The organism is Sulfurospirillum oryzae, from assembly GCF_025770725.1.
GTDB classification, from domain to species: domain Bacteria; phylum Campylobacterota; class Campylobacteria; order Campylobacterales; family Sulfurospirillaceae; genus Sulfurospirillum; species Sulfurospirillum oryzae.
On record NZ_JANZKZ010000003.1, the window covers coordinates 1 to 57,494 of the forward strand.

Below are 57,494 nucleotides of genomic sequence, written 5' to 3' on the forward strand. Positions count from 1 at the left end.
GATGCAGCAAAGGGGCAGAAGTACTATCTTAAGTATATGAAAGATGGTTCAGGTATGAATGGTGCGAAATTCGCAACACAACACACTCAAGCAGAGTGGAAAGCACTTTTTGATGGCAAAGCAGAGAAATTTGTTGCTGAGTATTCTAAAAAGTATCCAGGGTTAGATGCATTCCTAAAAGGCGATAAATTTGAGAAATTTATGCCAGATATTAGAGATTTCTGTATAGAGTTTGCAAGCGATAGCGGCAACGTTCCGTCTTGCTAATTTTCTCCTAAAGCCTCCATGCTTTTCAGGTAATATTTTTATTTATCTGAAAAGCAATTCTAAAAGTTAAATAAAATTTACTATAAATTCCCCTATTTTTCAGCTTTAACTCTTTTAAATTAAGAAAAGTAAAAAAAAGTAAAAATAATTTTTACTTATTCTCTCAGGATATTTGTTTTTTAAATTAAAATTTATTTTACTTTTGTTATGATGCTTGCATATCTAAAATTTGAAAAGGAGAAATGATGAAAAAAGTCATTGGTTTACTTGTTTCAGCTTTCTTAGTTGTGGGCTTAATGAGCACTTCTGCATTTGCGGATGCAGCAAAGGGGCAGAAGTACTATCTTAAGTATATGAAAGATGGTTCAGGTATGAATGGTGCGAAATTCGCAACACAACACACTCAAGCAGAGTGGAAAGCACTTTTTGATGGCAAAGCAGAGAAATTTGTTGCTGAGTATTCTAAAAAGTATCCAGGGTTAGATGCATTCCTAAAAGGCGATAAATTTGAGAAATTTATGCCAGATATTAGAGATTTCTGTATAGAGTTTGCAAGCGATAGCGGCAACGTTCCGTCTTGCTAGTTGTGTCAAATAATTCTTACTAAAAAAAGGTAAAAAAAAGATGAAGAAAATCATCGCTCCACTGCTCTTAGGAGCAGCACTATCATCAGCGTTCGCTGCAGATGATTCACTCAAGCAAGAAGTAGAGGCGCTTAAAGCGCAAATGGCAGAGCTAAAAAGTGCTCAAGCAAAACTCAATGTAGATGCATTAAGAGCTCAAGTTTCTGAGATCAAAGCGCATGATGCAGGGGATAATGTCAAGTTTAACGTTGACTTTAGAACAGCGTATGATGCTGTTAGTTATAAGCTTAATAATGCACCAGATCAAGATAATGGTATTTGGACTAATAAGTTAATTCTTGGGATGGCAGCTCAACCTGCTGACAATCTAGTCTTTCAGGGAAAGCTTGGGGTATATAAGACATTTGGTCAAAATAATATGGACCAAACTAGTATGTTTCAAGCATTTGACTGGTATGGAACTAATAAACCAGGTGATGACAGTATTAAGCTAAGAGAAGCTTATTTTATATATTCTGACGATATGGGTGATGTACATTATGCTGTTTCATTTGGTCGCCGTCCATCACTTGATGGTTTTATGACTGACCTAAGAGCTGATAATGATGCACCAGCTTCTCCTGTTGGTCATAATATCAGTATGGAATTTGATGGCGCAAGCTTTAAATTTGATTTTGATAAAGTTACAGGTATTTCAGGACTTTATTTTAAAATTTGTTTAGGCAGAGGCTATTCGAATACAACAGGTTCTTACTCAATGAACTCATCAGGTGGATTTAGTCCAGCGTATGTTGAAGATAGCGCTAATCCTAATATGGACTTAGCAGGACTTTTAGTGCAACTCTATGATAATGGGCAGTACAAAGTAATGGCAAATTACTTTAAAGCTTGGAATATGATGGATATTAATGCTATGACTTCAAACTTTAGTACTGGGCAAATATTTTTTGGTGATGTAGGCGATATGACAGGTGGATCGTTATCCGTTCAAGTTAACGGTATCGGCGATGGTCTTAGTGATTTCTTAGATGATAGTATTTTCTTCCTCTCTTATGCCTTTAATAAAACAGATCCAAAGGGAACACATTTTATTCCTGATGGAATGGGTGGTGGTGCAATGGGCACAGAAATGTTAGGATCTTCAAGTAAAGAGACAGGTTCTTCTGTTTATACAGGTCTTCAATTACCAGGTATTGCAAAGGGCCAAAGACTTGGCTTAGAGTATAACCATGGTAGTAAATACTGGAGAAGTTACACCTATGGTGAAGATACACTTGCAGGTTCTAAGCTAGCTACCCGTGGTGATGCGTATGAAATCTACTATAAACTTCCAATTGTAGGTAAAAATTTAACTGCGCAGTTGAGTTATGTTTATATGAATTATGACTATACTGGTAGTAATACATTCTTTGGTTGGACCGGAACACCTATGGATCCATCAACAGTACCAGGTGCTGTTAAATCAGCTTCTGATATCCGTGCTTCTTTAAGATATAAATACTAATTTTATATCATCTTCCTAAGAGAGGTCATAAGACCTCTCTCACTCTTTTTACAATACTCTCATACATCTCTTTTGTCGTTGCCTCGCCCAAAGCCATAGGGATTTTACCTTGATCGCTTAGGTTTAAAATATCGCTTGTGAGCGGAATTTGTCCTAGAAGGGGAATATGGTAGGTAGAGCAGAGTTTTTGAGCTCCTCCACTTCCAAAGATGTCATAACGTTTTTCTGTATCGGGGGCTATAAAATAGCTCATATTTTCCACCAGCCCTAAAATAGGAACGTGAATATCTTGAAACATCACAATGGCGCGGCTGACATCATCGGTTGAGAGCATTTGAGGCGTGGTGACAAGTACGACACCGCACAGAGGAAGCTCTTGTGCCATGGTGAGTTGCACATCGCCTGTTCCTGGAGGCATGTCGATGACTAAAACATCCAATTCTCCCCAAGCAACGTCTTCTAAAAACTGCATTAAGGCACTCACGGCTACGGAGCTTCTCCAGACCAGTGGCGTATCGCTTTTGGGCGTTGTAAGCCCCACACTCATCACTTTAATACCAAAATTTTCACTGGGGATCATTTTATTCTCATCATTCCATTGTAATTTTTCAGCCTCAACACCTAGAAGCCTTGGAATGCTTGGTCCGTAAATGTCTGCATCTAATAGTCCTACATGTAAACCACTTTGGGCAAGTCCTACAGCAAGGTTTGCCGCAACGGTGCTTTTACCAACACCGCCTTTGCCACTGCTAACGGCGATGACTTTATTGGCATAAGGGGCTCTGTTATTGGGCTTTTGGGTTGAGCCATAGGGTATTTTGGTTTTAAGCATTTTCATCCTTTACATGTAAAGTAAATTCTCGTTTTAAGAGATAGGTTGTTTTTTCTATTTTCATAAGCCACGGTTGCAGTAAGAGTGCTGTTTTGGGGTAGTGCGCAATACTTTCTTGTAAGGTTTGCGCTTTGTTCTTTAAAAGATCACATATAAGCGCAAGAAACGCCTGCTCTTGTTCGGTCTCTTTTACATGTAAAAGAAGCGTTTGCATTAAAAAGGCACGTTTTTTAAAAGGAAGTTCAATGCCAAGTGATGAACCCATCCTGATAATCTCTTGTGTATTGATATAACATCCGCAGTGAAACAGTGAAAGCAGATGCTTTTCTACATGTAAAGGCATAGAGGGCTGGTGCATAATTTTCCTTTGGCTAAGTTACATTTTCGTAACAAATTTATCATACTTAAAATATTTTACATCGTGTTAAGTAAAGCCACACTAAAATCGAGTAAATAACTAGGATATAAAGTAACACTTCAGCTCTTTAGGGGCTTTATAGAGAATAAAGTAGCGAAAATTGCTTTATAGATGGGTATTTGTGTCTTTAATTTTGTGTATAAATGTTACAAAAGGAGTTTGTATGGGATGGCTAAGAGGTATTCTCTTTGGCTCTATCGCTGTTTCAAGCCTCTATGCTACATCAAGTGACATCTTGATTTCAGCAGAGGATGCGATGAAGTTAATCGGGCAAGAGAAAGTGATGTTTGTCACGGGTGATGACGAAGACATTTACGCTACGGGGCATATTAAAGGCTCAGTCGAGATGTATGCGCACCATTTGCATCACTCAAATATTACAGGCAAGATGGAGTGCGCACCGCTTTTTATGTGTAAAGAGGAAGCGGAGCATTACATAGGTAGTAAAGGGATTACGAATGACACATTGGTCATTGCTTATGATGACTTTAAAGGTCCTAATGCAACGGGTGTTTATGCGTACTTTAAAAGTTACGGGCATGAGAAAGTAAAGATTCTTAATGGCGGACGTGCGGCAATGATGGCGGCTGATCCTGAGCAGAAAATTTACGATGGCATCAAAGCGCAGATCAAAGAGGCAAAAGATGATAAGGCTTTAGTTGAAAAGCTAACATCACAGCTTAAAGAGCAAGAGAAAAAGCTCATCGTGCAAAAAGGAGCTGAGGTTAAGGGGACACCAAAGTCTTATAGTATTGATCTTAGCAAAGTGAATTACAACTACATTGCGGGTAAAGATGAACTACGCAAAGCTGTGGATGATTTGATACAAAAAGGGCAAAAATCCTCTTTTGCCATTATTGATGCACGTGGCTTTGAAGAGATCATGGGAGAGCGTAAGATGGATAATGCGGCGCGCGGTGGACATATACCTGGAGCGACATTCATTGAGTGGAAAAATATGACAGACATGGATAAAAAACTCTCTTTTAAAGCGTTGGAAAAAATGCAAGCAGTCTTTGATCAAAATGGCATCACCAAAGATAAAACGATCTACGCTTACTGTCATGTGGGAGCAGGAAGAAGCTCACATATCATCACCGCACTTGAACTTTTAGGCTATCCCCATGTAAAAGTGTATACGGGTAGTTGGGATGAATGGGCGAATGATATGAACTTGCCGATACGAAGATAGAGGAGAAGATGATGATAAAAAGAAGAGACTTTTTAAAAATATCCAGTGCAACCGCTGCAATGATCGCAGGAGAAGGGTATGCGTTTGCCAAGACGGGTGTTACCAAAATCGAAAATGCAAAAGAGAACTACCCCAATACCAGTTATAGCGAAGAGATGTACCGTAATGAGTTTGGCTTTACGTACGGTAAAAAAGAGGAGCATGGCTTTGCGTACCACTGTGTGAACTGTCAAGGTAACTGTTCGTGGGAAATTTGGTCAAATAACGGCGTCGTTACCCGTGAAAATCAATCTTCACGTTACCCATCTATCAATGCAAAAGTGCCAGATTTTAACCCAAGAGGGTGTAACAAGGGTGTGCAACACTCCCAGATTATGTATGAAAAAGACCGATTGCTCTATCCGATGAAACGTATGGGCAAAAGAGGCGAAGGAAAATGGAAGCGCATCAGTTGGGATGAAGCATCCACTGAAGTCGCACAAAAGATTTGGGATGTTATGGTTGATCCTAAAAAAGGCCCTGAGAAGTTAATGGTACACGCAGGAACGGGTCTTTTAACCGAAGGTAGACGTGGTGGACCCTTAAGACTTTCAACACAGTTAGGTGCTGTAAGAATTTACCCAGCGTCTTACCTTGGAGATATGTTTAGTGGTGCAGCAATTGCCTATGGTGAGGGAAATCTTGGTTGTACCTATGACTTTATGTACACGGTGAACACCGCAGTCTTTTGGGGTGGTAACCCTTCGGTTTCACGTATTCCTGATGCGCACTTTGTGTGGGAAGGTAAATACAATGGTGCGAAGATCATCGTCATTACCCCTGAGTTTAATGCAAGCGCACGTGCGGCAGATCTTTGGATACCGATTAAAGCAGGAAGCGACAACATTCTTGCGATGAGTGTTATCTATGAGATTTTAAATGCAAAGATGTATAAACCCGCTTTTGCAAAAACCTATACCGATCTTCCTTTTTTAGTGAGAGTTGACAACAAGAAACTATTGCGACGCTCAGAGATGGAAAAAGCAAAAGATGAGAAAGAGCATCACAGCTTTGATGAGCAATTTTACGCATGGAATACTAAAACCAATGCACCCGCCATTATGCCCGGAAGTGAAGGCAGTGAGCATAAAACCCTGCGCCTAAGCGACTTTGGCATTGAACCACTTTTAGAGGGTGAATTTGAAGTAACGCTTTTAAGCGGTGAAAAAGTGAAAGTGACCACGGTGTTTGAGATGTTAAAGCGAAGCACTGCACGCTTCAGCCCTGAAGCCACACAAGCACAAACAGAGGTGCATCCAGATACCGTACGCCAACTCGCACGTGATATTGCGCTTCCTAAAGTGGTGGAGATCACCACAGGATTTAGTTTGAACAAGTACTTCAACGGCATGATGTCAATCTGGAACATCGCTTCTATCTGTGGGTTAACAGGTCGTTTAGGACCTTATGGTGGGCTCAATACGGAAAATGAGTTCCAACTTAGCGGTCTTGAAGCACTCAGCGGGTTTAGCGGTAAATACACCGCGCGCTTTGGTTCAGGTTTTGTGGGTGAGTTTATTTTGGGCGATGGCATGAAGACGTTTGAGAAGTATTTTAGCGATGCCGATGTCAGACGTGCGCAAAATGGGATGAGTAAAGAGGAGTATATGAAGGTTGTTTCATTGCTTCTTGAAAAAGGCAAAGATGGCAAAGAAAAAGGGGTCAAACCTCATTGGACGCCTGAAGTGGCACTCATCGTTGCAGATTCAAAGTTTAGGCGCAACAAAGGTAATGATTATAAAGAAGCTTTTTTGAATAAGACCAAATACTTTGCGTATGTGGATACACGCATGAGTGAAGCGGCAGTCTATGCGGACATTTTACTGCCAGCAAAAAGTCACTACGAGGTGTGGGATATACGAAGTAGCCCTGGGTATCATCGTTTTACAAACTTAGCGCAACCGGCTAAAAACCTCAAACCTGTGGGTGAAGCGATGGATGAGTGGAGTATGTTTGCACTCATTACCAAAAAGCTTGAAGCGATTGCCAATAAGCCTGAAAACAAAGAAAAAGCCAAAGTCAAAGATGACAAACGCTATGCCAAAGAGGGCTTCCATGACCTGAGTATCGTGCATCAAGAGTTTACGAACAATGATGAAGAGAGTCGCTCTGAGATGGAGCCACTGTTGGGTACCGACAAGCAAGCGGTGGAAGCAGCACTTGCTAACTGTGTGCAGTATGAGCCGTGGACGATTGAGAAGATGTATAAAACAGGGGGCTTTTTACAGCTCAATGAAAAAGCAGCCAAAAGTTCACCATTGTATGCCGATAGGCCGTTTAATTCCAATGAAGATCATCTTTATAAATTCGCTCGTTTTGAGACACTCAGCGGTCGACAAACATTTTACGTAGATCACGATATGTACATCAAAATGGGAGCACAAACCAATACGGGTATGCAAGGCATTCGCCCCGATAGCAAAGCGCATCCTTTTGCGATGCTTACACCGCATGCAAGATGGAGCATTCACTCCAACTACAAAACAAGCCGTACACTGCTTCGTTTACAGCGTGGTGTTCCTGCGATTCAGGTCAATCGTGAAGTTGCCAAGATGAAAGGAATCAAAGATGGCGATTCTATTCGTATCTTTAACGCTATTGGTGAGTTTTATGCAATGGCAAAACTGAGCTCCTCGTGTCCACCTGATGGTATTGTTTTAGAAGATGGATGGGAGCCTTACATGTACAAAAATAAACGAGGGCATAATGAAGTGGTGCCAACCTCACTCAATCTTTTGGAGATGGCTGATGGCTGGGGGCACTTGAAGTTTGGAGGACTTTGGGATGGTAATCAATACGCCTATGATGGCGCGGTCAATTTTGAAAAGGCAAGGGGGTAAGTCATGTCACAACGTCAATTAGCCATGGTAATGGATCTTAATAAGTGTATTGGCTGTCAGACCTGTACTGTCTCTTGCAAAACTCAGTGGACAAACCGCAACGGGCGCGAATACATGTACTGGAACAATGTGGAGACCTACCCAGGTGAGGGCTACCCTAAAAAATGGCAAGAACTCGGCGGTGGGTTTGATGAAGCGGGAGACCTAAAAGCGGGCGTTGTGCCAAGCTTGCAAGGTGAGTATGGTGTGCCTTGGGATTATAACCATGAAGAGCTTGCGAATGGGGCACAGCTCAAACCTCATGTGGATCCAAAATGGGGACCAAACTGGGATGAAGATGAGGGTGCTGGGGATTTCCCGAACGATAACTACTTCTTTTATATTCCACGTATCTGTAACCACTGTACCAACCCAGGGTGTCTCAGTGCTTGTCCAAGAGATGCCATCTTTAAACGCGATCAAGACGGTGTTGTTTTGGTAGATTTGGATCGTTGCCAAGGGTATCGCTACTGCATCGCAGGGTGTCCGTACAAAAAAATCTACTTCAACCCACGTATCTCTAAAAGTGAGAAGTGTATTCTCTGTTTTCCACGCATTGAGAAAGGCTTACCGCCTGCGTGTGCGCAACAGTGTGTTGGACGTATTCGCTTTGTCGGCTTTTTGGATGATGAAGAGGGACAAGTCTATAAACTCGTGAAAAAGTTCAAAGTGGCACTGCCATTGCGTCCTGATTATGGAACCGAATCAAACGTTTACTACGTGCCGCCAACCGAAGCGCCACCGAAATTTGATGCTAACGGGAAAATTATTGAGGGAAGTGAGCGCATTCCTCCTGAAGTGTTGGAAAAACTTTTTGGCAAAGAGGTGCATGAAGCAGCTAGGACGCTTCGGGCTGAGATGAAAAAGCGTAAAGAGACAGGAGAGAGTGAACTCATGGACTTGCTCATTGCGTACAAACATGAAGATATGTTTAGACTCGATAATAACTATTACGCTGAGTATGCTAAGTCAAAAGGAATGCCAGTCATCAAGCCTGTGGATGAGCGTTATCTTAGCGGTAAATACACCTCTAAGATGAAGTTTTTCACGAAGGGGGCAAACGCATGAAAACATTAAAAACGATCATTGTGTTGATGAGCCTTTTAGGGCTAACTAGTTTAATGGCGCAGAGTTTGAATGCTTTATATGTAAAAGAGGATCTTTCTAAAGTGAGCCTAACGTCAAATGTTTGGCAAAAAGCAAAAGAGCAAAGTGTTGAGGTCTATCCTCAAACGACCATAGAGATGAATGATGCGGAACTGATAAAAGCCAATGAAGCGAACCTTGCTAAAGTTTTACATGTAAAGACTTTGAGCGATGGAAAATCGGTCGCATTTTTACTTCAGTGGAATGATAAAACCAAAAGCCTTCAAACAGTGCAAAGCACTACGGACTACAGCGATGGTTTTGCGGTGCAATTTTCAACCGTAAATGACAAACTCCCCTACATTGGTATGGGCAGCGTTGATCGAGCGGTGATTGTGCATTTGCAAAAAGCAACGGGCAAGGTTTATGAGCCCAATAACGGCGGCGATGTTTACCATCAAGTGAACGCATCCAACCAAAACGCCTTTGCCAAAGAGCTTACTTCGTACAAAAATGAGGTTGCAAAGCAGGGGAATGGTGATTATCAGCGTGCATTTATTGCAGAGGGTTTTCGCTCTCTGACACAGATTCGAGATAACTCTGAGCCCTCTTTGATGGAGATGAAGTACGACAAAGGTGTCTGGAGCGCGCTTTTGGTACGCCCTCTTAAAAGTGAACACCTCAATCTTCAAGGCAGTTTTCCTGTCGCTTTTGCGATCTGGGATGGCGAGAAGAAAAACCGTGATGGTGCGAAGTTGCTCAGTGCTTGGGTAGGGGTGAGTCTTGATGCCAATGCTAAAGCGTTAGCTCTTTTGGATGAAGCCAAAGGAGATGCGAGCAATGGCGAGAAGCTCATGATGGAGAACTGTTCGGCATGCCATCAGTATAAATCGGTGAAAAATGCCCCTAACTACATGGCACCAAACCTCTCCAATATCGGTGGATATGCCAATGCGAGTTACCTCAAAGAGTCCATTATGGAGCCAAGTGCTGTTGTGGTGCCAGGCTACAACCTTAACGCGCACAAGAACTTTTTATGGTACACGAGTGATGACAAAGGTGTGCGTACATCAACCATGCCACCGTTTGCGCATTTGGATGAGAAAAGCGTGAATGATCTGGTTGCCTTTATGAAAACCCTCAAAGTGGAGGTCGAAAAATGAAAAAAATAGCACTTTTAATGGCGCTTTTAGCGGTTGGTTTATGTGCCGAGAGTATCGAGAAAAAAGGGTTTTTAACCAGTAAATGGTGCGCACAGAATGGTTACTTTTCAGACTGTCGTTTGGAAAGTCTTGTGTGTGGCAGTGGCGAGTGTTTCAAAAGCTGGGAGTTTGGCGATAAAGTAACCGATGAGCTTGTTTTATTTGTTCACAATGAGCAAAAAATCTATGCGATTGATTACAGTGCCATTCCTCGCTATAAACTTGATGAGCCGATGAACATGAATGAGGTGACGATTAGCGGTGAGGTAAGAGGCGATACGATTGTCGCGAGTGGCTTTAAAGCACCTCCTCCGCCTCAAAAAAGCTTCTTTAAGGGATGTTTATAGTGAATGCTAAAAACAGAGCGCAGATGTACGCTTTTTTATCCAAAATGTTTGCAACGGTTTTGGATGAGAAGCTTATAGGTGAGCTTAAAAACGACAGAGCCATTTTGGAGCTGGTGCTTGATGATGAGGTGGAGTGGTTTGTCACCACGCCACTTTCTGAATTAGAAGAAGCGCTCAATGTCGATTTTAGCTCGCTTTTTTTGATGCACTCACTGCCTATTGAATCGTCTATTTTGGATGACAAAGAAGAGGTTCTCGTGGGGCTTCAAAACCCTGTCATGCAGTTTTACTTTGAACATGGGTATGAGCTTAATCTCACAAAATCAGAGCTTCAAGCTCCGGATCATCTCAGCCTTGAGTGTGCTTTTATGCAAAATTTGATTTTGAAAAATGAGGTTGAGGCACAAAGAGCCTTTTTGCAAAAGCATCTTTTAAACTGGGCGCCAATGTATCTTTTGGGAATTGCCAATATGGCACAAACACCTTTTTACAGGGAACTTTGCGCCCTTGGAGCGGAGTATATCATCGCAGATTATGAGGGACTATGCTAGAGCGAACACTTTACATTGACCGTGTTGGGGCTTTTGCGCTGGATCGCTTGAGCTGTTTGCGCAATGAGTATGCGAACAATGCGTGTACGTTGTGCCAAGATGCTTGTGCGCATGAAGCGTTTGTCTTCAAGCAAGGCAAACTGCGTCTTAGCCCTTTATGCACACAGTGTGGAGCGTGCATGGGCGCGTGTCCTACCAAAGCGCTCTCTTTGTATGGGCACTCTTTGCAAAAAGCGTTAGATTTTGTGAAAAAAGAGGACGCACCACTCTTTGCATGTAAAGGTGAAATGCCCTGTTTGGGAGCGTTGAGTGTTGATGAGTGGTGTGCGATTTTACTGGAGGGAAAAAACGTTACATGTCATCTTTTGGAGTGTGCAACGTGTGAGCATAACCGTGGGAGTGCGGTTGAGCAAAGGATTCGTGTGCGCATTGATGAAGCCAATGATTTTGTGGGCAAGTTGCACAAACGTGAGCGCATTAGCTTCGCTTCCCAAAAGCCAAAAGAGAGCACGCGTAGAGCCTTTTTTGAACGTTTCATCGCACCGTCTAAATTTGTTCCAAGTGTACCAGAAGCACCACGATTTGAGCTCAAAAAAGTGCTTAAAACAACACTTTCTGCGAGTTTGAGGGTAGAGCCTTTCTCTTTTTTACATACGAAAGAGATTGCCCAAAATTGTGATAACTGTAAAGAGTGTGTGCAGTTTTGCCCAAGCCAAGCACTGAGTTACAACCATGACCAGACGGAGCTACTTTTTCAGATGGGCAAGTGTATTGGGTGTGGTATTTGTGAAGATATTTGTAAAAAAGAGGCGATAACAAGTGTGAAAAAAGAGGTTGATTTGATAGATTTCGCGTATGATCGTGCTATTGTTTTGATGCATCATGATCTGCAAGTGTGTCTTACATGTAAATGTGCTTTCTCTTACAAAGGAGGCGAAAAGGTGTGTGAGAGGTGTGCAAGCTTTGAAAAAGAGCATGCACAGATGTTTGTTTTAGCCTCGCAAAGCCACTAAAAAGAAAAAATATGCTAGTCTTTTGCAAGATCGAATCAAGGAGTGACCATGCGATATATCATGATAGCCTTAGTATTGCTTGTTTTTACGGGGTGTACAAAACTAAGCAAAGAAAATTATGACAAAATCCAAGTGGGCATGAGCTACACACAAGTAACGGACATTTTGGGGAAAGCAACTAAATGTGACGCATTTGCAGGCATGAGTGACTGCACGTGGGGCGATGAAAAACAGTATATCAAAGTGAAATTAGTTGCTGATAAAGTGATGTTTATGCATTCACAAGGGATTGAATAATTAACAAAGGGTTAACATAACGCATCTATAATTCCAAACGAAAATTAAGGAGTTATAGATGAAGGTTATCCCAAGAAATATTTTAAGTGCGCTATTGTGCGTCGTATTTGTTATTGTCTCAATTACTGGAATCATGATGTTTTTTAAAATTCGCCCACTTTCCACCGAAACACTTCATATCTGGTTAGGACTTGCGTTTGTTCTTGCTAGTTGTTTACATCTGCTCAAAAACTGGAGTGCTTTTCTCTCTTACTTTAAAAAACGTTCCACGGTACTTTCTATGCTTTTTGGCGTTCTTATCACCGCAGTGTTTATCGTTACACCGTTGTTGATGCCACAACAAGAAAAAGGGATGAATCCTAAGGGTAAAATTATTGGAACGATGATGAATGCACCGCTTTTCAAAGTAGCAGCATTTGTGGATTTGGATGAAGAGATGATGGTCAAGGTATTGGCAGATAAGAAGATTGTAGCGTCTAGTAAGCAATCGGTTTTGGAAATTGCAAAGGCAAATGATAAAACCAATGATGATATTTTAAATCTTGTTTTTGCGGCACCAAAAGCACCGTAATTTAACGTTTTACATGTAAGGAAAAATCCTTACATGTAAAGGTAAAAAAAGGATTATTTATCCTCTTTTTTCATCGCTTCTTTAGCACCTTTAACCGCGCCATCCATCATGTGTTTGGCTACTTCCCACGCACGGAAGCCTAGTTTTTTTGCTTCTTGTGCAACGTGTTTTGCGGTATCGTTTTCAAATTCAAATTGCTTGAATGACTCCACTTTTGCAGAAGCTTTTTTCTCAAATTCATTCACATCTTTTTTGAGTGATTCGAGTTTTTTCTCCGCTTTGTCTTTAAAAGTTTTTTCAAATACGGAAGCTTCAGCTTTAAGCAGTTCAATACGCTCACCAATAACCTCTTTAGCATCGTTTGCTGCGCGCATAATTTTTGCTGTTGAGCTGTTCATCTCTTTGGTCATCTCTTTGATAAGGCTGGCAGAAATACCTTCACTTTGTGAAGCAAGGGCTTCAAGTAAGAGAATAAATTGTTCATCAATGCGTAGAAGCTCTTTGCGAAGATCGGCAAGATCTGTTTCTAAAAGCCCTTCCATCGCTTCAGTTGGCGCGTATTTGAGATCATTCTTAAATTTATCAATCGCTTTGGTAATACCCTCTCGCACACCATTAATAGAGCCATCTAAAATCTCTTTTGCATGTCCGAGATCTTCATCGGCAATATCAATACTTGCGGAGATAATGGTGTTTGAAATATCGATGATACGCTGTTTGGTTAAGTCGCCTTCTGAAATGGTTTGAAAACTGAGATTTTTGGTGATTTCATGAATTGTATCGGCAATATCACTGCCATTTTCAAGTGTTGTAAGTAGCGCCTCTTGCGTAGTTTCTTTCAAAATTCCCAACATCTCAATACCACGTAGCTTTGCATCATGTAACGCTGTAAGCGCACTCTCTTTTGTCTCTTCTTGCATGTGCGAAATATGTGCTTCAAGCACACAAAATGCCTCAGAAAGGGTGGTGCGAATTTGCTGTTTTTGAGCAAAAATGCTTTTCTCAAGTTGCTCTTTTTCGTAGATCGTTTTGTATAAAAACGCCTTTTTTTCGTGGCTGGTTGCTTTTAAAAGACCATCAATCACGGCACTAATGGCACGAGGAGATTTCAGTCCTTCATCATGCAACGCTTTGCAGTAAAGCTCGAAGAGCTCACCAATGCGGTTGTGAATGTTCGTCTCATCTTTGAGACGTTGAACTTTTTTACGTGAAAGCTCAAATGTGAGCTCACTAATCAGTTTAAAAAGTTCAGGCTCGCCTTTTTTCTCTTTGAGTGTGGCTAAAAAAATGGTGTACGTTGATTCCATGGTTGACCTCTTTTACAGTACAAATTTTATGTGTTGATGTGCTTTAAGCAGATGAAAAAGCATTTTACGATCGTCGGCATTATGGACAAGAACACGAAGTGTGTAACTTGCGTAGTTACCTTTAGCGCTATTTTGGGATTTGCGAATCTCATGGATACGCTCTTCCAAAATCTCTTGTACCAGTGTAGTGACATTGTGTTCGGTACTTAGAACAAGTTTATATTCCCAATGACACGGATAATCAAGCTGGAGTTCGGGTGTAGTTTCCACTTTTTCCTCCGCTTTTGGATTCTAAGCGAATATCACTAATGACCATCGATTTGTCGATGGCTTTGGACATATCGTAAATGGTTAAAAGACCAATACTCACACCTGTCAGTGCTTCCATCTCTACGCCGGTTTGTCCTTTGAGTTTAGCGGTAACAGTGAGTTTAAAGCCAGGGAGCTTTGGGAGCTCTTCAACGTCACAATTGACAGAAGTGAGCATTAAAGGGTGACACATAGGAATGAGATCGCTGGTGCGCTTTGTTCCAAGAATTGCCGCAATGACTGCTGTTTGAAGCACAGGTCCTTTTTTCGTTTGCTGTGAAATAATCATATCAAATGCGACTTGGCTCATCGTGATAGTACCGCTTGCTACGGCAACCCTAAAACTTTCACTTTTATCGCTGACGTCGACCATTTTAGGTCTATCTTTTTCGTCTAAATGGGTTAGTTTCATCCGCCCCTCTTTGTTTTTTTATTTTTGACACGCTTTCAAAGCAAAGCTTCTCAAGCTACGTTAACACTTGGTTTTGTTCGGCACAAAGCCCACGCACCTTCGGTGCTTTTAGTTTTTACAAAATGCGTTTCGCAAGAAGCGTAATTATTATAACACCATTTCTCTTAAGTCCGTGTGTGTGATAAGAGTGTGTCATTTTTTCTCATTATCTAGAAAAACAGTTGTCTCTCTACTTAGAAATCTTGATTTTATGCTACAATGATTTTGCAAAGTCGTTCAATGTTATCTGAATTTAACGTAGTTACGGGCAAAAGGTAACAATGAATGATCCAAAAATGAGGAGTACGGTAAATGAATATTTACGTGGGCAATGTAAAGTATGAGATGACGGGAGATCAGCTTAAAGAGATGTTCTCAGCGTATGGTGAAGTATCAAGTGCAAGAATCATCAGTGATAGAGAGACTGGAAGATCAAAAGGTTTCGGTTTTGTTGAAATGCCAAATGATTCAGAAGCATTAGCTGCTATCGAAGCAACAAACGAAAAAGAGATCGGTGGAAGAACTTTAAAAGTTAATGAAGCTAGACCTCGTGAAGAGCGTCCAAGAAGATCTCCTAGAGATTTTAACTAACGCTTAAATGTAAAGAAACGCCACACTTTAATGTGACGCTTCTTTACTACATTTTTATCGTGAGAGTGCGAAACCTATACCAATACGATTCGTTCGTTTATCGTAATCAATAAGGCTTTCTGCATAACCGCTATAAAGTTGTATGTACCCAAATAAACTCTCTTCCCACAATGGGAATGTCCAATCAAACTGCACGGCACCTCGATTATTTTCCCTTTGAAGATTGTCTCTAAGAAGCATTTTAAATGTCTGTTTTTTCCATGGATAAATCAGTTCAAGATCGGCAGAACCTAGATAATCATCAATGTTTGGATTGTCATCGGTGGCACTGCTTTCAGGAATACGATACCAAATACGTGGCGCGATGACGAGTCCTCCTGCTTGGAAAAAAGTCTTTGCATACAGACGATTCCATGAGCGGGATTTGTCTCCACCTTGTCCATTGGATTCATGCAAAATACCAAATTGATAGGCTTTGATAAAACTGTCTTTATCAAAATGTGGCATGATCACAAAAAGTTCAGGTTGGTAGTTTGTTTCACGAAACGGTGCTGAATCAGATGCGGTTTGCCACCACGATGTTTGCGTATACGCTGCAACAATGGTTTCATGCAAACCAAAAAGATTGTCAACGAGCCCTTTTTGGAAGCTTACTTGGAACTTTGTCTCTTGATGTTCCCTGTTTTGATGCGCAACATTATCGTACGTATACGGTAGGAGATAGTTCATCTTATAAGGCGCAATATCAAAGGTTTGAGTCACCATCTGCTGTACGGAGCTTTTGGTCTCTGCATCATCATTGTATGAATCCAAAAATGAACTATACACAGCTTCAGTACGCTCGATTTTTTGCAATTGTTGTGTGAGACTGCTTTCCAATGTTTTATTCTGCTCCACTTTCGTTTCAAAGCTCAAAATGGCAGCTTGTTTGTACCAGATTAACGAGCGGTCATTGTCATGTTGTGCCTCATATTGTTTGGCTAATTCATAGGCTGCTTTGGCATCTCCATGTTTGGCTTGATCCTCAAGAGTACTAAGATCACTCGCCAAAAGCACCCAAGGAATTTGTGCTACAATAGCACATAGAAGTAGTTTTTTCACGCTTTGCCTTTCAAAAGATGAAATTATAACGCAATATTGATGGATAAAAAAATGAATCGTGTACAAAAAGGAAACATTGCAGGTATTGTTGCTATTTTACTTTGGGCGACGTTAGCACTTTTTACCGTGTTTACCAACCGTATTCCTCCCTTTGAATTGACATTTATTGCCTTTAGCATTGCTTTTACCATAGGGCTTTTTTTGTGGATCAAAGAGGGGAAAGGCATTTTAATTCATCTTAAATTGCCATGGAAAGTCTGGCTTGTGGGTATTTATGGTCTCTTTGGCTACCATTTTTTTTACTTTTTAGCGCTTAAAAGCGCACCTGCTTTGGAAGCCAATCTTATTAATTACCTTTGGCCTTTACTGATTGTGCTTTTAAGTGCATTTTTGCCCAATGAAAAATTGCGCTGGTTTCATATCGTAGGAGCACTTTTAGGTTTTTTCGGCGCATTGGTTTTAATAGGGTTTGGTAAAGAGATTAGCTTCTCTTCTCAGTACACACAAGGTTACATGTACGCATTGTTATGCGCGTTTATTTGGAGTAGTTATTCTGTTCTTTCCCGCTATTTTGGAACGGTTCCTACACTCTGTGTGGGTGCTTTTTGTGGCGCAAGCGCGCTGCTTTCGCTTGTAGCGCATTTGGTGTTTGAACAGACGTATATTCCTGAGCCAGAAGAGTTTATTGCCGCTATTGGACTAGGGCTTGGACCTGTTGGTGTGGCATTTTTTGTGTGGGATTATGGCATGAAGCAAGGCGACATCAAATTTATCGGTTCACTCTCCTACGCAACGCCACTTCTTTCAACCTTGATGCTTGTTCTCTTTGGACGATCATCACCAAACAGTGCCATTTGGTTGGCATGTTCTCTGATCGTCCTAGGTTCCATCATCTCTTCACTTCCTTTTTTCAAAGGGTTATGGCTAAGGCTTAGTACTCGTAATCGACCACTTTAGAGACCGCACTTAGTGATTTGATAAAGTTAACCACTTCAACATGAATTGGATGCGTAGCGTATGTTTGTAAGTCCTCTTTCGTTTCAAAATCACTCACAAGAGCAACATCAAAGGCGCGCTCTTCGGGTGAAAAATTGATACCTACTTCAAGATGTTTAACTAAATCAAGCTTACCTTGCATACTCATAATGCGATCTTTCACCGCTTGCTTATTGGCTTCAGAATTATCAGGTAGTTTGAAAAATACAATATGTTTAACCATTTTTTCTCCTTCATTTTTGGACATTATAACAAATAAATATGCTAAAAAGATGATGGTGTTTCGTGTGACATTTAACACTAATTTAACACTTAGGGAATAAACTCAATAATATTTTCCAAAAAGGAGTAGGGTATGCAAAAAAGCCTATGGGCGTTGTTTTTCGCAATGGTTTTCGCATTGGGATTACACGCAGAAGAGTTCAATAAAATGGCAACAGGCGAGCCTGAGTTAATTCAAAAAGGTGATGAAAAAGCGTATTGCCCAGTATGCGGCATGAGTTTGAAAATGTTCTACAAAACATCGCACAGTGTTATCTTGAAAGATGGTACGGCAAAACAGTACTGTTCAATGCGCTGTCTTGCATCAGATTGGAAGTCTATTGAGTCTAGTGTCAAACAAATACTTGTTACCGAAGTTAAAAGTGAAAAACTGGTTGATGTCAAAAATGTCTTTTATGTGGTAGGCTCAAAAGTTCCTGGAACGATGAGTATGGTCAGTAAACTTGCTTTTGCTAATGAAGCCGATGCTAAGGCATTTGCATCAGAAAATGGTGGCGAAGTGATGAATTTTGATGCGGCGTTTGCCAAAGCAAAAGCCTCTTTGGCAGATGATGTGGATGAGTTTATTAAGAAAAAGCAAAAAGGCGCTTATCCGATGGGTGAGAAAATTTACAATGCAAAATGTCAAAAAGAGAAAATCCATTTGCATGATTTCAACACCATTGCAGAACTCAAAGTTAGCGTGAAAAAAACACAAGTGTGTGGAGAGGTGAATGAACAAGAGCTTCAAGCGGTTTCACTTTACTTGTGGGAAGTTTTACGTCTTGAATCGCACGATCATAAAACAACTATTCATGTTGAAAAAGATGAAAAATGCCCAGTATGCGGCATGTTTGCTTACAAATATCCTAAATGGGCAGTTCGTATGAATTATGTTGACAATGGCAAACAAATCAGTCATGCATTTGATGGCGTCAAAGATATGTTGAAGTTCTATCACAATCCTGCAAAATGGGGTAATTACACCAAACATAACGATGCAGATCTTACCATCTTAGTGAGTGATTATTATACGGGAGAGGCGATGGATGGTAAAAAAGCATTCTACGTCGTCGGTAGCGATGTCATGGGACCAATGGGGAAAGAGTTTGTTCCTTTTAAAACATTCAAAAGCGCACAAACGTTTATGAAAGACCATAAAGGCTTACAAGTTGTCGAATTTTCTAAAATCGATGAAGCTCTAATTGACGCGCAAGAGAAATAATCATTTACGCTAATGTGTGAGGTTGCTCGAAGATATAGCCCTGAAAAAGGTCAAAATCAAGCTCTCGAGCCGCCTCTACAATGGCTTTAGCGTTAAGTTGCGTTGCCACGGTTTGAATTTTTTTATGCCTGCATAACTTTAGAATCGTTTTACATGTAAGCAGTGTGGATGCGTCTAATGCAAGATTTCGAATAATGTCTCCACGTACTTTGACCACATCAATCAGGCCATCAGGAAAATAGGTGATGAGATTGATATTATCGACATTATCAAGTGCTATTAACATACCCTCTTTTTTAAGCTCACTCATGGCAGAGCTTAGTGATTCAAGCGGTGTGCTCTCTTCGTATTGAATTTCCAAAACAATATTTTTCCCCGCGAATGAACGTTTGAGAAAATCAACGCGTGCTTGGTTAATCAAGTCTTCTGAGGAAAGATTGAGCGCAAGGCGTAGCCCTTTTTGCGTAGACAAATCAGCAACACTCTTAACAATACTCTCAAATAACGGTTCATAAAGGTTGCGCTCTTTTGCAATTTTTAAAAAGAGTTTAGGCGATTGTAGTGTTTGATGATAGGCTAAACGAAGCAGTGCTTCTGCGTAGAATGGTTGTTCATTTCGATCAACAATAGTTTGAAAATGAAGAACAATTTGCCCGCTTTCAATCGCACTTTTCATCATTGCTTCGATGGCTTCTTCATTTTCGCTCATGAGGATATTGGCAAATTCGGAGTAGGTCACAAAAGGTTGGTTTTCCGCTTTTGCGACCAAAAGGGCTTTTTGCGCTTTCTCTAATGGTTCAAAATGGTCAAAGCTGATTCCAATGTGTACTTCCACATCAATGTTTTGATTTTGATAGGCATAACTTAGACGCTGAAGTGTGTCGCAAAGTGCACAGGTAATGCGTTCCATTTTTGAAAGTTCAAATGGGGTGTCAAGCAATAGGGCAAACTTATCGTCCTTAATGCGAAAAAGCTCCATTTCATGCGCTTTTGCAAAGCAGGTAAGCGTCATGGAAAAGGCACATAAGACAAAATTTCCACCTTCATCACCGTGTTCAAGGTTGATGTTTTTAAATTGTTTGATGTCCACTAAAAAGAGTTTTGGACTTTTACATGTAAGCAGTTTTTCTTCAAAAGCGTTATGTGAGTGGACTTTGGTGAGCGCATCAATCATAAAAGCTCCTGTGCTTTTTTATACTCTTCGGGATGATTAAGGTTTAAAAAAGGGGCATCATCTTCAAACGGAACATAGTGCGTGTTACTTTGTTGTAACATAAGACGTATTTTGTGCTCATTTCGTGAGAGTAGTTCGCGAATTTTCTCTGTAATGGAAGGTGCGTAAATCGCGCAGAGCTGATGTGAAGAGCAAGGTGAGGTTGCAACAACGGCATCGTGGTTCGCTAATTGCTGATAAAGTTTTTCAAAAATTTCGGGTGTAACAAAAGGAGTATCCACACTGAGGACGCATACAGGCGTTTGAAAGTGTTCCAAAATAGAGAGGAGGGCAACCAGAGGTGAATGCTCGACATAACTGGCATCATCTTCAATAAAAGAGGCATCAAAATCAAATTTGGTTCGGCTTTTTGTGCTTACATGTAAACTGGAAAAGTAAGGTTTGAGTCTGTGTAGTTGAAATTCAGTCAGTGTTTTAAAATCGCCAAAGGGAAGCAATGCTTTGTCGCTTCCCATGCGTGAACTTTTTCCCCCTGCGATGATAACCAAAGGCAGTGGAATGAAAAGCATTAGAGTGTTCTAGGATCGGTTATTTTGCCCATTACCGCACTGGCCGCTGCCACAGCAGAGTTGGCAAGGTAGATTTCGCTCGTACGTGCTCCCATGCGTCCTACAAAGTTACGATTGGTTGTGGAAACGCAACGTTCACCTTCGCCCAAAATGCCCATATAGCCACCTAAACAAGCACCACAGGTTGGGTTACTAAAGACAGCTCCTGCTTCAACAAAGATGTCAACAAGACCCTCTTTTTGTGCTTGCAAGGAGATTTTTTGTGTTGCTGGAGTGATGATAAGGCGTGTTTTGCGTGCCACTTTGCGACCCTTTAAGATGCTTGCCGCGATGCGTAGATCTTCCAATCGGCCGTTAGTACAACTGCCGATAAAGACTTGATCGATGCTCAAATCATCTTTGACAGCTTGATTGATCGATTTGCCATTCGATGGTAAAAACGGATAGGCAATCACAGGATCAAGGTTTGCGACATCGATGTGAAGCACTTGCATATAAGTAGCATCATCGTCTGAGTAGAAGAATTTTGGCTCACGTGCAAGATTTTTGTCTTTTAAAAATGCTTTGGTTGTTTCATCGACAGCCACAATACCGCTTTTAGCACCCGCTTCAATCGCCATATTGCAAAGAGAGAAACGATCATCCATGCTAAGATGTGCAATGGTGTCACCTGTAAATTCAAGCGTGCGGTACAATGCACCGTCCACACCTAAAATACGAATCACCTCAAGGATAAGATCTTTTCCATAAACATGTTGTTTTGGCTTTCCACTAAAGACGACTTTGATGGATTCTGGGACTTTAAACCAGTTCTCACCCGTAATCATCGCAAACGCAAGGTCGGTTGATCCCATACCCGTAGCAAAAGCGCCTAAAGCTCCATGCGTACAGGTGTGTGAGTCTGCGCCGATGATGACATCGCCTGGAACCACAAGTCCTTTTTCAGGTAAAAGCGCGTGCTCAATGCCCATGTCTTTTTCATCAAAATAGTGTTTGAGGTCATGTTTGTAAGCAAATTCACGGCTGATTTTTGCTTGGTTTGCACTGGCAATATCTTTGGCGGGGATGTAGTGATCCATAACGATACTAAAACCATCGGGATTGGCAAGCTTAGTCGCGCCACTCTCTTCAAACGCTCTGATCGAGATAGGTGTGGTAATGTCGTTGCCGATAACCATATCGATTTTACTTTTAATAATCTCGCCCGCTTTTACTGCGTGACCCACGTGGTCGCTAAAAATCTTTTCAGTGATGGTTTGTCCCATGGTATGCCTTTTGTTTACATGTAAAATATGCGTATTTTAGCAAAAAAAGGTTTAAGAAAAAAAAAGAGGGAAAAGAGTTGCCATTCTTGACAACTCTTGTGAATAAGCTTTTTGTAAAGTTACAAAAATTTCTACTCTCTAGATGGCGTTATAAAACAGTTATCGACCGCAGCCACAACCACCACTGCCGCATGAATCACTGTTATCATTTTTAGAGGTGTCGATGGAGAATGGAAGATACGCTGGGCAAAAGCGAATAAGCGCTGTTCCTAATAAAACGATACCGATTAAGCCAAACCAACTGTTAAAAATGACTCCTAAAATAATGACGGCAATACCTGCAATCGCGCGAATCATTCTGTCTGTTTTTCCTACATTGCACTTCATTGTAAACTCCTTATTTTGATTTTGGTTATTATAAAACAAAAAAGCTTTATTTGTCAGTAACATACGTTACAAAAGTGTTACAAAATTTCAATCTCTTTACGATGTAGGCGAATGAGGTTTTGTTTTTCAAGGTCTTTAAGTACACGACTAATCACAACACGCGATGTTCCGAGCGCCTCTGCTATCTCCTCATGCGTTACTTGCACAATGTTGGAATGGTGTGAACCTAACCACTCCAAGATACGACTATCGAGTTTTTTAAATTTTATGTCTTGAATCAGTGTGGCAAGTGCATCGAGTTTAATTGTAAAAAGTGAAAAAACATAGTTGAGGTATGTGGGAGAACGGTGCATGAGGTGTTTGACAACCTCTTCATTAATGAGCCAGCCCTCTACATCGCTAAGACTTTGTGCTGTGCCAATGGCAGGTGTTTGCGAGATGGTGCTTGACGTGTTGATGACGCATTGCTCGCCCTCTTTGAGCGCATACAAAGGGATTTTTTTATCGTTTTCACCATACATATAAAGCTCTATCTCGCCTTTGCCTAAAAGCAAGATATCTTTACAAATGTCTTCTTGGTAAAAAAGGATGGTATTTTTGGGGATTGAAACGCGTTTCGCGTGTTGCGAAAGGTATTCAAACTCTTCATTACTTAAGGCTTTGGCAAATTCAAAATTGTTTAAACTCAGCATTATTTACCTTTACATGTAAGAATGCTTTATTGTACAAAATATTTACCAAAAACTCTTTACGAAAGCGTTGTTAATGCTACATATTCAGGTTTAAGCAAAGCCTTTATAGTTTGCCAAAAAGCGTTTGATGCCTTCCGTTGAAAAAAGGGCTTCACTCCAAGGTTTTGGATCTATAATGTCAAAGTGTTTTTCTTTTAAAACGTACACACATGCCATAATCGGTTCATTTTTAACCAGAAGCTCCACCTCTTTACGCTCGTAATACTCGCCTTCAAAAGTATCAAGAATGACCATATCTTCTTCGTTTATATCATAATAAACGACTCCTTCAACAAGCTCATCGGCTTGGAAGATGACAGGGTAAACATCTTCTTTGACAGAACGTCTCGCATAGCCAGACAAGGTTGCTTTTTGCGAAAGATAATTTCCTTTGACCAGTCTATTCCAGACGTCTTCAAACATTAGTGATCCATACGTAAAGAGGTGTGTCATGTGCCTGCTCCTTGATGAAAATAATACCATGCTTTTTAATCATTTTAGTGGTCAAAAACTGTGCAAATTGAGTGTGAAAAACAAAACAAAAAACTGCATGATTTATATAAAAAAAGCGTAAAGTCATGTCAAAGTCACATTAAAATATAAAAAAGTGACTATTTTATGTCTTTCGTTTTAATATAATTAACATTTAGTTATATAAATTAACTGGTGATTTTAATAAATATTATTAAGCGAGGGAATATATGACAATTAAATCGAAACTTATGCTTCTTGGGGTTTGTGTTTTTTTAGCGTTGATGACGGTATCGGTTGTTTCGTATGTGAGTATAGAAGCCACAAAGATAAAAGGGGAAAAATATAATGATATTATCCTTTCCAAAGATTTGATAGCTGATATTCTTCCTCCTCCTGAGTATATCATTGAAAGCAGACTTGTAGCGTACATGATGCTTGAGGCTAAGGATGAAAAAGTTTTAAATGAACTTATCACCAAAATGGATTCTCTTAAAAAAGACTATATGGAGCGACAAACATATTGGGATGAAAATCTCAAAGATGCTGGGATGCGAAAATCTATTTTGGAAGAGACCAAAAAACCAGCACTTGAATTTTTCGACATCATAGATAAAGAGTATATTCCAGCCCTAAAGGCACACAATCGCGAAAAAGCACAAGAGCTTTCCAGCGGCATATTAAGCAATAAATATGAAGCACATAGGGACATGGTTGATAAACTTGTAGAAATGGCAAATAAGAAAGCTTCGCAAGATGAAGAAGATGCGACTACAATATTGCAAAAAAGCAGTACCACAATGATTTTTACGGTTCTTTTTGCGCTTGCAGTTATTTTAGTGATACTCTTTCTGACCATCAAAGCGATTACGTCAAAGCTTACAATGATTAATGAAGCCGTTGTTGAACTTGTAAAAGGTGATGGCGATTTGACCAAAAAACTTGAACTTAAAGGGCGCGATGAAATCGTAGATGTCGCAACCTTGCTCAATACCTTTGTTGAAAAAATAAGAGTCACGGTAGCTGAGGCTAAAAGCCTTACCATTGAAAATGCAACCGCATCAGAAGAACTTATTGCAACGGCTAAAGCCATTGAAACAAGGGTATATGGCGAATCAACAATGCTTCAAGAAGCGGTTCAAAAAGTTGAACCTATCAGACAATCTACTGTCAATAGTTCCAATACGCTGAATGAAAGTAAAGCAGAAATTATCAAAGCGTCACAAAAGCTTAGTGAAACAAGAGTATCGACGATGGATATTATGGAAAGAATTAGAGAGAATTCTCAAAGTGAACTTGAGCTATCTGACAAACTTCTTCACCTTGTCGAAGATACACAACAAGTCAAAAATGTGCTTGGCGTTATATCTGATATTGCCGATCAAACCAATCTCTTAGCCCTTAATGCTGCGATAGAAGCGGCACGCGCAGGAGAACATGGAAGAGGGTTTGCAGTCGTTGCTGATGAAGTGAGAAAATTAGCAGAGAGAACCCAAAAATCGTTAGTTGAAACCAATGCAACGATCAATGTTATTACACAATCCATCAGTGATTTGAGTGAAACCATGCAACGAGATATCGAAAAAGTTAAAAGCGTTATGGAAACTTCATCCGACATTGAAACAGCACTTACTGATGTTGCAAATTCCATTCATAAAATTACCGAAGTGGCAGAGGAGAGTGCTCAACAAGCCGATGATACCTCTTTGCAAATCAAAGAGATTGCCTCTAATCTTGAAAATGTCGGTGCCTCTTCTTTAAATAATTCACAAAGTACCAAAGAGATGATGCTAGCCATTGATCATCTTAATATCATGACCGAGCAACTCTCTTATAAAATGGATGGGTTTAAAGTCTCCTAAGTTTTTACAGTTTGCCAAAATGAAATCGATACGTTTTGGCAAACATCTTCATGCTCTAAAATGGCTCATTGACTGTGTTGAAATTGCATCAAAAAGAGTATAATTAATAAAATCATTGCAAGAGATCCCCCAAATGTTTACATGTAAAACAACGAACAGCCATAAAGATTTTTGTGCCTTAACCCGTGCTTTGGATGCAGAACTCAATACTCGCTATGGAAAAGAGCAAGCGTTGTATGACAAGCACAATGTGATTGATCCCATTGAAACGGTTTTGGTTGGTTATGAAGAAGATGTTCCTATGGCGTGTGGATGCTTTAAAAAAATCGATGACAAAACGGTTGAGATCAAACGGATGTTTGTGGCATCAAACTATCGTAGACGTGGTTTTTCATCACAGTTGCTTATGGCGTTAGAATCATGGGCGGTGGAGTGCGGTTTTTCACAAGCTCGATTAGAAACGGGTAAAGGTCAACCCGAAGCGATTGCCCTTTATCAAAAAATGGGTTATGAAGTCATTTCTAATTACCCGCCTTACGTGGGAATGGAAAACAGCGTTTGCATGTCTAAAACACTAAGGAGTTAACAATGGTACAATGCACTTTTTCTTCTCCTGTGGGAATGTTGTTGATAAGTGCTGATGAGCGCGGGATTTGTGCTTTGGATTTTGACGATAATGGCGAAATTCTTAAAGGCACAAACTCGCATATCGAGCTTCTTAAAAAAGAGCTGGAAGCCTATTTTTCGGGTAAACTCAAAACGTTTAGTGTGCCGTTACATCCTAAAGGCACCTTTTTTCAGCAGAGTGTGTGGAATGTGCTTCAAAGTATTCCTTATGGGGAAACCATCTCCTACAGTCGCGAGGCAGAATGGCTTAAACACCCCAAAGCCACGCGTGCTGTTGCCAATGCCAATGGTAAAAATAAGATCGCTATTATCATCCCATGCCATCGCGTGATTGCGAAAGATGGTGGGATCGGTGGTTATAGTGGAGGACTGTGGCGCAAAGAGTATCTCCTCGCACTTGAGGCAAAATACCGATGAAAATCGTTCTCGCCATCGACTCCTTTAAAGGGTGTGCGAGCTCGCAAGAACTCTCATCGTGGATCGGTGGCGCGATTGGCGACGTGTACCCAACAGCAGAAATCGTAGCGTGTTACATCGCCGATGGCGGCGAGGGAATGCTTGATGCCATTATGCAAAATGTCAAAGGGAACATTGTTACATGTAACGTGCATGACCCTTTAATGAATCCACTGAGTGCACAGTATGGCATATTAGAAGATGGCACAACGGCTGTTATTGAGATGGCGCAAGCTTCTGGGCTTCCGCTTGTTCCCAAAGAGAAACGCAATCCGCTTTTAACGACAACGTTTGGTGTGGGCGAGATGGTTAAGGATGCGATTTTAAAAGGGTGTCGTAAGTTTGTTGTCGGCATTGGTGGCAGTGCGACCAATGATGCAGGGCTTGGCATGATGCAAGCTTTGGGGTATCGTTTTTTGGATAGCAATGGCGAAGTGTTAGGGCACGGTGGCGAAATTTTAGAGAAAATTCATACGATTGATGAAAGTCGTGTGTTACCAGAGCTGAAAGCATGCGAGTTTGTGGTGGCGTGCGATGTTGACAATGTCATGTTCGGAGCGCACGGTTCAGCGCAGATTTACGCAGGGCAAAAGGGTGCGGATGAGGTGATGATAAAACGCCTTGATGCAGGCATGGAACACTTCACCAAAGTGCTTAAAAACCGCCTTGGCAAAGATGTTGCCATGAATGCAGGTTCTGGTGCAGCGGGTGGCATGGGTGGCGGTATGCAAGCCTTTTTGGATGCCAAACTTCGTTCAGGCATTGAAATTATTTTAGATCAGATCGGATTTGATACACACCTCAAAGATGCAACGCTCGTGATTACGGGAGAAGGGCGCATTGATAAGCAGTCGTTGATGGGTAAAGTACTCAGCGGTGTCTCAAAACGAGCTCAAAATGCGGGTGTTCCACTCATTGCTTTAGGCGGTGGTATTGCCGATGAATTGGAAGAGCATGAAGGCGTGGATGCACTTTTTTCCATTATGCGTTATCCCATGAGTTTGGAAGAGGCGATGGAAAAAAACAGAGCTGAAAAACTGGTCAGACAGAGTACGAAAGAGATATTTAGACTTATAAAATTAATAAAAAATTCTGCCTCGTAAGAGGCGAAAGCACCATAGGTGCGTGGGCATTCTGCCGAAGAAAACCTAGTGTTAACGTAGTTTTTAAAGCTTTGCTTTAAAAGCGTGTCAAGAGTTCTGTAAAGAACTCCAACTAATAATGAAAAAGAGATATATGAAACACAGTGAACTTGTTTGTATTAATGACTATTTAAAGCAATACCGTAAAATTTCCTCGATTTACCGTGTGGATGACAGTGTTTTGCGCATTATTTTTGAAGCGGGAGAGCCGCTGTTTGTTGACCTTGGGCGTGGGGATTCGTATATGTTTTTTAAAGAGGATTTCAAACAAGCCAAGCGTTACACCGCACCTTTTGATGTTCTGCTTGCCAAGCGTTTTGCCAATGCGAAGATTGAGTCGATGGAAGTGGAAGAGGGGAATCGTATTTGGCGCATAGGTGTGCTGGCGAGTTCAAGTTACAAAGCGATGCGCACGACCTTGCAGTTGGAGTTTACGGGGCGCAATACCAATGCGATCATTTTAGATGAAAACGAGGTTGTTTTAGAGGCGATGCGGCATATTGACTCCAGTGTCTCTTTTCGCAGTGTCAAGGTCAATGAAGTCTTGGAAAAATTACCACCCAAAGAGCTTAAAGAGAAGCCTTTTGTGCTGGGGGGAAGTATTGAAGAGTACCTAAAAGCGTCGTATGAAAAACGTTTACATGTAAAGCTTGAAGAGATCAAAAAACAGAAAATTGCGCAAGTAGAAAAAAAGATCACGAAGCTTACCCAAGCGATTGATGCACTCGAAAATGAAGAAGAGTTGATGGTGAAAAGTGACGAGGCTCAAAAAGAGGCAACCTTAGTTTTGGCACATTTGCACACCAATGTGATGAAAGGGTATCAAGAGAGCGTGACGCTTCTTGATTTTGAAGGCAACGAAGTGACGATTCATCTGCCACAAGCCCAAAGTCCTCAAATGGCAGCGAATATGCTCTTTAAAAAGTCGAAGAAACTACGCCAAAAAGCACTCTCTGTGCATCGTCAAAAAGAAAACTTGGAAGAAAAACGACTCTTTTTGGAGCGGATGGTCGGTGTCATTAACGCGGCACACGATCCTGAAGAGATACACATTTTAGTGCCAAAGCAGCGCAAATCAAAGCAAAAAGGCGATGAAAGCAATCTTTATGAGACCTTTTTATTAGAGGGTTATCGTATTTTGCTGGGTAAAAATGAAAAAGGCAACATTGCCCTCTTGCAAGAGGCGAAAAAGAACGATATATGGTTACATGTAAAAGATATGCCCTCTTCGCATGTGATTATTTGCACTGAAAAACAGAACGTTCCTGAAGCGGTACTTATATTTGCCGCAAAATTGTGTGTGGAATTTAGCATGTCTCAAAAAGGCGGCTATTTGGTCGATTATACCAAACGCAAAAACGTGAAGCCCTTTGATGGAGCGAATGTTGCTTATGAAGAGTATCAAACGCTTAAAATTTATAAAGAGTAAAATTCTGGCTTATCGAGTCAAGCTTTTCAGAGAAACATCGAACTTTCAGTTCTTGTTTTGCGCCTAGTGCAACGTAGCTTCTTAGGCAAAGCCTAAAAAGCGTATAAAAATGAGGAGTAGAGAGTTTGCTGCTTTTTGCAGCCGTCCCAATAGTTCAAAAAGGAGGTAAAAATGCCTGTAGGACCGATTGGAAATGTGATTTATGCCAACCAGATGATACCCGTGCAAGCGGCAAAACAGATGGACTACCTCAATAGTGTTCAGATGCAAAGCGCCATAGCTGAAGCGATGCAAAATGAAAAAGAAGAAGTTGTTGAAGATGTCAGACCCGCAGAAGAGAGCTATAAAATAGACCCTGAACACGAGCACGAACGCAAAAAACACGATGAAGAGAGTGGTGCTACCGAAGAGCAGATGAGACAAAAAGAAGAGCATGCGGAGCATTCTACGTCTAAAGATGAGGAAGAGTCTGTGATACATGAAGGGCATTTGGACGTTAAAGCTTAGCCTCACCTTGACTTTGCTATGATTACTTCTTACAAGATAACATCATAAAAGAGTTTTCCATGAACTTTAAAGCACTTTACGAATCAAACAAACAACGCGTTTTTACAGGGCTGGTCATGATGGCATTTGCCGCCATTGTCGCATTTTTGAACAACAATTTGATTACATGGCTCATAATGGGCGCTATGTATCTGTTTGCTTTTTATGAGGCAATGAACCTCTTTGAAGTCAAAGATAACAAACTGTATGTTTTTGCTGTTTTGTTGTGGCTTGCTGCATTTATTTATCCAAATCCTGACGATCTTATTTACCTTGCACTCATTGTCTCTTTGTCCGTGATGGCGTATACGAAACAGGTCGATTATAAGCTTCTAGCACCATTCTTTTATCCTTCCATTTCGATGTTGTTCATTTATGCGCTGTACCATGATTTTGGTATGTCTGTTCTCATTTGGCTTGTTATCATAGTGGCGTTCACCGATACAGGCGCATATTTTGTTGGTAAAAGTATTGGTAAAACACCTTTTTCTCCAACCTCGCCCAATAAAACACTTGAAGGTGTTGTCGGTGGTGTGCTCATCGCTACCGTAGCGGGCGCTCTTTATGGAACATTTTTTATCTCATTATGGCTTTCAGCATTGATCGCACTTTTGACATCAGTTGCCTCTGTCTTTGGTGATCTTTTTGAGAGTTATCTCAAACGCGAAGCCGGTGTGAAAGACAGTGGTAACCTTTTTCCAGGGCATGGAGGCATGTTAGACAGACTCGATGGCTACCTTTTTGGCGTTGTGGTCATGGTCATTTTGCTTCGGGGACTTGCGTAAGTGGTACTTCTTGGCTCAACAGGTTCCATCGGCGTTAATGCGCTTATCATCGCCAAGCGCTTTGGTATTATGGTTGAGGCTTTGGTTGCGGGTAAAAATATTGATCTTTTAAATGAACAAATCAAAGAGCATCAGCCAAAATACGTTGCGATCAGCGATGCCAAAGATCGCGCTTTAGTCAATCATAAAAATGTCTTTGTCGGACGAGAGGGCATTTTAGAACTACTCCAAAAAACACAAAGTTTTTTAGTGGTCAATGCTTTGGTTGGTTTTGTAGGACTTGCTCCTAGCATTGAAGCATTGAGACTTGGAAAACGCCTTGCTCTTGCCAATAAAGAATCCCTTGTCGTTGCGGGGCATCTGCTTGACACTGAACGTATTACGCCTATTGACAGTGAACACTTTGGGCTTTGGTATCTTATGGGCAATCGTCCTATTCGAAGTATGACGATTACGGCAAGCGGTGGAGCTTTTCGCGATACGCCACTGGAGCAACTCTCAACAATGTCATTTCAAGATGCACTCAAACATCCGAATTGGAGCATGGGTGCCAAAATTACCATCGATAGTGCGACGATGACCAATAAACTTTTTGAGCTTTTAGAAGCCAAATGGCTTTTTGGAGTTGATAAACTGGATGCCATTATTGAGCCAAAGTCGATTATTCACGCCTTTGTTGATTTCCAAGATGGCAGTACCACCGCGCATTTGGCGGTTGCTGATATGAAACTTCCTATTGCTTTTGCACTTCTGGGTGAAGTTGAAGAGCCCATACTCCCCTCTATTGATTTAGCTTCCATTGGTTCTTTCTCGTTCCAAAAGATTGATGCTGCACGTTATCCGATTTGGGAGATTAAAGAGGATGTGCTCTCTCATCCAACACGTGGTGTGGTCATCAATGCTGCGAATGAAGTGGGCATTGCTAAATTTTTCAATCAAGAGATCAATATATTAGAGTTAGCAGCGTTGACCAAAAGAGCGTATCGTCATTTTGAAGATGCAACACCTAAAAGTTTAGATGAGGTCTTTGAAATTGACAAAGAAGTGAGACACTATTGTTTATCTTCTTAGATTTACATGTAAAGTGTTTCGAAAAAGTTTCTGCCTCGAATGAGGCAAGCTTTAGTGTATAGCGTAGCTTCTTGAGCTTTGCCTAAGAAGCGTATAAAAATAAAAAGTGAGGTATAAATGTTACATAAAACAGACTACAACTTTAGGCTGAAGGACAGCATTATTGGGTTGCAGTTCTTATTTGTTGCTTTTGGAGCATTGGTTTTAGTACCAATTCTTACAGGGCTTGACCCCAATGTTGCGCTTTTCACAGCGGGACTTGGCACACTTCTGTTTCAGCTTACCACGCGTGAGCAGATTCCTCCGATTTTCTTGGCGTCTTCGTTTTCATTTATTGCGCCGATTATTTACGGGCTTAAAACATGGGGCTTGGCGGGCACACTTTGCGGTCTTGCCGCAGCGGGATTATTCTACTTTTTTCTCAGCGTTGTTGTGCGCCTTAAAGGTTCGGACTTTTTACACAAACTCTTTCCTGCGGTGGTTGTAGGTCCTGTTATTATGACAATTGGTCTTATTCTTTCTCCCGTTGCTGTCAATATGGCGATGGGTAAAACAGGCGATGGAGCGATTGTTTTAGTACCACTTCATCAAGCGATGATGGTCTCTATGTCGGCACTTATCGTCACGCTTTTGGTAGCACTTTTGGGTAAAGGTGTGCTTCGATTATTGCCGATTTTATGTGGCATTATCGCTGGGTACACTGTCTCTTTAGTGTTAGGGATCGTTAGTTTTGACTCGGTAGCAAAAGCAGCATGGTTTGCAATGCCAAATTTTGTTTTCCCTGAGTGGAATTTGGAAGCGATTATCTACATTTTGCCGATAGCGATAGCCCCTGCGGTTGAGCATGTGGGTGGTATTTTAACCATCAGCAATGTGACAAAGACGGATTATTTGAAAAAGCCAGGTTTAAAAACCACACTTTTAGGCGATGCGATTGCAACAACGGCAGCATCGATGCTTGGCGGGCCTCCAAATACAACGTATTCAGAAGTGACAGGTGCTGTGACGATTACCAAAGCGTACAATCCTGCCATTATGACATGGGCGGCAATTTTTGCGATTGTCTTAGCGTTTGTTGGTAAACTTGGCGGTCTGCTTGCAACCATTCCTGTTCCTGTTATGGGCGGTATTTTACTGCTTCTTTTTGGCATTATCGCTTCGATTGGTTTAGGAACGATGGTAAGAGAGCGAGTCGATATGAACGATCCTCGCAATATGATCATCGTCTCCATGATTTTGGTTTTAGCCATTGGCGGTATGGTGGTTGATATGGGTGGCGTTGCGTTTAGTGGTATTGGTTTAGGTGCCATTGTGGGTATTGTGCTCAATCTTGTCTTGCCAAAAGGGCATCATATTAGTGAGTAGTCAAGTAAGGAAAAAAATAGAGTATGTTTCGCCTCTCCTTTGCATTTGCCGCGATAGCGGTATTATCGCTTATTAATTTTTACAGCTATAAGCGTTTTTTAAAGCGCTTAGATCTGCTCTTCAAGATTCAAGTCGTAGTGAAATGGGTGATGATTGCCATCACCCTTTGTGAGATTTTATACTTTTTTGTTCTTCGTTTAGACAATCTTGATCCGCTTCTTTATGCCCTTTTTTCCGCAATGATTGGCGTTTCCTTTATGCTTTTCTGTGTCGCGATCATTTATGATTTAATGCATATCCCTTATGCGAAAATCCCGCACGACTACTCAAGACGTCTGTTTGTGAAAATGGTTTTTGATGTAACCATGCTTATTTTAGCGCTCTCTTACATCACCAAAGGCTTTTTAAATGGCATGAAAGCGCCGATAATTAAAGAGCTAGATGTGTATATCGCAGGGTTACACGAAGAGCTAACCATCGTGCAGATTACGGACTTGCACATTGGAAAAACACTTGGAAAATCGTTTGTGGATGATGTCGTAAAGCAAATCAATGCCCTTGATGCGGACATCGTTGTGATTACCGGCGACTTGGTCGATATGCCCGTAGAGCAAATCGGCGATAAACTGGATGCTTTGCGCGATATACAGAGCCGTTTAGGTGTCTACTTTGTACCTGGCAACCATGAGTATTTTTACGGAGTACATAAGATCATGGAGTTTGTTGAATTCCTTGGCGTGAATGTTCTCTCAAACCGCTCTATAGTCATTAACAATACGCTTAATCTTGCGGGTGTCTCTGATATGATGGGTAAGCGTTTTGATTTTCTGCCGCCTGATTTGAAAAATGCGCTTAACCATGTAAACCCAAAACTGCCGACCATTTTACTCTCGCATCAGCCTAAAATCGTTACGGAAATGAAAGATGAAAAAATCGATCTCATATTAAGCGGTCACACGCATGGTGGACAGATTTTTCCTTTTGGGCTTTTAGTGTTACTTGATCAGCCCTATCTTAGCGGGCTGTACCAGCACTCAGCACAAACTCAAGTCTTTGTCAGCAATGGGGCAGGCTATTGGGGACCGTCCGTGCGCATTATGGCACCAAGCGAAATCGTGAAAATCAATCTTAAAACGAAAGTCAACGTATGAAACGGTTTTTAGCACTTCTTTGTTTTACTCTTCTTGTGAGCGGTTGTAGCGTGAAGCAAGAAGCTTTACATGTAACCCCTGATAAAGTTCAACAACTGACATCTGAGTTAACTCATTTAGGGCACGACATAGACTACCAAGAAGCGCGCATGTTGGCGTATGAAGCACTCTTATACCCACAAATTTTAGTGGAGCGTTATGGATTGGTCTATCCACCAACGTTTCATAATTTTTTGATTAATACGGGAATTAAGGAGCGAGGGCTTTGTTATCAGTGGAGTGAAGATATGATCACGCATCTTAAAAGCCTCAAATACCAAAGCTTTGATCTGCGTTGGGGTGTGGCGAATAAGGGCGAGTTTGATGAACACAATTCTGTTGTCGTTGTTGCCAAAGGAGCACCTTTTTGGACGGGTGTATTAATTGATCCGTGGCGTCATTCTGGGGAGCTGTACTGGGCAAAATTGGGAGATGATCCTGACTACAAATGGGTGGAAAATCTTGAACGAAGCCGCTACTATGGGACGATTGGCGAGTGATCTTGCGCTAATTTTTGTAAGATGATGCGAATCACACTTGCGCGTCCAACGTGTTTATCGCCTTCACTTAGAACAACGACCTCTTGTGCCAGTTTATGAATTTTACAAGGAAGCGATTTGACGATGTCTAAAATGTCGTTAAGATCATACAGTAAGGCAATATTTTTAGGTCCACCACTCTCAAAGTGTACTTGACTCTCACTAAAAAGCTCGGCAATAAAATAGCCATTAGGATTGAGCGCTTCAATCGATTTTTCAAAAAGCATTTTTTGATTTTGTTTCGGTAGATGAAGATAGGTGCAAATCACCGCATCATAAAGTTGCTCAGGCTTCCAGTACTCCAAGAGCGTATGGCGTGTTTTAATAAAAACATAACTCTCTTTCGCGCGTCTTCGAAGCTTTAAAAGTGCCACATCGGAAGCATCAAGTGCTTCGACAACAAGCCCTTTGTCGGCTAAATAGATCGCATTGCGACCTTCACCCTCGCCTAAACACATCACATTTTTTGCTTGCAGTAAAAGCTCTATATTTTCTTTGATGAAATTATTAGGCGCTTCCCCGTAGATGAGATTTTTTGTTTGAAATTTTTCATTCCAAAATTCTTGCATCACGCACCTTTTCATTTTTCATTTTTTAATTGTAACACAATTTAAATCAATGACATGCTTTTTAAATTGCGTTAAAATCATTGCATAAATATGAAGGAGTAAAAATGAAATATCCTACTTTTTTTGATACGACAGAGACCATCACGCTTTATGATCCACTTTCAAACGTTTTGGGTGCTTTTGAAAATGGAGAAATTACTTTTAGTTATCTAGATGTGGTTAAAAGTGCAGGGCACAGTTGTCCTACCATGGCAGGTGCGTATTTGATGATACGTGAAGGGTTGAAGGCACTTTATCCTCATTCTTTACCAGAGCGCGGTGCCATTAAAGTTTTTTTTAAAGAGACGCAAACAGAGGGAACAACCGGCGTTATTGCCAACGCTTTCTCTCTCATTACAGGTGCTACCGATACATGGGGATTTAAAGGTTTAAGCGGGAAATATGTGCGCAAAAATTTGATGGATTTTAGTGCAGATATACCTTTACATGTAAGAATACAACGCGTAGATACGGGGGTATTTGTTGATGTTGCTTACAACCCAAATAGCATCGAAATTGACCCAAAAATGCAACCTTTGATGCAAAAGCTGTTTACCGAAATGCTCAGTGAAGAAGAAAAAGAGATATTTAGGGCATTATGGCAAGCAAGGGTAGGCAAAATTTTAGAAAATTTTGATAAAGTTATAACCATAAAATAAACTCAATTTAGCTGGAGTGTGTATTGCTGAGCTTAAAAAAACAAAATATTACTAAGTGGATTGTTTTTTTGCCAGCATTTGCCATTTTGCTTACCTTTATCATCACCTTAGGTATTGTGATTACCGCAGAGCGCGCTGAGTATCAAAAATCGCTTGATAATACGCGCGCTGCCTACGTAAAACGCTCTAAAATTCAAGCGCAAGAGCGCATTGAGAAGCTTGTTGATTATATCAATGAAAATGAAAAATTTTTGATGAATGAAGCAAAAGATGAAATTAAAAATATCGTCAATCTTGCTTACCAAATTATCAATGATATTTATATTGAAAACCCAAACCTTCCCCGCGAACAGATACTCGCAAAGATAAAGAATAAACTACGCGATACCCGTTTTTTCAATGATTTAAGCGGGTACTATTTTATCTTTGATTTGCAAGGTACGTGCGTGATGCATGGCGTCAATAAAGAGATGGAAGGTCAAAATTTCATCAACTTTCAAGATGGCGTGGAAAAATCATTTATTCAAAATGCAATTGAACGTTTTAAAAATGAAGATGCGTTTGCATTGACATGGAGTTGGAAAAATCCAAAAGATGAGACTTTTCGCACAAAGATAGGCTATAACAGACGATATGAGCCTTTAAATATTTTTGTAGGCAGTGGTCGCTATGAAGATGAGATAAGGGCGCGTGTTAAAAAAGAGAGCCAAAAGCTTTTACTGAACACCAAGTATGGCGAGTATGGTTATATCTTTGCGTATGATTATGCAGGCAACACTATCTCTCATGGCGATACTTCCTTGATTGGGAAGAATAGACTTGACGTGGTTATAAATGGCCAGTATGTTATTCGGGACATTGTAGAAGGCGGCAAACGAAATCCCGAAGGCTTTTTTATGAGCTATGTCGCCTCATACCATCCAACAGCGCAAGACCGTTCTAAAATCTCCTTTATTCATGCCATTCCACAGTTTGAGTGGGTCATTGGTACGGGAGCTTATCTTTTTGAAGAGAACAATGCCCTTTTAGAGCAAGAGCAAATCCTTAAAGATAAGATGCAATCAACGATTATTAATATGCTCGCGGTATCTTTGATTATTATGCTCTTGGTGATGGGTATTATGTTTTTTATCTCAACAAAACTTCGCTCTGTTCTGTCGCGTTATGAGAACCATTTATTACTGAGCAACAAACAAATTCGTGAGCAAAAATTGGTCTTTGAGACGCTTTACCAAAAATCGGCAGATGGTATATGGTTGCTTAAAGATGGTGTTTTTGTTGATTGTAATGAAGCGATTGTCAAGATGTTTAAAGCGCAGGATAAACAAGCGCTGATTAATGTAACTTTGTCGGACCTTTCTCCTGAATTTCAACCTGATGATCAAAGCTCGTATGAAAAAGCTCTTTGGATGAATGCCCTAGCTTCGCAACAAGGCGTGCATAAATTTGAATGGCAAGCACGCGCATGTGATGGCACACTTTTTTGGATCAGTATTATGATGACCATGATCCGCATGGATAAAGGAATTATCCAACACTGTTCTGTTCGAGATATTACCATTCGTAAAGAGCTTGAGGAAGAGAATAAAAAACAGAAAAAGCTTTTGATTCATCAAATTGAACACGATACCCTCACAGGACTCCCCAATCGTAATCTTTTGCAAGACAGACTTACCCAATCGATTAAAAAAGCAAGCCGTGATCATAATGTCCTTGGTGTTATGTTTGTCGATGTCGATAAGTTTAAAAGTGTGAACGACTCTTTGGGACATGATGCAGGCGATATGCTTTTAAAAACCATTGCAACGCGTATGCGAAGCAGTGTGCGTGAAACAGATACGGTAGCGCGCTTAAGCGGAGATGAGTTTATTGTGCTTTTGGATGGTTGTAAAGATGTCAGTGATATTTTTATTGCGATTAAAAAATTGGTTGCAGCTTTTCAAGAGCCGTTCCATCTGGGTAATGAGAGTTTTAAAATTACGATGAGTATTGGTGTGAGCGTTTATCCTAATGATGGCGAAGTGGCGAGTAAATTGCTTAAAAATGCTGATATCGCAATGTATAAGGCCAAATCAAAAGGGCGCAATCGTTATGTCTTTTTTGACCAAGAGATGAACCAAGAGACGAATGAGCACCTTGAAGTTGAAAAGAGTCTGCATAAAGCGCTTGAAAATAATGAATTTGTCATTTTTTATCAACCACAAATCAATCTTCAAAGTGAACAAATTGTAGGCTTTGAAGCATTAATAAGGTGGAATCACCCTACACGTGGACTGACAGCACCTGGGTATTTTATCCACATCGCCGAAGAGAGCGAACTCATTGTTGAGATTGGTAGCTGGGTCATTAAAGAGGTAATGCGACAGATTAAAACATGGTATGACATGGGACTGAATCCTGGTAAAACCGCGATTAATATCGCAGGAAAACAGCTAGAGTCAGCCAATTTGGTTGCATTTATGATTCAAAATTTGCGAGAAAGTGGGTGCAAACCTGAATGGATTGAGATGGAGATAGTGGAGCGGTTTATCATGAAAGATACAACCAAATCCATTGCACTTCTCAAACGATTTAGAGAATTGGGCGTTGATATTTCGATTGACGATTTTGGTACCGGTCACTCTTCGCTCGCCTATCTCAAACAACTTCCGATTACCAAGCTTAAAATCGATCAAAGCTTTGTTCAGAATTTAGAAGAGAGTGGGGAAGATCGTGCGATTGCCCGTACCATCATTGAATTGGGTCGTGGTCTTGGGCTCAAAGTATTGGCAGAGGGTGTTGAAACCAAAGGACAAAAAGAGTTTATTTATACCAGCGGTTGTGAATTGATGCAAGGTTATCTCTTTAGTAAGCCTGTGCCGGCAGAAGATGCGGAACTCTTATTGAAAAATCAAGCACACATGCTATAATCATAACAGTAAAATGAGCAAATAGGGTAAACATGATACGAAGAGAATTTTTAGGATTGATGGGTGCTACGCTTTTAGGTAGCATTGCGCAAGCAGATGAGCTAAAACATCCCGATATTTGGCTTAAAGATGAGCAAAAAGTGGTGTTTGACGCTGTCATGAAAAAGCTTGGGATGGTTGAACGCATGGTTGGCTATGCTAAGTTTAATCTTATCTCTTTTGATGATACCCTTAAAATTGCTAGAAATTACTCTAAAATTGGTGCATTTACCCCTACTGAGATCGCTTATATCGAGGAAGTTTTTTACACAGATCCAGTTATTTATGGTTTTTATGGCAAACGTACCGTTGAACAATTGAGCTATGTTGTCAATGAAAAAGATGTTGTCAAAGTTGATGGCTCTGGGCACTATGTTTACAAAGAAACTTCGCAAGAACTTTTAAACCGTTTAATCAAAGATATTGGACCTACACTTATTTTAACCTCAGGTGTTCGCAGTGTTGTTAAACAACTCAGCCTTCACATGGAAAAAATTAAAAGCGAAAAAGGCAATATTACCATTGCTTCACGCTCTCTTGTTCCTCCTGCGTATTCTTACCACACTGTGGGTGATTTTGATGTGGGTAAAAAAGGCTGGGGTGCCCAAAACTTTACATCCAATTTTGCACGCACAGAAGAGTTTTGGAACCTACAAAAGCTCTCCTATATCTCTATGCGCTACACGATTGGTAATGGCGATGGTGTAAGATTTGAGCCATGGCACGTGAAGATCGTTTAGATTGATGATTTTAAGCATTGAAAGCAGTTGCGATGATAGCTCTATTGCTATTACGCGCATAAGCGATAAAAAACTTCTCTTCCATAAAAAAATTTCCCAAGATGCTGAACATGCGAAGTATGGTGGTGTCGTCCCCGAACTTGCTGCGCGCCTTCATGCGGTGACGCTTCCAAAAATACTTGAAGAGACAAAGCCCTATTTTACGCAACTTAAAGCGATTGCAGTGACAAATGAACCGGGGCTTTCCGTGACTCTTGTTGAGGGCGTGAGTATGGCAAAAGCGCTGAGTGTTGCGCTAAGTCTTCCTCTTCTTGGCATCAATCACCTCAAAGGTCACATTTGCTCTTTGTTTATTGAGGATGAGACACGCTTTCCGATGGATGTTTTACTCGTTTCTGGTGGGCATACCCAACTTTTACATGTAAAGAGTTTGAGTGAAATAAAGCTCCTTGCTACAACGATGGATGACAGCTTTGGTGAGAGTTTTGACAAAGTGGGCAAAATGCTAGGACTTCCTTATCCTGCGGGTGCTATCATCGAAAGCTATGCTAAAAGAGGCAATGCCAAACGGTTTGATTTTACGATTCCATTGCAAGGTACCTCTTCATCACTACTGGCATTTAGTTATTCGGGTCTTAAAAATCAAGTCAGACTCTGCATTGAAGCACAAGAAAATTTGGACGAGCAAACCCTTTGCGACATCTGTGCCTCGTTTCAGCGTGTAGCGGTTGCCCATCTGATGCAGAAGATCAAAAAAGCGTACAAAGAGAGAAAAGTAGAGCACTTTGGTGTTGTTGGAGGCGCAAGTGCAAATCTTTATTTACGAGGTGAACTTGAAGCCTTTTGCGCGTCTAAAAAAGCGAAACTTCACACCGCTAAAATGGAATTTTGCTCTGATAATGCCGCAATGATAGGTCGTTGTGCCGTTGAAGCATACGCCCAAAATGCCTTTATCAGTTTGGCTGATCTTAAAGTGCGTAGTTCTTCGAAAGATATTTTCTTCTAAAAACTTAACGTGGAAACGATCCGTTGTTGATGTCAATAACGGTACCATTTATGTACTCAGGTGACTCTGTAGAAAGCCAAACAATGGTTTTAGCAATCTCTTCAGGCTGTGCGAATCGTTTTGAAATGACGGATTTTAAAAAGGCTTCCTGACGCGCTTGGGGGATGGTGTTAAGCATATCCGTTGTAACGGGACTCGGCGCTACGGCATTGATGATGATTTTGCCTTCAAATATTTTTGAAAAGCTCTTCGTGGCATTGATCAGTCCTGCTTTAGTGATACCATACCAAATATCAGGATGCCCAATTTGCCCAGCAATAGAGGTATTGTTGACAATACGACCACCTTTCTCAAGCATGGTTTTTGCCACCTCTTCAATGAGCTTCACGGGCGCTTCAAGATTGATTTTAAGCATGGTATTAATTTGATCATTTTTGTAGTTTTGGTAAGGAATTGCATACATAATGCCGGCATTGTTGATGAGAATATCAATCGCTGGAAGTGAGGCAATGAGTGCAGCAATCGCATCGACGTGTGCTAAATCAAATACAATGGTTTTAATTTTTGGGTGTGTTGATAGCTCAAAATTTTTAAAGTCTCGTGCAAGGATAATGACATCATAGTCTAATGCCAAAAAAGCTTTTGTGACTTCAAGACCTATACCTTTGTTTCCACCCGTGACTAAAGCTGTTTTTTGCATCTATTTTCCTTTTCGACCGTTACAAAATAATAATCTCTTCTTCAAGCTTTATGCCAAAGCGCTTTAATACTTCTTCTTTGACGGCCGTTATAAGTGTGATGGCTTCCTCGTACGTGCCACCTCCAAGATTGACTAAGAAGTTGGCATGGACATTGCTAAACATCATATTGCCAACACGTTTACCTTTAAATCCTGCCTCTTCGATAAGCTTTCCAGCATAGTGTCCCTCAGGGTTTTTAAAACAGCTTCCCGCACTTGGCTCTTTGGGTTGATTGTCACGCATTTTTTTAAACATGGCAAGCAGATTTTCATCAAAACCTTTTTTACATGTAAAGGTTGCTTCGTAAACGACACCTTCAATTTTAGCGAAGCGGTAGCCATGTTCTATGTGCGATTTTTCGCTCCATCCATGTTCTGTTCGAATAGCGATGAGGTCATTGAAAATTTCCCACTCTTTCAGTCCTGCATTCATAGCCACCATGCCACCCAGCTTTCCGGGGAGTTTTTGCATCAGCTCAAAGCCAGCAAGATCATGTTTTTTAGCAAAAGTGAGGATTTTTCCACTCGGCGTTGCGCCTCCTACATGTAAAACATTTTCTGCAAGATGAATAAAATCAAACGACTTATCAAGCATCGCAAGTGGAGGAGGGGTTGGACTGATCAAAAGGTTGTTTGCTCCGCCAATGAGCTTATAGCCTTTAGGAAGTGGCGTAGTGGAATCAAGCAATAAAACATCCAGCGTTGGGCCAATTTTGATACTGGAAAAGGTCGAAAAATTAATCGATTTTGTCATTTAAAAAACAAATGAAGGAATCAGCTCAATCATGCGGGTGGTAAACTCGATCATCATGTTCATCATCCAAGGCATTGTAAAGATAGCAACAACGATGGTAATAAGAATTTTTGGAACAAAGCTGAGGGTTGATTCATTGATCTGGGTAACGGCTTGGAAAACACTAATCGCCAGACCCGCGATGAGTCCTGCCATAAGCATCGGCATGGAGAGCAAGAGTGCTATTTTAAAGGTTTCAACGCCTAACCCAATCAGTTTGGCTTCCATTAACTGTTCCTCAATGCTGCATACTCTTTGGGAATGAGAAAGTCACAGGCTTTGATTTGCTGATCGTAAAAACCGTGTTTATAGCCGATTTCAAAGAGCTTATCAATCGCTTGGTACTGCACGTCATTCATCTCGATAGAGTGTTCATTGGCGTAAAGTCCAAGATACTTTTTGAGGGTTGCTTGATCGACTCGAACGAGATTGCGCTCCAAAAGCATTTTGGAAAGAAGCCCTTGGTGGGTATGGGCGACATCAACCGCTTGAATGAGGGCATCTTCACAAGCAATGGCACGCAAAATCGGCATAGAACGACGAAGTGCCATACCGCCAAGGGGTAAAGGAAGTTCTTCTTTGCAAAGCTCTCTCCAAATATCCCATATTTCTCGCTCAACCACAAGTTCATCACTAAAATTTAGAATACTTTCATGAATCAAAACACCCGCGTCCACTTCGCCATCCAACACGGCTTGTTCAATCTCTAAAAAGTTTTTATAGATAATGCGAGCCTCTGGGTAAGCGATTTTAAAAAGCAGCGCATTAGTTGTGTGGGTGCCACTAAGAGCGACTTTAAAATTTTTTTTGAGTTTGGTCTCTTTTTTCTTCACAAGTTTGGGGCCATAACCCTCGCCAAAACTTACGGCTGTGCGTAAAAGAGCATATTCACTGCGAATTTTAGGGTAGAGGGCAAAGCTAATGGCAGTAATATCATAACTGTTTTTAAGTGCTTCAAGGTTTAGTGTTTCGATGTCTAGAGCAAGGTTCTCAAAACTAAGACCGTGTGTACTAACCCAGCCAAATTTGATGGCATAATACATAAAAATATCATCGGCATCAGGTGAATGCGCTACAGTAATGGTCTTCAAAAGTGTCCTTGAAAAAGTTTTAAATCATTTTAACATATTACATATTGAAATATTTTGAACTGCTTCCAAAGAAATCGTATAGAATTGCTTCAAAGGGCTTTTTCAAGCTCAAAATGGTAAAATAATAACACTATGAAATGAGGTAGTACAATGCAAATCGACGAAAATAAGAAAAAAGCACTTGAACTTGCGATCAAACAGATCGACAAAGCGTTTGGAAAAGGTGCACTGGTACGACTTGGCGATAAAGTGGTTGAACCCATTGCTTCGATCAGCACAGGCTCTATTGGGCTGGATCTTGCACTTGGAATCGGCGGTATCCCACAAGGGCGTATTATTGAAATTTATGGACCTGAGAGTTCAGGAAAGACGACATTGTCACTTCAAATCATTGCAGAAGCACAAGCGAAGGGAAGCATCTGTGCGTTTGTCGATGCAGAACACGCGCTTGATGTGAAATACGCGGGCAATCTCGGTGTTGACATCGAAAATCTTTTGGTTTCTCAGCCTGATTTTGGTGAACAAGCACTCGACATTGTTGAAACACTTGCACGCAGTGGTGCGGTTGATGTTATCGTTATTGACTCCGTAGCAGCACTTACTCCAAAAAGTGAAATTGAAGGCGATATGGGCGATTCGCACATGGGTGTTCAAGCAAGACTAATGAGTCAAGCACTTCGCAAGTTAACTGCAGTTGTACACAAAATGAATACGACGGTTATTTTTATCAACCAAATTCGTATGAAAATCGGTACAATGGGTTATGGCTCTCCTGAAACCACTACGGGTGGAAATGCACTGAAGTTTTACGCTTCCGTTCGTATTGATGTGCGAAAAATCGCGACACTTAAACAAGGTGAAGAGCAGATTGGTAACAGGGTTAAAGCAAAAGTCATTAAAAATAAAGTAGCACCTCCGTTTCGTCAAGCAGAGTTTGATATTATGTTCGGCGAAGGTATTTCTAAAGAGGGCGAAATGGTCGATTATGGTGTCAAGCTGGACATCATTGATAAAAGTGGCGCTTGGTTTAGCTATAACGAGACAAAACTGGGTCAAGGTCGAGAGAATGTGAAAGCATTTTTGAAAGAGAACAAAGAATTAGCGTTAGAAATTGAAGAAAAAATAAAACAAGCAATCAGCGGCAATGCAATGGTTATGACGTGTGGTGCCGATGAGATAAAGGAAGATGAATGATCTATATTGAAGATATTGCAGCAGACGAAGTACTCGATAGCCGGGGTAACCCAACCGTTCGCGCAAAAGTAACTTTAAGTGATGGCACAAGTGCTAGTGCTATCGTACCAAGTGGCGCAAGTACAGGCAAACGTGAAGCATTAGAGTTAAGAGATGCAGATAATCGTTATATGGGCAAAGGTGTACTCAAAGCATGTGAGAATGTTAATACTGAGATTTCAGATGAACTTATCGGGCTTAACCCCTTTAATCAAGCAGCCATTGATGAAGCAATGCGTAAACTGGATGGAACTGAAAACTATGGTCGTTTAGGTGCCAATGCAGTGCTTGGCGTTTCTATGGCCGTTGCACGCGCCTCTGCTCTTAGTCTTGGAATTCCTCTTTACCGCTACCTCGGTGGTGCCAATGCTATGACACTTCCAACACCAATGTTTAACATTATCAACGGTGGAAGTCATGCGAATAACAGTGTTGATTTTCAAGAATATATGATTATGCCACTTAACTTCGAGAATTTCTCTGAAGCATTACGATCATGCGTTGAAGTCTACCATCAGTTGAAAAAAATCATTGCAGCCATGGGTGAAAGTACAGCGCTTGGTGATGAGGGTGGCTTTGCTCCAAATCTCAAAGACAATGAAGAACCAATCAAAGTGATTATGCAAGCAATCGAAAAAGCGGGTTATAAACCAGGTGTTGACATTGCCATTGCTCTTGATGTTGCGAGTAGTGAGCTTGTCTGTGAGGGTGGTTATAAACTTGAATCAGAAAATCGAACACTGAACAGTGCAGAACTTGTTGCTTATTATGAGAACCTCTGCGCAAAATACCCTATTGTTTCTATTGAAGATGGCTTAAGTGAAGATGACTGGGCTGGCTGGAAACTTTTAACCGAGAAATTGGGCGGTAAAGTTCAGTTGGTAGGTGACGATCTTTTCGTAACGAATGAAAAAATTTTGGCTGAGGGTATTGCTAAAGGAATTGGCAACGCAATTTTAATTAAACCAAATCAAATTGGTACCGTTACAGAAACCATGAGAACGGTTCGTTTGGCGCAACGCAATAACTATAAATGCGTTATGAGTCATAGAAGTGGTGAAAGTGAAGATGCCTTTATTGCTGATTTTGCCGTAGCACTTAATACAGGCGAAATCAAAACAGGTGCAACTGCCAGAGGCGAGCGAACGGCTAAATACAATCGCTTACTAGAGATCGAAAAAGAGCTCGAATTTGGTGAGTACATAGGAAAACAACTCTTTACTAAATGAGTGAAGTTTTAGACGAATTTGAAGATGAAAGTGAAGAGAGTGGGCAATCTGCTCTCTTTTATCTCAAAATTTTATCGTTAATTGTACTGGTAGTTGGATTTGGCTTATATATAGGCGATGTTTTATTTGGAAAAAGTTCACTCGATGTACTTTTAAACCTCCAAGCAGATAAAGACACATTAACTGCAAAAATCAAAAGTCTCAAAGACGAGAATGCTGTGTTACAAAAAGAGTATTTTGAGTTACGACAATTGGATCCCGATAGATAAATTAAGAGGAGAACAGATGCAGAAAATTCTTGGGCTTTTTCTATCTCTTGCCGTAATGAGCGTAGCGAGAGAAAATCCTTTTGAGACGAGCATGTCTCCTCAGAGTGTTGGTCAAACAACACAAATCAAAGATGAGAGAGCAGATTTTACCAGCACAACACTCTCCCTTCCTAGCAGTGCACGAATTTTAAAAAGTGCTTCGGTTACTTTTCAGAATTTAGATGGTTCTATCAGCGAAGAGATTGTAGCGATTGATAAAAATGTTGATTGGCATTTGCCACTTATTCTTAGTAGTCAGAAATTAGAAGCAAATGCTTCTACTCCTATTGCCCTTCCAGTGGCTATTCCTGAAGCAAAAAAAGTAGTTGAGAAAAAGCCTGCCGTTGTTGCTACCGCTCCTCTTAAAGAAGAAAAAGTTGTGAGTCAAACTCCCAATGCCAACGTTGAGGATAGTACCTTTAAATTAGCCGATGACCTCTCATTTTTTATTAACCAAAATGAGATCACTATTTTTACTAAAGAGAGTAAAATTCGTGATTTCTTAATAGTAGATCCTTATAAAGTTGTGGTTGATTTCAAAAAAGAGAGTACATATACAACTAAAACATTAGAATTTAAAAAAGCTCCTTTTGTCTCTGCCACATTAGGCACACATGATGGATTTTACCGTATAGCTATTTTGCTTGATGGTCATTATCGTTACGATATACAGCCATTTAATGGTGGATATATCGTTAAATTGAAGTAAAAAGAGAAGAGATGATTTACATGTAAGGAAAAATCCTTACATGTAATTGTCTCTTTAGTTGTATTTTGGTGTACGCTCTAACGGTCCAAGATAGTGTTGGCGAGGGCGTGCAATCTTCATATCAGGCTGTTCTTTTAGCTCAATCCATTGTGCGATCCAACCAGGTGTTCTTCCTATAACAAAAATAACAGCAAACATCTCTTTTGGAATTCTGAGTGCTTGAAGAATAAGACCTGAATAGAAGTCGATGTTTGGATAAAGTTTACGCTTAATAAAGTACTCATCATTAAGTGCAATTTCTTCAATACGATGTGCTACTGCCATCAATTCGGTATCGATAGCAAGCTCACTCACAAGTTGTTTTTGAAGATTTTTCAAAATCGTTGCGCGTGGGTCAAAGTTTTTATACACTCTGTGACCAAATCCCATCAGTCTAAATGGATCATTAGGATCTTTTGCTTTCGCGATAAATTTATCAACATTATCGACACTTCCAATGAGTTCAAGCTGACGAATGACTGACTCATTTGCGCCACCATGCGCGCGTCCCCAAAGGGCACCAATACCTGCACTGATAGCAGCATAAGGGTGTGCATGGGTTGAAGCAACGACACGAACGGCTGTAGTAGAGGCATTTTGTTCATGGTCTGCATGAAGAGTGAAAATAGTATCAAGAGCTTTGACTTCAATTGGTTTGAGGTCAATGTGATGATGAGGATAGCCTCTAATCATATATAAGAAGTTCTCCGTAAAACCTTTGTCCAAATCAGGATAAATAATTGGAAGACCTTGAGAATAACGGTATGAGAAGGCTGCAATGGTTGGAATTTTAGCAATAATGCGGTGCGCCATTTCCTTCGCTTGCTCAGGTGAATCCATATCAAGGTGATCAAAATAAAACGCTGAAAGTGCTGAAACTGCAGCTGATAAAATAGCCATTGGGTGCGCATTGTCAGGGAAAGCATCAAAAAGTTTACGCATACTCTCATGAATGAAAGAGCGTTTTTTAAGTTCTGTTAAGAAATTTTTATATTCATCTTTATTCGGAAGCTCTTTATGTAAAAGTAAAAAAGCAGTATCTAAAAATGATTTTTTGGTTGCTAAATAAGCAATATCATAACCACGGTACATCAATTTGCCGATGTCACCATCGATGTAAGTAATACGTGACCGACAGCTTGCAGTAGAAGTAAATCCACGATCTAACGTAAACATTCCAGTATTACCATAAAATGTCGAAATATCTACAACATCAGGTCCTAATGTTGATTTGAGAATCGGAAACTCATATTCTTTGCCCGTACGATTGTCGATAAGGGTAACTGACTCTTTACTCATACGCATCCTTTTTCAATAATAATTTATTATACCAAATTTTGTTTTGCACACATGATAAATTGTAAGCATTATTATATTAGAGAGAAGAATAGTATAAAAGTTAGTTTGAAAGTTTTAGGTAGGGCGTAGCAGCAAATCTGCTACGCGTGACAGCTTGTAGCGATTTCGTAGCCTAAGCGTTCGAGCATTTCGCGGTCTTTTTTAGGTAATTGACCTTTAGTTGTAAGATAATCACCAATAACGATAGCATCAGCACCTGCTTTGAAAATATCGCAGTTAGGGCTTGTAAAAGTCGTTTCACGTCCACCAGCTACCATCAGTCTAGTCTGTGGAAGGGCTGCTCTTACTTCCGTAATAATAGCAAGAGCTTCTTCTTCACTTAAGGGTGCAGCTTTGAGTGGAAGTGCGGGATTTTGAATGTAAAAATTAAGAGGCATTGTGTCTGGAGTTAGAGATTTTACACTTTCTATAAAAGATGTTCGCTCTTCTTTGCTCTCTCCAAGCCCAAAAATACCACCACTGCATAAAGAAAGTCCCGCTTCTTTCACATTAAGACAGGTTTGGTAGCGTGCTTCCCATGAATGAGTGGTACAGATTTTGTTATAAAAGCTTTGGGCACTCTCTAAATTGTGATTGTAAGAGTTGATGCCTGCCGCTTTAAGCGTTTTGAGTTGGTCAACACTCGCAATGCCATTACACGCAATCAAGTTAAACTCAGGAAGCTCTGAGCGTACTGCGCGTGCAGCTTCGCAAACAAAAGCTAGCTTTTTATCGTCCAGTCCTAAGCCTGAGGTTACAAGACAAAAACCAATAGCACCATTGTTGGCAGCATTTTTAGCTTCAAAAACGATTTGTTCAACAGGCTTATAACGATAGCGCTCAATATCAGCATGATGACGGGCACTTTGGGTACAGAATCCACAATCTTCGGCACAGCTTCCGCTAGAGATATTTGATATGGCACATAAAAAAATTGATTTTTTCATTAGATGAGTATTCCTTATGATCGGTATAATTTAGAAGAGAGAAATCAAGAGGAGCGTTTTAGGCTTCCTCTTTGTGTTTGCACTTGATGCATTCGTAGATCTCTTTTTTACGAAGTTCACGTTTTGCCATGATATAACCACATTCTGAACATTTTTTATCGGTTGGTTCGTGATTAGAGATAAATTTACATTTTGGATAGTTTCCACAACCAAAGAATTTTCCTCTGCGCGAGCTACGCTCTAAGATTGAACCGCCGCATTCTGGGCACGGAACAGCTAAGGTAATTTTCTCTTTGGGTGCGCTTTCGGTTACTTTTTTGAGATTTTGAGTGTATTTACATGTAGGGTAAGTACTGCATGCAATAAATTCACCAAAACGACCTTTGCGTCTAACAAGCTCTTTCCCACAGTCTGGGCACATTTCACCAGTAAAAACGACGACTTTTTGACTTTCAATATTCGTTTTGCCAGCACTAACTTGTTGCTCGAATGGCTCGTAAAAATTCCATAAGGTTGTTTGCCAATCTTCTTTATCTTCCGCAATTAAGTCCAGAGTTTCTTCCATCGTGGAGGTAAAAGAGGAGTCAACAATTTGAGGAAAGTGTTTTTCTAAAAGTTCGGTGACACTAAACGCTATTTCACTTGGGATAAGTTGCTTTTTTTCAATCGTGATGTAATCGCGTGCAGTTAATACCGAAATAGTTGGTGCATACGTTGATGGACGACCAATACCTAAACTTTCCAATTTTTTAATGAGACTAGCTTCTGAATAGCGTGATGGCGGTTCTGTAAAGTGTTGGTTTGCGTCAATTTTGGTTAGTTTTACCTCTTGACCAAGTGCTAGATCTGGTAAGAGTTTATCTTTGTCATTGTCGCCATAGACTTTATAAAAACCATCAAAAAGGAGTTTGCGACCGCTTGCTTTAAACTTACCGCTATTGCTTTCAAACATAAGCGTTTGGGATTCAAAACGCGCATTGTTCATTTGAGACGCTAAAAAGCGATTATAAATCAATGTATAGAGTTTAAGTTCATCCGGTTTGAGGAACTCTTTAGCAATATGGGGTGTAAACTCTAGTATGGTAGGGCGAATCGCTTCGTGCGCTTCTTGGGCACTTTTACTTTTATTGGCATAAAAACGTGGTTTTTCAGGCAGATAAGCATCGCCATAATGTTTTTTAATTTGATCACGTGCTGCTTCAATGGCCTCTTTTGAGATATTTAAAGAGTCTGTTCTCATATAGGTAATGACACCCATGACACCTTGATGTGTTTTCACACCTTCGTAAAGGGTTTGCGCGATCATCATTGTTTTTTTAGGAGAATAACCCAATGCACTTGAAGCACTTTGCTGAAGTGTTGACGTCATAAAAGCGGGGCTTGGAGAACTTTCTCTCTCTTTTTTCTCCAAAAGCGCTACTTTAAAAGCTTCCTTCAAAAGTTTATCTTTGATCGTATGCGCTCGCTCACTATTTGAGATCGTCATTTTTTCAATTTTTTCGCCTTCAAATTCTACCAAAGAGGCTTCAATGGTTTTATTAAAAAGTGCGTCGATACTCCAGAACTCCTCTTCTTTAAAGGCTCTTATCTCTTTTTCGCGATCAACGACAATTTTGAGCGTGGATGACTGAACGCGTCCTGCACTAAGCCCTTTTTGGATTTTTGACGAGAGCAGAGGTGAGAGTTTATAGCCTACAATACGGTCAAGCAAACGACGTGCTTGTTGGGCATTGATGCTGCTTACATCCAGAACTCGAGGGTTCTCAAGGGCATGCGTGATCGCATTTTTGGTAATTTCATGAAAAACGATACGCGGAAGCGATTGGGGATCTTTCCCAATGGCTGTAGCAATATGAAAACCAATAGCCTCACCTTCACGATCCTCATCGGTCGCGATATAGACTTGATCAGCATTTTTTGCTAAATCTTTGATTTCTTTGACTACGCTGGCATGATCTTTTGGGATGCGATACTCTGGTATAAAAGTTTGGTTATCTATTTTGATGCCAAAACTACTTTTTGGAAGATCACGTATATGTCCTTTTGAAGCGACAACAGTATAGTTTTTACCTAAAAAATTCTTAATCGTTTTTGCTTTAGTCGGGGATTCGACAATAATGAGATTTTTCAATTCTTTTCCATCTTTACATGTAAACATTTTTGAGTATTCTATCTAAAAAAAAATCTTTTTAAAAATAGTCTCTTGTGTTAAAGTTTTTTTAGAAGACTCCGATCTTGTTTTCATCAAAGGCAAGGATGCCTGCGAAATACAAAAGATAAAAGGATTTATCATGGGTTTCCGTATTAACACAAACGTTGCGTCACTTACTGCACAAACAAGTGCTGCAATCAACAACAGAAACTTGGACAATTCACTCTCTAAATTGTCCTCAGGTCTTCGTATCAACAAAGCAGCAGATGATGCTTCAGGTCTTGCAATTGCAAACTCTCTTCGTGCGCAAGCAAGTTCACTTGGTCAAGCTATCTCTAATGGTAACGATGCGATCGGTTTGATCCAGACTGCCGATGGTGCGCTTAGCGAGTACTCAAACATTCTTGATACTATCAAGACTAAATCTGTACAAGCAGCATCTGATGGTCAAAATGCTACTTCTCGTTTGGCAATTCAAAAAGACATCAACCGTCTACTTGAGAACTTGAACAATATTGCTAAAACAACATCGTTCAACGGTCAAAAACTACTTTCTGGTACATTTACCAATAAAGAGTTCCAAGTTGGTGCAAATGCAAATGAGACAATTAAAACTTCTATCGCTTCTGCTGAGACAAGCCAAATTGGTCAAACAAGCCGTACTACATTAAGTGTTGCACAGCTTGGAGAAAACAAATTAACACTAAAAAGTGCTCTTAGCGGTACTGAAATCGCTCTAGAGTCTGTTAATTTGCAAATGAACAATGATCCTGCTAATGGTATGGGTGCGCTTGCAGATATTATTAACAAACACAGTGCTGAAACAGGTATTACTGCAAAAGCAGTTGTTTCAACAACGACTAAATCTGCAATTGCTGCTGGAACAACAGGAACTGACTTTGCTATCAATGGTGTCAATATTGGTGCTATCAATGTTACAGCAAATGACAGCCAATCAACATTGTTAACTGCAATTAACAACAAAGCAACTGAGACAGGTGTTACTGCAACCAAAACAGCTGATGGTAAAATTACATTAGCAACAAGTGATGGTCGTGCTATCAGTGTTACAGGTGATGTTGCTGGCGTTATGGGCAGTTCTGCAGATGAGATGACTACAATTGGTCACCTTGAAGTTGTTCAAGCTGGTTCTTCAACATTCCAAATCACTGGTTCACCTATGGGTACAGCGGTTGGTGAAGATATGACTATAACTGGTACTATGACAGCAGTTCAAGATTCAACAATTGCTGTAGGAAGTACTATTATTTCTGACAGTGTACTTGCTGCTGGTAGCAAACTTGGTATGGCTATTACTGCAACTGTTGCAATGGAATCTGCATCATCAACTAAAGATGGTACATTAACCGTTGGTTCTGTTATTGGTTCAGGTGCTAAATTAGAGCACGGTACAACTCTTGGAACAACTATTACAACAAGAGCAACTACAACTCTTACTGCTGATATGCTTGTTAAAGCAGGTTCAACGCTTGGTGTTGGTACTGTATTTGATGCAGGTACTGTACTCCAACAAGACCTCTCTGTTTCTGGTGTTTCTTATAAAGCAGGAACAACATTAACTGTTGACGTAACATTGGCTACAGCAACTACCTTGTCAAAAGATATGATTATTACCATTGATAAACAAAACCAAAATGCTGCAATCGGTGCTTCTAGTACACTTGTAGCAGGTACTGTTCTTGGTGAAGATCTTGTAACAACTGGCTCTGCAACCGTTGCAACAGAGATGGTTGTTAAAGCAGGTACATCACTTGTATCAGGATCAACTATCGCTGCTGGTAGTATCATGGGTGATAACATTACTGTAAGTGGTGATAGAACTACAACAGAACAGACTGACCTAAAAGTGGGCTCAACTCTTGGTAGTGGATCAATTCTTAAAGAGAATTCAACTATTGGTGGTCAAATCCAACTTCGTGCAGCTGTTACACTTAACCAAGATACCGTTATCAAAGCAGGTTCCGTTCTTAATACTGGTACTGTTCTTAAAGCAGGTACTGTTATTAACCAAGATATGACAGATGCTCAAGTCGGTGGTGGTGCAGGTTCAGGATTAAAAGCAGGTACAGTTCTTGGAACTGATGTAACATTAACAGATCAAGTGTATGTAAGCAAAGATTTCAATATGATCAAAGGTACTTCTGGTACTAATGCATCTCTTGCAATTGGATCTAAACTTGCTGCAAATGGTGGCGGTCAAAATAGCGTCGAATTGGGAACAACAGAATTCTCAAATCTATCTAAAATTGATGTTACAACACTTGATGGCGCTATGAAAGCAATTGATACTGTAAGTGCTGCGATGACAAACCTTGATACTATTCGTTCAGATTTAGGTTCTGTTCAAAATCAAATCACTTCAACAATCAATAACATCTCTGTAACTCAAGTAAACGTTAAGAGTGCTGAGTCTGGTATTCGTGATGTTGACTTTGCTGCAGAATCAGCTAACTTTTCTAAATTTAACATTCTTGCTCAGTCAGGAAGTTATGCAATGAGTCAAGCTAACTCTGTTCAACAAAACGTACTTAAACTACTTCAGTAGTTTAAGTACAGTAGCGTAAGCTAAGGCTGCTTAACAGCCTTAGCTACGTAAAAGCCCACGTCATATTTTTATGATGTGGGCTTTTTTTATTACTTCAAATAACTTTCAAGCTTTGAAATATACACCTGCGACATTTTTAAAAGTTGTCTTACTAGCAGAGCATCAATATTTGTGACATGCTTATTGAGGTTAGGAAGATCTTTTGTATTGAAAAGATCGAAGATATAACTCATAACAATAGAAAAATATTCATAGTAAACTTGTGCCAGGTCTGAGCGAGTTTTATACTCCATATCACTTAAATCCCATGAGAGCTTTGCAAGCGTTTGTAGATAAGCATCTGCATGAGCAAATTTTTTCTTTTGGTGCTGTTTAATAATTTTTTCAAGCTTTTTTGCTTCTTTGATTTGGTAAGCGATTTGACCTTTGTCGCCTTCATTAAAATCGTCAGAGCCTATACTTTTGAAAAACTTCTCTATACCTTCTCGTAGATAGTCTCTATCAAGCACAGGGAGTGCTTTCCAATCATAATCACCAAAACGAAGTGGATCACATCCTTCCAAATAAGCACCATTACTGAGATTATGGACATGATGATATTCACGCTTAAGCATTTCCGTAAAAATAGCAACTTGCTCAATCGATATCTTATAAGCAGAGAGAGTAGGAATGGTTTCGCATAGGTTACCTTTCACATACGTGATAGAGGCATTTGGGTCAAGTGATGCGCTGTGCTCGTTATGTTCACCAGTGACTTGGAATGGGTGAAAGTCACCGTGTGATTGCATCGTATCAGGATTAAGGGCTAAATCTACCCCTAGCATAAAGATCTCGGTTGCTCCCATAATGAGGAATAGACCATACGTATATTCGCCTACACTAGGTGCTGAGAATCTTCCAAACCCTTTTTTATAAAATGTTCCTTGTTCTATAAAATGAACGTGATTGCGATCAAATCTTTGAAGTGTTGCTTCATCAACATTGGAGGCTAGAAGGATTGTTGAGTTTTTGAAATAATCAGAGTCTAAATCTTCAAAAAGTAAGGAGGTGTTTTCGCCTGGATCAATATGGATAATAATATCTGGCGTGATACCAAAGCGTTTCAGCAATCGGCACGTTGAAAGTGCAGAGACGATGATGAAACGATCACGATTTTCCACAACCCAATCAATATTTTTAGACGTTGATGGACCTGAAAAAAGAAGCAGTACAGGTTTGTTAGTAAAGATATTGTCGGTATAGACTTTATTCACATTTAAAAAAGAGTAGCCACGCGCTAAATAGCGAGGTGAGCTGACAAAACGAAACAACATAGCACTGTATCCATAGTTTATGTAACTTTGAGAAAGAACATGTGATTGGAGACGCTGAAGTTCTAGTTGATAATCTGTTGTAAATGGTATGTGTTTCAAATGGAGATTATAGTTATTGCCTCTATTTAAAAATTCTAAAAAGTTTTCTCTCTCTTCATTGTCATCATCGGTGAGCGAAAAGTGGAGAAAACGACCTTGTGCAAGCTCTGCATAATCCGTCACAAATAAAGAGAGGCGAAAAGTTTCAAGATTTTTTTCTTTGATGAAAATAACTTGAGGGTTGAGCTTTTCGGCTATTTTTAAAAGATGCAATCCTAAGCCTATGCCTAAAAAGATAATTTTATGAACACGATTCATAAAAGTTTCAGGGGTGGCATATTTGCTGACATAATTAATGATTTTAATCGTTCCCCAAAGTGAATTGTGGAAAGCGAGCTCGCTTTTATCAATGCGATCGGCTTGCTCCTCGGATGCAAAAACATATTTTTGTGCTTTAAAAACAGCTCCTGTACGCTTGAAATCAATAGCATCAACCATACGCTTGGCTGCTTCAAGGCTGTTGCTTTTATACAAAAATTCATTGCTAGAAAGTTCTAAAATATCAAAATAGCCTTCTTCTTTGTACTCTAGGGCATAATGCTCACTATAGTGTCCCTCATCAATGAGTTGGTTGAGCAGTGAGATTTTTTCAAAAATAGGTTTATGATTTTCTTCGAGAAATTTCAAGTTTTTATTAAATGTATTGAGTGCATTCGTTGTAATATCATTCATGAGTGCTCCTTATAGTAGTCTAACAGGGTAGTGATGGTGAGAAAGTTCTTCTTTGATCATTTGGGGTGTGTATTGTGTAAAGTGGAAAATAAAGGCTGCTGCGAGTGCATCTGCCCCATTTTGTAAAGCTTCGACACCATGTTCAGGCTTGCCCATACCGCCATTGATGATAATAGGAATATGCAGTGTATTGGCAAAGAGTTTTAAAAGCTCAGTATCATAGCCCAGTGTTGTTCCTTCTTGGTCAATGGAAGTGAGCAAAATCTCTCCAGCACCCTGCGCTTCGTACTCTTTGGCAAGTTCAATCGGGTCGATGTCAAGTAACCCCTCTTTTTTAGTGAAGACTCTGTACTTTCCATCCACTTTTTTAATGTCGATAGAGCAAACAACACATTGCGAGCCAAAAATGGTGGCGATCTCTTTGATGAATGAAGGTCGTTTAATCGCTTCAGAGTTGATAGAAACTTTGTCAGCTCCAGCTCCTAATACGGTATAGACATCTTCTATCGTTTTGATACCGCCACCGATGGTAAGGGGCATAAAGCACTCATTGGCCATATCGGTGATGATCTCGGTATTGATAGGTTCATTGTTTAAACTCGCATCAATATCTAAAACAATGAGTTCATCAACATTACGAGCATTGTAAACGCGCACAGTTGCGGTAGGATGACCGATGGTCCGAAAAGAACCAAACTGGATACTTTTAACGAGTTGCCAGTCTTTGAGTAGTACACAAGGAATAAGGCGATGTTTTAGCATAGCGATTCCTTGGTTAAGTTTGCAAAGTTTTTGATAATTTGAAGTCCGTGCGTTTGACTTTTTTCAGGATGAAATTGGGTTGCAAAGATATTCTCTTTTTGGATGGCACAGACAAAAGAGTGACCATAGTCACAATAGCCTATGGCATACGTTGAAGGTGCTTCAAAATAGTAAGAGTGTACAAAGTAAAAGTTGCTATGGTCGGGAATATTTTTAAATAAAACGCTCGGATTGTGAAAGTTCATCTCATTCCAGCCTACATGAGGAATTTTTAAAGAGCTTTCTTCAAAGCGTACAACTTTCGCATCTTCTATCCAGCCTAGTCCTTGGTGCTCGCCAAATTCATAGCTTTCTTCAGCAATGAGTTGCATGCCAAGACAGATACCTAAAAAGAGTTTTTTATGCTCAAGTATCTCTACATGTAAAAGGTCACTCAAGCCCAAACTATTGAGGTTTTTCATCGCATCCCCAAAAGCTCCGACACCGGGTAAAACGATGTGAGTAGCTTCTTTAATGAGGGCATGGTCACGAGTAATGGTAGCGGTGAAGCCTACTTTTTCAAAGGCTTTTTGCACCGAACGAAGATTTCCCATACCATAATCAATAATGACGATGTTAGCGGACAATGTATTCCTCTTTTCGTACCAATGAACCGTCTATATCTTTGATAAATTTGCCATTGGCATCTCTTTGGAAGATTTTTTTATTGGTAAACGAGTCTACGATAGCGTCAAATTCCTCGCGTGTAAAGCCTGTGTATTTTAAAAATTCATTGATCGCTTTCATTGGAGGAATGCCATCGTATTTAGTCACCAAACGCACGGCTTGTTCACGGCTAATATAGCCTAAACGAACGTCTAAACAAGCATTGTCACTGGCTCTACCAAAACCGTATTTGACGTATTTGAGGT

At 40.4% G+C, this 57,494-nt stretch carries 60 protein-coding genes (1 of these 60 running past the window's edge); 35 read left to right on the forward strand and 25 right to left on the reverse strand.

The genetic code is table 11. The features are described 5' to 3' along the window. From N0B29_RS08780 to N0B29_RS08790, 3 genes are all read left to right on the forward strand, one after another. Nucleotides 1–267 (forward strand): hypothetical protein (locus tag N0B29_RS08780; RefSeq protein WP_263833346.1); only part of this gene is annotated, 267 nt, incomplete at its 5' end. Nucleotides 268–512: 245 nt separating this feature from the next. After that, nucleotides 513–851, forward strand: coding sequence for a hypothetical protein (locus N0B29_RS08785; protein WP_263833347.1), 339 nt, complete (start codon nt 513–515; stop codon nt 849–851). Nucleotides 852–891: 40 nt separating this feature from the next. Continuing rightward, nucleotides 892–2,355, forward strand: coding sequence for a DUF3373 family protein (locus N0B29_RS08790; protein ID WP_263833348.1), 1,464 nt, complete (start codon nt 892–894; stop codon nt 2,353–2,355). Nucleotides 2,356–2,380: 25 nt separating this feature from the next. On the opposite strand, the gene N0B29_RS08795 is transcribed toward N0B29_RS08790, so the two are convergent. Then, complete coding sequence (locus N0B29_RS08795; protein ID WP_263833349.1) at nt 2,381–3,187, reverse strand: Mrp/NBP35 family ATP-binding protein; 807 nt, start codon at nt 3,185–3,187, stop codon at nt 2,381–2,383. Then, nucleotides 3,180–3,545 carry a hypothetical protein gene (locus N0B29_RS08800; protein WP_263833350.1) on the reverse strand — a complete coding sequence of 122 codons (366 nt, stop codon included), beginning with the start codon at nt 3,543–3,545 and terminating at the stop codon, nt 3,180–3,182. Before N0B29_RS08800 ends, N0B29_RS08795 begins: the two co-directional genes overlap by 8 nt. A 223-nt stretch (nt 3,546–3,768) precedes the next feature. Here N0B29_RS08800 and N0B29_RS08805 point away from each other — a divergent pair, with 223 nt between their 5' ends. The 9 genes from N0B29_RS08805 to N0B29_RS08845 are packed head-to-tail and all read left to right on the forward strand — an operon-like array spanning nt 3,769 to nt 12,782. Continuing rightward, nucleotides 3,769–4,797, forward strand: coding sequence for a sulfurtransferase (locus tag N0B29_RS08805; protein ID WP_263833351.1), 1,029 nt, complete (start codon nt 3,769–3,771; stop codon nt 4,795–4,797). An 11-nt stretch (nt 4,798–4,808) separates the two neighbouring features. After that, complete coding sequence (locus N0B29_RS08810; RefSeq protein ID WP_263833352.1) at nt 4,809–7,676, forward strand: molybdopterin-dependent oxidoreductase; 2,868 nt, start codon at nt 4,809–4,811, stop codon at nt 7,674–7,676. 3 nt (nt 7,677–7,679) lie between these two features. Beyond that, the gene (locus N0B29_RS08815) at nt 7,680–8,783 is read left to right on the forward strand and encodes a 4Fe-4S dicluster domain-containing protein (RefSeq protein ID WP_263833353.1); all 1,104 of its coding nucleotides are present in this window, start codon (nt 7,680–7,682) and stop codon (nt 8,781–8,783) included. Then, nucleotides 8,780–9,964 carry an ethylbenzene dehydrogenase-related protein gene (locus N0B29_RS08820; protein WP_263833354.1) on the forward strand — a complete coding sequence of 395 codons (1,185 nt, stop codon included), beginning with the start codon at nt 8,780–8,782 and terminating at the stop codon, nt 9,962–9,964. The genes N0B29_RS08815 and N0B29_RS08820 overlap by 4 nt, the downstream gene beginning before the upstream one ends. Next, complete coding sequence (locus N0B29_RS08825; RefSeq protein WP_263833355.1) at nt 9,961–10,350, forward strand: hypothetical protein; 390 nt, start codon at nt 9,961–9,963, stop codon at nt 10,348–10,350. Before N0B29_RS08820 ends, N0B29_RS08825 begins: the two co-directional genes overlap by 4 nt. Further along, the gene (locus N0B29_RS08830; RefSeq protein WP_263833356.1) at nt 10,350–10,901 is read left to right on the forward strand and encodes a TorD/DmsD family molecular chaperone; all 552 of its coding nucleotides are present in this window, start codon (nt 10,350–10,352) and stop codon (nt 10,899–10,901) included. The genes N0B29_RS08825 and N0B29_RS08830 overlap by 1 nt, the downstream gene beginning before the upstream one ends. Then, nucleotides 10,895–11,914, forward strand: a complete 1,020-nt coding sequence (locus tag N0B29_RS08835; RefSeq protein WP_263833357.1) for a 4Fe-4S binding protein — start codon at nt 10,895–10,897, stop codon at nt 11,912–11,914. Before N0B29_RS08830 ends, N0B29_RS08835 begins: the two co-directional genes overlap by 7 nt. Nucleotides 11,915–11,962: 48 nt before the next feature. After that, nucleotides 11,963–12,211, forward strand: coding sequence for a DUF3862 domain-containing protein (locus tag N0B29_RS08840; protein ID WP_263833358.1), 249 nt, complete (start codon nt 11,963–11,965; stop codon nt 12,209–12,211). A 58-nt stretch (nt 12,212–12,269) separates the two neighbouring features. Next, nucleotides 12,270–12,782: a DUF4405 domain-containing protein gene (locus N0B29_RS08845; RefSeq protein WP_263833359.1), complete on the forward strand. Its 513-nt coding sequence runs from the start codon at nt 12,270–12,272 to the stop codon at nt 12,780–12,782. A 53-nt stretch (nt 12,783–12,835) separates the two neighbouring features. On the opposite strand, the gene N0B29_RS08850 is transcribed toward N0B29_RS08845, so the two are convergent. From N0B29_RS08850 to moaC, 3 genes are read right to left on the reverse strand one after another with little or no spacing between them, the layout of a single operon-like run. Next, nucleotides 12,836–14,089, reverse strand: a complete 1,254-nt coding sequence (locus N0B29_RS08850) for a DUF6781 family protein (protein ID WP_263833360.1) — start codon at nt 14,087–14,089, stop codon at nt 12,836–12,838. 12 nt (nt 14,090–14,101) lie between these two features. After that, on the reverse strand, nt 14,102–14,359 hold the full coding sequence (locus N0B29_RS08855; RefSeq protein WP_263833361.1) for an HP0495 family protein: 258 nt from the start codon (nt 14,357–14,359) through the stop codon (nt 14,102–14,104). Further along, complete coding sequence (gene moaC / locus N0B29_RS08860) at nt 14,331–14,810, reverse strand: cyclic pyranopterin monophosphate synthase MoaC (protein ID WP_263833362.1); 480 nt, start codon at nt 14,808–14,810, stop codon at nt 14,331–14,333. Before moaC ends, N0B29_RS08855 begins: the two co-directional genes overlap by 29 nt. A gap of 351 nt (nt 14,811–15,161) precedes the next feature. On the opposite strand from moaC, the gene rbp reads away from it, so the two are divergent. Continuing rightward, nucleotides 15,162–15,440 carry an RNA-binding regulator gene (rbp, locus tag N0B29_RS08865; protein ID WP_025346286.1) on the forward strand — a complete coding sequence of 93 codons (279 nt, stop codon included), beginning with the start codon at nt 15,162–15,164 and terminating at the stop codon, nt 15,438–15,440. Nucleotides 15,441–15,494: 54 nt separating this feature from the next. On the opposite strand, the gene N0B29_RS08870 is transcribed toward rbp, so the two are convergent. Next, nucleotides 15,495–16,541 carry a phospholipase A gene (locus N0B29_RS08870; protein WP_263833363.1) on the reverse strand — a complete coding sequence of 349 codons (1,047 nt, stop codon included), beginning with the start codon at nt 16,539–16,541 and terminating at the stop codon, nt 15,495–15,497. Between the two features lie 51 nt (nt 16,542–16,592). Between N0B29_RS08870 and yddG the strand changes: the two genes are divergently transcribed. Then, a complete protein-coding gene (gene yddG / locus N0B29_RS08875; RefSeq protein ID WP_263833364.1) occupies nt 16,593–17,498 on the forward strand; it encodes an aromatic amino acid exporter YddG in 906 nt (301 codons plus the stop codon). Here the strand turns inward: yddG and N0B29_RS08880 are convergent. After that, the gene (locus N0B29_RS08880) at nt 17,473–17,760 is read right to left on the reverse strand and encodes a Dabb family protein (protein WP_263833365.1); all 288 of its coding nucleotides are present in this window, start codon (nt 17,758–17,760) and stop codon (nt 17,473–17,475) included. The two genes, yddG and N0B29_RS08880, sit on opposite strands and share 26 nt — an antisense overlap. Before the next feature lie 132 nt (nt 17,761–17,892). On the opposite strand from N0B29_RS08880, the gene N0B29_RS08885 reads away from it, so the two are divergent. Continuing rightward, nucleotides 17,893–19,023, forward strand: coding sequence for a nitrous oxide reductase accessory protein NosL (locus tag N0B29_RS08885; protein WP_263833366.1), 1,131 nt, complete (start codon nt 17,893–17,895; stop codon nt 19,021–19,023). A gap of 4 nt (nt 19,024–19,027) precedes the next feature. Here N0B29_RS08885 and N0B29_RS08890 read toward each other — a convergent pair whose 3' ends face one another. From N0B29_RS08890 to N0B29_RS08915, 6 genes are all read right to left on the reverse strand, one after another. Further along, on the reverse strand, nt 19,028–20,197 hold the full coding sequence (locus N0B29_RS08890; protein WP_263833367.1) for an EAL domain-containing protein: 1,170 nt from the start codon (nt 20,195–20,197) through the stop codon (nt 19,028–19,030). After that, nucleotides 20,194–20,766, reverse strand: a complete 573-nt coding sequence (gene mobA / locus N0B29_RS08895; RefSeq protein WP_263833368.1) for a molybdenum cofactor guanylyltransferase — start codon at nt 20,764–20,766, stop codon at nt 20,194–20,196. Before mobA ends, N0B29_RS08890 begins: the two co-directional genes overlap by 4 nt. After that, nucleotides 20,766–22,031, reverse strand: coding sequence for a 3-isopropylmalate dehydratase large subunit (leuC, locus tag N0B29_RS08900; protein WP_263833369.1), 1,266 nt, complete (start codon nt 22,029–22,031; stop codon nt 20,766–20,768). The genes mobA and leuC overlap by 1 nt, the downstream gene beginning before the upstream one ends. 159 nt (nt 22,032–22,190) lie before the next feature. Beyond that, entirely contained in the window at nt 22,191–22,418 is a 228-nt protein-coding gene (locus N0B29_RS08905; RefSeq protein ID WP_263833370.1) for a YgaP family membrane protein, read from the reverse strand. 77 nt (nt 22,419–22,495) lie between these two features. Beyond that, nucleotides 22,496–23,110, reverse strand: coding sequence for a Crp/Fnr family transcriptional regulator (locus tag N0B29_RS08910; protein ID WP_263833371.1), 615 nt, complete (start codon nt 23,108–23,110; stop codon nt 22,496–22,498). A 90-nt stretch (nt 23,111–23,200) separates the two neighbouring features. Beyond that, a complete protein-coding gene (locus N0B29_RS08915) occupies nt 23,201–23,602 on the reverse strand; it encodes a gamma-glutamylcyclotransferase family protein (RefSeq protein ID WP_263833372.1) in 402 nt (133 codons plus the stop codon). Between the two features lie 248 nt (nt 23,603–23,850). On the opposite strand from N0B29_RS08915, the gene N0B29_RS08920 reads away from it, so the two are divergent. The 11 genes from N0B29_RS08920 to N0B29_RS08970 all read left to right on the forward strand — a co-directional run bounded on the left by N0B29_RS08920 (nt 23,851) and on the right by N0B29_RS08970 (nt 34,593). Further along, nucleotides 23,851–25,482: a methyl-accepting chemotaxis protein gene (locus N0B29_RS08920; RefSeq protein WP_263833373.1), complete on the forward strand. Its 1,632-nt coding sequence runs from the start codon at nt 23,851–23,853 to the stop codon at nt 25,480–25,482. Nucleotides 25,483–25,615: 133 nt separating this feature from the next. Next, a complete protein-coding gene (locus N0B29_RS08925) occupies nt 25,616–26,068 on the forward strand; it encodes a GNAT family N-acetyltransferase (RefSeq protein WP_263833374.1) in 453 nt (150 codons plus the stop codon). A 2-nt stretch (nt 26,069–26,070) separates the two neighbouring features. Then, entirely contained in the window at nt 26,071–26,526 is a 456-nt protein-coding gene (locus N0B29_RS08930; RefSeq protein WP_263833375.1) for a methylated-DNA--[protein]-cysteine S-methyltransferase, read from the forward strand. After that, nucleotides 26,523–27,668: a glycerate kinase family protein gene (locus N0B29_RS08935; RefSeq protein ID WP_263833376.1), complete on the forward strand. Its 1,146-nt coding sequence runs from the start codon at nt 26,523–26,525 to the stop codon at nt 27,666–27,668. Before N0B29_RS08930 ends, N0B29_RS08935 begins: the two co-directional genes overlap by 4 nt. A 133-nt stretch (nt 27,669–27,801) precedes the next feature. Further along, a complete protein-coding gene (locus N0B29_RS08940; RefSeq protein ID WP_263833377.1) occupies nt 27,802–29,136 on the forward strand; it encodes an NFACT RNA binding domain-containing protein in 1,335 nt (444 codons plus the stop codon). 171 nt (nt 29,137–29,307) lie between these two features. Continuing rightward, nucleotides 29,308–29,643 carry a hypothetical protein gene (locus N0B29_RS08945; protein WP_263833378.1) on the forward strand — a complete coding sequence of 112 codons (336 nt, stop codon included), beginning with the start codon at nt 29,308–29,310 and terminating at the stop codon, nt 29,641–29,643. A gap of 59 nt (nt 29,644–29,702) precedes the next feature. Beyond that, nucleotides 29,703–30,467, forward strand: coding sequence for a phosphatidate cytidylyltransferase (locus N0B29_RS08950; RefSeq protein WP_263833379.1), 765 nt, complete (start codon nt 29,703–29,705; stop codon nt 30,465–30,467). Next, nucleotides 30,468–31,538 (forward strand): 1-deoxy-D-xylulose-5-phosphate reductoisomerase, encoded by a 1,071-nt coding sequence (dxr, locus tag N0B29_RS08955; protein WP_263833380.1) that lies wholly within the window; start codon nt 30,468–30,470, stop codon nt 31,536–31,538. Between the two features lie 117 nt (nt 31,539–31,655). Beyond that, the gene (locus tag N0B29_RS08960; protein ID WP_263833381.1) at nt 31,656–32,903 is read left to right on the forward strand and encodes a uracil-xanthine permease family protein; all 1,248 of its coding nucleotides are present in this window, start codon (nt 31,656–31,658) and stop codon (nt 32,901–32,903) included. 23 nt (nt 32,904–32,926) lie between these two features. Next, nucleotides 32,927–34,054, forward strand: a complete 1,128-nt coding sequence (locus N0B29_RS08965) for a metallophosphoesterase (protein ID WP_263833382.1) — start codon at nt 32,927–32,929, stop codon at nt 34,052–34,054. After that, nucleotides 34,051–34,593, forward strand: coding sequence for a hypothetical protein (locus N0B29_RS08970; RefSeq protein ID WP_263833383.1), 543 nt, complete (start codon nt 34,051–34,053; stop codon nt 34,591–34,593). Before N0B29_RS08965 ends, N0B29_RS08970 begins: the two co-directional genes overlap by 4 nt. Here N0B29_RS08970 and N0B29_RS08975 read toward each other — a convergent pair. Next, on the reverse strand, nt 34,572–35,201 hold the full coding sequence (locus tag N0B29_RS08975; protein ID WP_263833384.1) for a class I SAM-dependent methyltransferase: 630 nt from the start codon (nt 35,199–35,201) through the stop codon (nt 34,572–34,574). The genes N0B29_RS08970 and N0B29_RS08975 overlap by 22 nt on opposite strands. Before the next feature lie 104 nt (nt 35,202–35,305). Here N0B29_RS08975 and N0B29_RS08980 point away from each other — a divergent pair, with 104 nt between their 5' ends. From N0B29_RS08980 to tsaD, 4 genes are read left to right on the forward strand one after another with little or no spacing between them, the layout of a single operon-like run. Beyond that, a complete protein-coding gene (locus N0B29_RS08980; protein ID WP_263833385.1) occupies nt 35,306–35,899 on the forward strand; it encodes an FmdE family protein in 594 nt (197 codons plus the stop codon). Between the two features lie 23 nt (nt 35,900–35,922). Continuing rightward, nucleotides 35,923–38,808, forward strand: a complete 2,886-nt coding sequence (locus N0B29_RS08985; RefSeq protein WP_263833386.1) for a bifunctional diguanylate cyclase/phosphodiesterase — start codon at nt 35,923–35,925, stop codon at nt 38,806–38,808. 32 nt (nt 38,809–38,840) lie between these two features. Beyond that, nucleotides 38,841–39,587, forward strand: a complete 747-nt coding sequence (locus N0B29_RS08990) for a M15 family metallopeptidase (RefSeq protein ID WP_263833387.1) — start codon at nt 38,841–38,843, stop codon at nt 39,585–39,587. 4 nt (nt 39,588–39,591) lie between these two features. After that, a complete protein-coding gene (gene tsaD / locus N0B29_RS08995) occupies nt 39,592–40,593 on the forward strand; it encodes a tRNA (adenosine(37)-N6)-threonylcarbamoyltransferase complex transferase subunit TsaD (RefSeq protein ID WP_263833616.1) in 1,002 nt (333 codons plus the stop codon). Nucleotides 40,594–40,597: 4 nt separating this feature from the next. Here the strand turns inward: tsaD and N0B29_RS09000 are convergent, their stop codons facing one another. Genes N0B29_RS09000 through N0B29_RS09015 form a run of 4 tightly spaced genes read right to left on the reverse strand, consistent with a single transcriptional unit; the run spans nt 40,598 to nt 43,216 of the window. Then, nucleotides 40,598–41,293, reverse strand: coding sequence for an SDR family NAD(P)-dependent oxidoreductase (locus N0B29_RS09000; RefSeq protein ID WP_263833388.1), 696 nt, complete (start codon nt 41,291–41,293; stop codon nt 40,598–40,600). Between the two features lie 19 nt (nt 41,294–41,312). Continuing rightward, entirely contained in the window at nt 41,313–42,086 is a 774-nt protein-coding gene (locus N0B29_RS09005) for a UDP-N-acetylmuramate dehydrogenase (RefSeq protein WP_263833389.1), read from the reverse strand. After that, nucleotides 42,087–42,353, reverse strand: coding sequence for a flagellar biosynthesis protein FliQ (fliQ, locus tag N0B29_RS09010; RefSeq protein ID WP_263833390.1), 267 nt, complete (start codon nt 42,351–42,353; stop codon nt 42,087–42,089). Beyond that, nucleotides 42,353–43,216 (reverse strand): menaquinone biosynthesis family protein, encoded by an 864-nt coding sequence (locus tag N0B29_RS09015; protein WP_263833391.1) that lies wholly within the window; start codon nt 43,214–43,216, stop codon nt 42,353–42,355. The genes fliQ and N0B29_RS09015 overlap by 1 nt, the downstream gene beginning before the upstream one ends. Nucleotides 43,217–43,372: 156 nt before the next feature. Between N0B29_RS09015 and recA the strand changes: the two genes are divergently transcribed. From recA to N0B29_RS09035, 4 genes are read left to right on the forward strand one after another with little or no spacing between them, the layout of a single operon-like run. Next, the gene (gene recA / locus N0B29_RS09020; protein WP_318526703.1) at nt 43,373–44,410 is read left to right on the forward strand and encodes a recombinase RecA; all 1,038 of its coding nucleotides are present in this window, start codon (nt 43,373–43,375) and stop codon (nt 44,408–44,410) included. Then, a complete protein-coding gene (eno, locus tag N0B29_RS09025) occupies nt 44,407–45,678 on the forward strand; it encodes a phosphopyruvate hydratase (RefSeq protein WP_263833393.1) in 1,272 nt (423 codons plus the stop codon). Before recA ends, eno begins: the two co-directional genes overlap by 4 nt. After that, nucleotides 45,675–45,947, forward strand: a complete 273-nt coding sequence (locus N0B29_RS09030; RefSeq protein ID WP_263833394.1) for a septum formation initiator — start codon at nt 45,675–45,677, stop codon at nt 45,945–45,947. The genes eno and N0B29_RS09030 overlap by 4 nt, the downstream gene beginning before the upstream one ends. Nucleotides 45,948–45,963: 16 nt before the next feature. Next, on the forward strand, nt 45,964–46,695 hold the full coding sequence (locus tag N0B29_RS09035; RefSeq protein ID WP_263833395.1) for an AMIN domain-containing protein: 732 nt from the start codon (nt 45,964–45,966) through the stop codon (nt 46,693–46,695). 54 nt (nt 46,696–46,749) lie between these two features. On the opposite strand, the gene N0B29_RS09040 is transcribed toward N0B29_RS09035, so the two are convergent. From N0B29_RS09040 to topA, 3 genes are all read right to left on the reverse strand, one after another. Continuing rightward, on the reverse strand, nt 46,750–48,033 hold the full coding sequence (locus N0B29_RS09040) for a citrate synthase (RefSeq protein ID WP_263833396.1): 1,284 nt from the start codon (nt 48,031–48,033) through the stop codon (nt 46,750–46,752). A gap of 140 nt (nt 48,034–48,173) precedes the next feature. Continuing rightward, entirely contained in the window at nt 48,174–49,019 is an 846-nt protein-coding gene (locus N0B29_RS09045) for a biotin synthase (RefSeq protein WP_263833397.1), read from the reverse strand. 58 nt (nt 49,020–49,077) lie between these two features. Beyond that, complete coding sequence (topA, locus tag N0B29_RS09050) at nt 49,078–51,150, reverse strand: type I DNA topoisomerase (protein WP_263833398.1); 2,073 nt, start codon at nt 51,148–51,150, stop codon at nt 49,078–49,080. A 160-nt stretch (nt 51,151–51,310) separates the two neighbouring features. Between topA and N0B29_RS09055 the strand changes: the two genes are divergently transcribed. After that, nucleotides 51,311–53,737, forward strand: a complete 2,427-nt coding sequence (locus N0B29_RS09055; RefSeq protein ID WP_263833399.1) for a flagellin N-terminal helical domain-containing protein — start codon at nt 51,311–51,313, stop codon at nt 53,735–53,737. Between the two features lie 89 nt (nt 53,738–53,826). Here N0B29_RS09055 and N0B29_RS09060 read toward each other — a convergent pair whose 3' ends face one another. The 4 genes in view from N0B29_RS09060 to pseA are tightly spaced (at most 9 nt apart) and all read right to left on the reverse strand, a layout consistent with a single transcriptional unit that may run on beyond the window. Beyond that, nucleotides 53,827–55,821 carry a motility associated factor glycosyltransferase family protein gene (locus N0B29_RS09060; RefSeq protein WP_263833400.1) on the reverse strand — a complete coding sequence of 665 codons (1,995 nt, stop codon included), beginning with the start codon at nt 55,819–55,821 and terminating at the stop codon, nt 53,827–53,829. A 9-nt stretch (nt 55,822–55,830) separates the two neighbouring features. Continuing rightward, nucleotides 55,831–56,583: an imidazole glycerol phosphate synthase subunit HisF gene (gene hisF / locus N0B29_RS09065; RefSeq protein ID WP_263833401.1), complete on the reverse strand. Its 753-nt coding sequence runs from the start codon at nt 56,581–56,583 to the stop codon at nt 55,831–55,833. Beyond that, a complete protein-coding gene (gene hisH / locus N0B29_RS09070) occupies nt 56,577–57,209 on the reverse strand; it encodes an imidazole glycerol phosphate synthase subunit HisH (protein WP_263833402.1) in 633 nt (210 codons plus the stop codon). The genes hisF and hisH overlap by 7 nt, the downstream gene beginning before the upstream one ends. Then, on the reverse strand, nt 57,199–57,494 hold the final stretch of the coding sequence (gene pseA / locus N0B29_RS09075; RefSeq protein ID WP_263833403.1) for a pseudaminic acid biosynthesis protein PseA. Its footprint extends 841 nt past the window's final position; the window shows 296 of its 1,137 coding nt (coding positions 842–1,137); its start codon lies off the right edge, out of view; it ends in the stop codon at nt 57,199–57,201. Before pseA ends, hisH begins: the two co-directional genes overlap by 11 nt.

Bases quoted from the DNA above. Each gene is read 5' to 3' on its own strand.
- N0B29_RS08935 (WP_263833376.1), top strand. From the start codon at position 26,523: ATGAAAATCGTTCTCGCCATCGACTCCTTTAAAGGGTGTGCGAGCTCG.
- N0B29_RS09060 (WP_263833400.1), bottom strand. From the start codon at position 55,821: ATGAATGATATTACAACGAATGCACTCAATACATTTAATAAAAACTTG.
- eno (WP_263833393.1), top strand. From the start codon at position 44,407: ATGATCTATATTGAAGATATTGCAGCAGACGAAGTACTCGATAGCCGG.
- N0B29_RS08915 (WP_263833372.1), bottom strand. From the start codon at position 23,602: ATGACACACCTCTTTACGTATGGATCACTAATGTTTGAAGACGTCTGG.
- N0B29_RS08990 (WP_263833387.1), top strand. From the start codon at position 38,841: ATGATACGAAGAGAATTTTTAGGATTGATGGGTGCTACGCTTTTAGGT.
- N0B29_RS08945 (WP_263833378.1), top strand. From the start codon at position 29,308: ATGCCTGTAGGACCGATTGGAAATGTGATTTATGCCAACCAGATGATA.
- N0B29_RS08885 (WP_263833366.1), top strand. From the start codon at position 17,893: ATGCAAAAAAGCCTATGGGCGTTGTTTTTCGCAATGGTTTTCGCATTG.
- leuC (WP_263833369.1), bottom strand. From the start codon at position 22,031: ATGGGACAAACCATCACTGAAAAGATTTTTAGCGACCACGTGGGTCAC.
- N0B29_RS08905 (WP_263833370.1), bottom strand. From the start codon at position 22,418: ATGAAGTGCAATGTAGGAAAAACAGACAGAATGATTCGCGCGATTGCA.
- N0B29_RS09045 (WP_263833397.1), bottom strand. From the start codon at position 49,019: ATGAAAAAATCAATTTTTTTATGTGCCATATCAAATATCTCTAGCGGA.
- N0B29_RS08890 (WP_263833367.1), bottom strand. From the start codon at position 20,197: ATGATTGATGCGCTCACCAAAGTCCACTCACATAACGCTTTTGAAGAA.
- N0B29_RS08910 (WP_263833371.1), bottom strand. From the start codon at position 23,110: ATGCTGAGTTTAAACAATTTTGAATTTGCCAAAGCCTTAAGTAATGAA.
- N0B29_RS08815 (WP_263833353.1), top strand. From the start codon at position 7,680: ATGTCACAACGTCAATTAGCCATGGTAATGGATCTTAATAAGTGTATT.
- N0B29_RS08930 (WP_263833375.1), top strand. From the start codon at position 26,071: ATGGTACAATGCACTTTTTCTTCTCCTGTGGGAATGTTGTTGATAAGT.
- N0B29_RS08800 (WP_263833350.1), bottom strand. From the start codon at position 3,545: ATGCACCAGCCCTCTATGCCTTTACATGTAGAAAAGCATCTGCTTTCA.
- N0B29_RS08970 (WP_263833383.1), top strand. From the start codon at position 34,051: ATGAAACGGTTTTTAGCACTTCTTTGTTTTACTCTTCTTGTGAGCGGT.
- N0B29_RS08850 (WP_263833360.1), bottom strand. From the start codon at position 14,089: ATGGAATCAACGTACACCATTTTTTTAGCCACACTCAAAGAGAAAAAA.
- N0B29_RS08980 (WP_263833385.1), top strand. From the start codon at position 35,306: ATGAAATATCCTACTTTTTTTGATACGACAGAGACCATCACGCTTTAT.
- N0B29_RS09040 (WP_263833396.1), bottom strand. From the start codon at position 48,033: ATGAGTAAAGAGTCAGTTACCCTTATCGACAATCGTACGGGCAAAGAA.
- N0B29_RS08880 (WP_263833365.1), bottom strand. From the start codon at position 17,760: ATGGTTAAACATATTGTATTTTTCAAACTACCTGATAATTCTGAAGCC.
- N0B29_RS09000 (WP_263833388.1), bottom strand. From the start codon at position 41,293: ATGCAAAAAACAGCTTTAGTCACGGGTGGAAACAAAGGTATAGGTCTT.
- hisF (WP_263833401.1), bottom strand. From the start codon at position 56,583: ATGCTAAAACATCGCCTTATTCCTTGTGTACTACTCAAAGACTGGCAA.
- N0B29_RS09055 (WP_263833399.1), top strand. From the start codon at position 51,311: ATGGGTTTCCGTATTAACACAAACGTTGCGTCACTTACTGCACAAACA.
- N0B29_RS08785 (WP_263833347.1), top strand. From the start codon at position 513: ATGAAAAAAGTCATTGGTTTACTTGTTTCAGCTTTCTTAGTTGTGGGC.
- N0B29_RS08835 (WP_263833357.1), top strand. From the start codon at position 10,895: ATGCTAGAGCGAACACTTTACATTGACCGTGTTGGGGCTTTTGCGCTG.
- N0B29_RS08965 (WP_263833382.1), top strand. From the start codon at position 32,927: ATGTTTCGCCTCTCCTTTGCATTTGCCGCGATAGCGGTATTATCGCTT.
- mobA (WP_263833368.1), bottom strand. From the start codon at position 20,766: ATGCTTTTCATTCCACTGCCTTTGGTTATCATCGCAGGGGGAAAAAGT.
- N0B29_RS08790 (WP_263833348.1), top strand. From the start codon at position 892: ATGAAGAAAATCATCGCTCCACTGCTCTTAGGAGCAGCACTATCATCA.
- yddG (WP_263833364.1), top strand. From the start codon at position 16,593: ATGAATCGTGTACAAAAAGGAAACATTGCAGGTATTGTTGCTATTTTA.
- N0B29_RS08925 (WP_263833374.1), top strand. From the start codon at position 25,616: ATGTTTACATGTAAAACAACGAACAGCCATAAAGATTTTTGTGCCTTA.
- N0B29_RS08795 (WP_263833349.1), bottom strand. From the start codon at position 3,187: ATGCTTAAAACCAAAATACCCTATGGCTCAACCCAAAAGCCCAATAAC.
- N0B29_RS09005 (WP_263833389.1), bottom strand. From the start codon at position 42,086: ATGACAAAATCGATTAATTTTTCGACCTTTTCCAGTATCAAAATTGGC.
- N0B29_RS08820 (WP_263833354.1), top strand. From the start codon at position 8,780: ATGAAAACATTAAAAACGATCATTGTGTTGATGAGCCTTTTAGGGCTA.
- N0B29_RS08950 (WP_263833379.1), top strand. From the start codon at position 29,703: ATGAACTTTAAAGCACTTTACGAATCAAACAAACAACGCGTTTTTACA.
- N0B29_RS08975 (WP_263833384.1), bottom strand. From the start codon at position 35,201: ATGCAAGAATTTTGGAATGAAAAATTTCAAACAAAAAATCTCATCTAC.
- N0B29_RS09035 (WP_263833395.1), top strand. From the start codon at position 45,964: ATGCAGAAAATTCTTGGGCTTTTTCTATCTCTTGCCGTAATGAGCGTA.
- fliQ (WP_263833390.1), bottom strand. From the start codon at position 42,353: ATGGAAGCCAAACTGATTGGGTTAGGCGTTGAAACCTTTAAAATAGCA.
- N0B29_RS08840 (WP_263833358.1), top strand. From the start codon at position 11,963: ATGCGATATATCATGATAGCCTTAGTATTGCTTGTTTTTACGGGGTGT.
- N0B29_RS08940 (WP_263833377.1), top strand. From the start codon at position 27,802: ATGAAACACAGTGAACTTGTTTGTATTAATGACTATTTAAAGCAATAC.
- N0B29_RS09030 (WP_263833394.1), top strand. From the start codon at position 45,675: ATGAGTGAAGTTTTAGACGAATTTGAAGATGAAAGTGAAGAGAGTGGG.
- N0B29_RS08810 (WP_263833352.1), top strand. From the start codon at position 4,809: ATGATAAAAAGAAGAGACTTTTTAAAAATATCCAGTGCAACCGCTGCA.
- tsaD (WP_263833616.1), top strand. From the start codon at position 39,592: ATGATTTTAAGCATTGAAAGCAGTTGCGATGATAGCTCTATTGCTATT.
- N0B29_RS08845 (WP_263833359.1), top strand. From the start codon at position 12,270: ATGAAGGTTATCCCAAGAAATATTTTAAGTGCGCTATTGTGCGTCGTA.
- moaC (WP_263833362.1), bottom strand. From the start codon at position 14,810: ATGAAACTAACCCATTTAGACGAAAAAGATAGACCTAAAATGGTCGAC.
- N0B29_RS08960 (WP_263833381.1), top strand. From the start codon at position 31,656: ATGTTACATAAAACAGACTACAACTTTAGGCTGAAGGACAGCATTATT.
- rbp (WP_025346286.1), top strand. From the start codon at position 15,162: ATGAATATTTACGTGGGCAATGTAAAGTATGAGATGACGGGAGATCAG.
- N0B29_RS08805 (WP_263833351.1), top strand. From the start codon at position 3,769: ATGGGATGGCTAAGAGGTATTCTCTTTGGCTCTATCGCTGTTTCAAGC.
- N0B29_RS08825 (WP_263833355.1), top strand. From the start codon at position 9,961: ATGAAAAAAATAGCACTTTTAATGGCGCTTTTAGCGGTTGGTTTATGT.
- N0B29_RS08920 (WP_263833373.1), top strand. From the start codon at position 23,851: ATGACAATTAAATCGAAACTTATGCTTCTTGGGGTTTGTGTTTTTTTA.